At 35.4% G+C, this 57671-nt stretch carries 55 protein-coding genes, 1 pseudogene and 1 riboswitch (2 of these 57 cut by a window edge); of the genes and pseudogenes, 24 read left to right on the top strand and 32 right to left on the bottom strand.

What is annotated here, in order from left to right:
- On the bottom strand, positions 1-1373 hold the 5' portion of the coding sequence (locus H3T56_RS05450) for a beta-glucoside-specific PTS transporter subunit IIABC (protein WP_086360268.1). It extends 487 nt beyond the left edge of the window; only the first 1373 of its 1860 coding nucleotides appear in the window; its start codon is at positions 1371-1373; the stop codon falls past the left edge of the window.
- Positions 1374-1625: 252 nt separating this feature from the next.
- Here H3T56_RS05450 and H3T56_RS05455 point away from each other — a divergent pair, with 252 nt between their 5' ends.
- Positions 1626-2774, top strand: a complete 1149-nt coding sequence (locus tag H3T56_RS05455; RefSeq protein ID WP_198192216.1) for an MFS transporter — start codon at positions 1626-1628, stop codon at positions 2772-2774.
- Between the two features lie 78 nt (positions 2775-2852).
- Here the strand turns inward: H3T56_RS05455 and citG are convergent, their stop codons facing one another.
- The 16 genes from citG to H3T56_RS05535 form a co-directional block, all read right to left on the bottom strand.
- Positions 2853-3746, bottom strand: coding sequence for a triphosphoribosyl-dephospho-CoA synthase CitG (gene citG, locus H3T56_RS05460; protein ID WP_198192217.1), 894 nt, complete (start codon positions 3744-3746; stop codon positions 2853-2855).
- 26 nt (positions 3747-3772) lie between these two features.
- Positions 3773-6742: a DNA translocase FtsK 4TM domain-containing protein gene (locus H3T56_RS11755; RefSeq protein ID WP_198192218.1), complete on the bottom strand. Its 2970-nt coding sequence runs from the start codon at positions 6740-6742 to the stop codon at positions 3773-3775.
- 90 nt (positions 6743-6832) lie between these two features.
- Positions 6833-7363 (bottom strand): gamma carbonic anhydrase family protein, encoded by a 531-nt coding sequence (locus H3T56_RS05470; RefSeq protein WP_110453721.1) that lies wholly within the window; start codon positions 7361-7363, stop codon positions 6833-6835.
- Positions 7360-8607: a Bcr/CflA family multidrug efflux MFS transporter gene (locus tag H3T56_RS05475; protein ID WP_198192219.1), complete on the bottom strand. Its 1248-nt coding sequence runs from the start codon at positions 8605-8607 to the stop codon at positions 7360-7362. The genes H3T56_RS05470 and H3T56_RS05475 overlap by 4 nt, the downstream gene beginning before the upstream one ends.
- A 66-nt stretch (positions 8608-8673) precedes the next feature.
- The gene (gene rsuA, locus H3T56_RS05480; RefSeq protein WP_198192220.1) at positions 8674-9363 is read right to left on the bottom strand and encodes a 16S rRNA pseudouridine(516) synthase RsuA; all 690 of its coding nucleotides are present in this window, start codon (positions 9361-9363) and stop codon (positions 8674-8676) included.
- A 15-nt stretch (positions 9364-9378) separates the two neighbouring features.
- On the bottom strand, positions 9379-10116 hold the full coding sequence (locus tag H3T56_RS05485; RefSeq protein WP_198192221.1) for a class I SAM-dependent methyltransferase: 738 nt from the start codon (positions 10114-10116) through the stop codon (positions 9379-9381).
- Positions 10103-12130, bottom strand: a complete 2028-nt coding sequence (gene prlC, locus H3T56_RS05490; protein WP_198192222.1) for an oligopeptidase A — start codon at positions 12128-12130, stop codon at positions 10103-10105. The genes H3T56_RS05485 and prlC overlap by 14 nt, the downstream gene beginning before the upstream one ends.
- Positions 12131-12225: 95 nt before the next feature.
- Positions 12226-12483, bottom strand: a complete 258-nt coding sequence (locus H3T56_RS05495) for a BolA family protein (RefSeq protein WP_065651460.1) — start codon at positions 12481-12483, stop codon at positions 12226-12228.
- A gap of 83 nt (positions 12484-12566) precedes the next feature.
- Positions 12567-12839, bottom strand: a complete 273-nt coding sequence (locus H3T56_RS05500) for an STAS domain-containing protein (RefSeq protein ID WP_065577546.1) — start codon at positions 12837-12839, stop codon at positions 12567-12569.
- A 6-nt stretch (positions 12840-12845) separates the two neighbouring features.
- A complete protein-coding gene (gene mlaC, locus H3T56_RS05505) occupies positions 12846-13490 on the bottom strand; it encodes a phospholipid-binding protein MlaC (protein WP_065651458.1) in 645 nt (214 codons plus the stop codon).
- Between the two features lie 2 nt (positions 13491-13492).
- Complete coding sequence (gene mlaD, locus H3T56_RS05510; protein ID WP_086353843.1) at positions 13493-14077, bottom strand: outer membrane lipid asymmetry maintenance protein MlaD; 585 nt, start codon at positions 14075-14077, stop codon at positions 13493-13495.
- Positions 14078-14088: 11 nt separating this feature from the next.
- Positions 14089-14868 carry a lipid asymmetry maintenance ABC transporter permease subunit MlaE gene (mlaE, locus tag H3T56_RS05515; protein WP_065651456.1) on the bottom strand — a complete coding sequence of 260 codons (780 nt, stop codon included), beginning with the start codon at positions 14866-14868 and terminating at the stop codon, positions 14089-14091.
- A complete protein-coding gene (mlaF, locus tag H3T56_RS05520) occupies positions 14868-15683 on the bottom strand; it encodes a phospholipid ABC transporter ATP-binding protein MlaF (protein ID WP_086360272.1) in 816 nt (271 codons plus the stop codon). The genes mlaE and mlaF overlap by 1 nt, the downstream gene beginning before the upstream one ends.
- Positions 15684-15935: 252 nt before the next feature.
- Complete coding sequence (locus tag H3T56_RS05525) at positions 15936-16535, bottom strand: methionine ABC transporter permease (RefSeq protein WP_065577664.1); 600 nt, start codon at positions 16533-16535, stop codon at positions 15936-15938.
- A 98-nt stretch (positions 16536-16633) separates the two neighbouring features.
- Positions 16634-17677 (bottom strand): methionine ABC transporter ATP-binding protein, encoded by a 1044-nt coding sequence (locus H3T56_RS05530; protein ID WP_065651455.1) that lies wholly within the window; start codon positions 17675-17677, stop codon positions 16634-16636.
- Positions 17678-17690: 13 nt separating this feature from the next.
- Positions 17691-18827, bottom strand: coding sequence for an amidohydrolase (locus H3T56_RS05535; protein WP_110453716.1), 1137 nt, complete (start codon positions 18825-18827; stop codon positions 17691-17693).
- 183 nt (positions 18828-19010) lie between these two features.
- Between H3T56_RS05535 and H3T56_RS05540 the strand changes: the two genes are divergently transcribed.
- Positions 19011-19859 carry a MetQ/NlpA family ABC transporter substrate-binding protein gene (locus tag H3T56_RS05540; protein ID WP_086360275.1) on the top strand — a complete coding sequence of 283 codons (849 nt, stop codon included), beginning with the start codon at positions 19011-19013 and terminating at the stop codon, positions 19857-19859.
- Between the two features lie 28 nt (positions 19860-19887).
- On the opposite strand, the gene H3T56_RS05545 is transcribed toward H3T56_RS05540, so the two are convergent.
- Together H3T56_RS05545 and pepN are read right to left on the bottom strand one after the other, a co-directional pair.
- Positions 19888-20220: a rhodanese-like domain-containing protein gene (locus H3T56_RS05545; RefSeq protein WP_086360276.1), complete on the bottom strand. Its 333-nt coding sequence runs from the start codon at positions 20218-20220 to the stop codon at positions 19888-19890.
- 151 nt (positions 20221-20371) lie between these two features.
- Positions 20372-23005 (bottom strand): aminopeptidase N, encoded by a 2634-nt coding sequence (pepN, locus tag H3T56_RS05550; RefSeq protein ID WP_198192223.1) that lies wholly within the window; start codon positions 23003-23005, stop codon positions 20372-20374.
- Positions 23006-23278: 273 nt separating this feature from the next.
- On the opposite strand from pepN, the gene pncB reads away from it, so the two are divergent.
- The 6 genes from pncB to mdtH all read left to right on the top strand — a co-directional run bounded on the left by pncB (position 23279) and on the right by mdtH (position 30793).
- Positions 23279-24472 carry a nicotinate phosphoribosyltransferase gene (pncB, locus tag H3T56_RS05555; protein ID WP_198192224.1) on the top strand — a complete coding sequence of 398 codons (1194 nt, stop codon included), beginning with the start codon at positions 23279-23281 and terminating at the stop codon, positions 24470-24472.
- A gap of 167 nt (positions 24473-24639) precedes the next feature.
- The gene (gene asnS / locus H3T56_RS05560) at positions 24640-26043 is read left to right on the top strand and encodes an asparagine--tRNA ligase (RefSeq protein WP_198192225.1); all 1404 of its coding nucleotides are present in this window, start codon (positions 24640-24642) and stop codon (positions 26041-26043) included.
- Between the two features lie 303 nt (positions 26044-26346).
- Positions 26347-27537 (top strand): porin, encoded by a 1191-nt coding sequence (locus tag H3T56_RS05565; RefSeq protein WP_034901278.1) that lies wholly within the window; start codon positions 26347-26349, stop codon positions 27535-27537.
- Positions 27538-27848: 311 nt separating this feature from the next.
- Positions 27849-28988 (top strand): porin, encoded by a 1140-nt coding sequence (locus tag H3T56_RS05570; protein ID WP_034901280.1) that lies wholly within the window; start codon positions 27849-27851, stop codon positions 28986-28988.
- Between the two features lie 134 nt (positions 28989-29122).
- Positions 29123-29581: a methylglyoxal synthase gene (locus tag H3T56_RS05575; RefSeq protein WP_034901282.1), complete on the top strand. Its 459-nt coding sequence runs from the start codon at positions 29123-29125 to the stop codon at positions 29579-29581.
- Entirely contained in the window at positions 29582-30793 is a 1212-nt protein-coding gene (gene mdtH, locus H3T56_RS05580) for a multidrug efflux MFS transporter MdtH (RefSeq protein WP_198192226.1), read from the top strand. It abuts the gene before it with no gap.
- On the opposite strand, the gene H3T56_RS05585 is transcribed toward mdtH, so the two are convergent.
- Together H3T56_RS05585 and lpcA are read right to left on the bottom strand one after the other, a co-directional pair.
- Positions 30771-31550 (bottom strand): class II glutamine amidotransferase, encoded by a 780-nt coding sequence (locus H3T56_RS05585; RefSeq protein ID WP_198192227.1) that lies wholly within the window; start codon positions 31548-31550, stop codon positions 30771-30773. The genes mdtH and H3T56_RS05585 overlap by 23 nt on opposite strands.
- A 1-nt stretch (position 31551) precedes the next feature.
- Positions 31552-32127, bottom strand: coding sequence for a D-sedoheptulose 7-phosphate isomerase (gene lpcA / locus H3T56_RS05590; protein ID WP_198192228.1), 576 nt, complete (start codon positions 32125-32127; stop codon positions 31552-31554).
- Between the two features lie 361 nt (positions 32128-32488).
- On the opposite strand from lpcA, the gene ribE reads away from it, so the two are divergent.
- The 12 genes and pseudogenes from ribE to gorA all read left to right on the top strand — a co-directional run bounded on the left by ribE (position 32489) and on the right by gorA (position 42952).
- The gene (gene ribE / locus H3T56_RS05595) at positions 32489-32959 is read left to right on the top strand and encodes a 6,7-dimethyl-8-ribityllumazine synthase (protein WP_086320482.1); all 471 of its coding nucleotides are present in this window, start codon (positions 32489-32491) and stop codon (positions 32957-32959) included.
- Between the two features lie 4 nt (positions 32960-32963).
- Complete coding sequence (gene nusB / locus H3T56_RS05600) at positions 32964-33383, top strand: transcription antitermination factor NusB (protein ID WP_065613984.1); 420 nt, start codon at positions 32964-32966, stop codon at positions 33381-33383.
- A 21-nt stretch (positions 33384-33404) separates the two neighbouring features.
- A complete protein-coding gene (locus H3T56_RS05605) occupies positions 33405-34448 on the top strand; it encodes a TrmH family RNA methyltransferase (RefSeq protein ID WP_144189013.1) in 1044 nt (347 codons plus the stop codon).
- Between the two features lie 145 nt (positions 34449-34593).
- Positions 34594-35529 (top strand): multifunctional transcriptional regulator/nicotinamide-nucleotide adenylyltransferase/ribosylnicotinamide kinase NadR, encoded by a 936-nt coding sequence (nadR, locus tag H3T56_RS05610; protein ID WP_198192229.1) that lies wholly within the window; start codon positions 34594-34596, stop codon positions 35527-35529.
- Between the two features lie 62 nt (positions 35530-35591).
- Positions 35592-36368, top strand: a complete 777-nt coding sequence (gene ubiE, locus H3T56_RS05615; protein ID WP_034901293.1) for a bifunctional demethylmenaquinone methyltransferase/2-methoxy-6-polyprenyl-1,4-benzoquinol methylase UbiE — start codon at positions 35592-35594, stop codon at positions 36366-36368.
- A 15-nt stretch (positions 36369-36383) separates the two neighbouring features.
- Positions 36384-37925, top strand: coding sequence for a ubiquinone biosynthesis regulatory protein kinase UbiB (ubiB, locus tag H3T56_RS05620; protein WP_086356712.1), 1542 nt, complete (start codon positions 36384-36386; stop codon positions 37923-37925).
- A 75-nt stretch (positions 37926-38000) separates the two neighbouring features.
- Entirely contained in the window at positions 38001-38213 is a 213-nt protein-coding gene (gene tatA / locus H3T56_RS05625) for a twin-arginine translocase TatA/TatE family subunit (RefSeq protein ID WP_034901295.1), read from the top strand.
- Between the two features lie 3 nt (positions 38214-38216).
- Positions 38217-38495: pseudogene (tatB, locus tag H3T56_RS05630) on the top strand (Sec-independent protein translocase protein TatB); the annotation flags it as partial.
- Positions 38496-38554: 59 nt separating this feature from the next.
- Complete coding sequence (gene tatC, locus H3T56_RS05635) at positions 38555-39310, top strand: twin-arginine translocase subunit TatC (protein ID WP_034901296.1); 756 nt, start codon at positions 38555-38557, stop codon at positions 39308-39310.
- 53 nt (positions 39311-39363) lie between these two features.
- Positions 39364-40788, top strand: a complete 1425-nt coding sequence (gene hldE / locus H3T56_RS05640; RefSeq protein WP_198192230.1) for a bifunctional D-glycero-beta-D-manno-heptose-7-phosphate kinase/D-glycero-beta-D-manno-heptose 1-phosphate adenylyltransferase HldE — start codon at positions 39364-39366, stop codon at positions 40786-40788.
- 167 nt (positions 40789-40955) lie between these two features.
- A complete protein-coding gene (locus H3T56_RS05645) occupies positions 40956-41435 on the top strand; it encodes a hypothetical protein (RefSeq protein ID WP_034901300.1) in 480 nt (159 codons plus the stop codon).
- A gap of 164 nt (positions 41436-41599) precedes the next feature.
- Entirely contained in the window at positions 41600-42952 is a 1353-nt protein-coding gene (gorA, locus tag H3T56_RS05650; RefSeq protein WP_086356710.1) for a glutathione-disulfide reductase, read from the top strand.
- Positions 42953-43018: 66 nt separating this feature from the next.
- Here gorA and H3T56_RS05655 read toward each other — a convergent pair whose 3' ends face one another.
- Positions 43019-44368: an MFS transporter gene (locus H3T56_RS05655; protein WP_086356709.1), complete on the bottom strand. Its 1350-nt coding sequence runs from the start codon at positions 44366-44368 to the stop codon at positions 43019-43021.
- 246 nt (positions 44369-44614) lie between these two features.
- On the opposite strand from H3T56_RS05655, the gene H3T56_RS05660 reads away from it, so the two are divergent.
- The 3 genes from H3T56_RS05660 to mnmE all read left to right on the top strand — a co-directional run bounded on the left by H3T56_RS05660 (position 44615) and on the right by mnmE (position 47241).
- The gene (locus tag H3T56_RS05660) at positions 44615-45166 is read left to right on the top strand and encodes a DNA-3-methyladenine glycosylase I (RefSeq protein ID WP_034901305.1); all 552 of its coding nucleotides are present in this window, start codon (positions 44615-44617) and stop codon (positions 45164-45166) included.
- Positions 45167-45176: 10 nt separating this feature from the next.
- Positions 45177-45785: a YdcF family protein gene (locus H3T56_RS05665; protein ID WP_065577523.1), complete on the top strand. Its 609-nt coding sequence runs from the start codon at positions 45177-45179 to the stop codon at positions 45783-45785.
- A gap of 94 nt (positions 45786-45879) precedes the next feature.
- A complete protein-coding gene (mnmE, locus tag H3T56_RS05670; RefSeq protein ID WP_034901307.1) occupies positions 45880-47241 on the top strand; it encodes a tRNA uridine-5-carboxymethylaminomethyl(34) synthesis GTPase MnmE in 1362 nt (453 codons plus the stop codon).
- Between the two features lie 191 nt (positions 47242-47432).
- On the opposite strand, the gene H3T56_RS05675 is transcribed toward mnmE, so the two are convergent.
- Together H3T56_RS05675 and H3T56_RS05680 are read right to left on the bottom strand one after the other, a co-directional pair.
- Entirely contained in the window at positions 47433-48857 is a 1425-nt protein-coding gene (locus H3T56_RS05675) for an MFS transporter (RefSeq protein ID WP_086356708.1), read from the bottom strand.
- A 16-nt stretch (positions 48858-48873) separates the two neighbouring features.
- Positions 48874-50046, bottom strand: a complete 1173-nt coding sequence (locus tag H3T56_RS05680; protein ID WP_198192231.1) for a M20 aminoacylase family protein — start codon at positions 50044-50046, stop codon at positions 48874-48876.
- A gap of 673 nt (positions 50047-50719) precedes the next feature.
- On the opposite strand from H3T56_RS05680, the gene H3T56_RS05685 reads away from it, so the two are divergent.
- Positions 50720-50926 carry a heavy-metal-associated domain-containing protein gene (locus H3T56_RS05685; protein ID WP_034901311.1) on the top strand — a complete coding sequence of 69 codons (207 nt, stop codon included), beginning with the start codon at positions 50720-50722 and terminating at the stop codon, positions 50924-50926.
- A 97-nt stretch (positions 50927-51023) separates the two neighbouring features.
- Here the strand turns inward: H3T56_RS05685 and thiD are convergent, their stop codons facing one another.
- The 8 genes from thiD to H3T56_RS05725 all read right to left on the bottom strand — a co-directional run.
- The gene (gene thiD, locus H3T56_RS05690; RefSeq protein ID WP_086356706.1) at positions 51024-51818 is read right to left on the bottom strand and encodes a bifunctional hydroxymethylpyrimidine kinase/phosphomethylpyrimidine kinase; all 795 of its coding nucleotides are present in this window, start codon (positions 51816-51818) and stop codon (positions 51024-51026) included.
- A gap of 11 nt (positions 51819-51829) precedes the next feature.
- Entirely contained in the window at positions 51830-52471 is a 642-nt protein-coding gene (gene thiE / locus H3T56_RS05695; RefSeq protein ID WP_086356705.1) for a thiamine phosphate synthase, read from the bottom strand.
- Between the two features lie 15 nt (positions 52472-52486).
- Positions 52487-53260, bottom strand: a complete 774-nt coding sequence (thiM, locus tag H3T56_RS05700; protein WP_370545512.1) for a hydroxyethylthiazole kinase — start codon at positions 53258-53260, stop codon at positions 52487-52489.
- A 60-nt stretch (positions 53261-53320) separates the two neighbouring features.
- Positions 53321-53422, bottom strand: a riboswitch (TPP riboswitch).
- A gap of 50 nt (positions 53423-53472) precedes the next feature.
- On the bottom strand, positions 53473-54834 hold the full coding sequence (trkA, locus tag H3T56_RS05705) for a Trk system potassium transporter TrkA (RefSeq protein WP_086356703.1): 1362 nt from the start codon (positions 54832-54834) through the stop codon (positions 53473-53475).
- A gap of 124 nt (positions 54835-54958) precedes the next feature.
- On the bottom strand, positions 54959-55954 hold the full coding sequence (gene trpS, locus H3T56_RS05710) for a tryptophan--tRNA ligase (protein ID WP_065577517.1): 996 nt from the start codon (positions 55952-55954) through the stop codon (positions 54959-54961).
- Positions 55955-55977: 23 nt separating this feature from the next.
- Complete coding sequence (locus H3T56_RS05715) at positions 55978-56673, bottom strand: phosphoglycolate phosphatase (protein WP_198192232.1); 696 nt, start codon at positions 56671-56673, stop codon at positions 55978-55980.
- On the bottom strand, positions 56666-57343 hold the full coding sequence (gene rpe, locus H3T56_RS05720) for a ribulose-phosphate 3-epimerase (RefSeq protein ID WP_086356701.1): 678 nt from the start codon (positions 57341-57343) through the stop codon (positions 56666-56668). The genes H3T56_RS05715 and rpe overlap by 8 nt, the downstream gene beginning before the upstream one ends.
- A 41-nt stretch (positions 57344-57384) precedes the next feature.
- Positions 57385-57671, bottom strand: the final stretch of a protein-coding gene (locus H3T56_RS05725; RefSeq protein ID WP_034901325.1) for a Dam family site-specific DNA-(adenine-N6)-methyltransferase. The gene runs 535 nt beyond the window's last position; the window shows 287 of its 822 coding nt (coding positions 536-822); the start codon falls outside the window, past its right edge; the stop codon is at positions 57385-57387.

Raw genomic sequence — 57671 nt, forward strand, 5'->3', positions numbered from 1 at the left:
TTTGACGCTTCCTCATTTGGTATATCATTAAATCCAACAATTATCGTCATAATGCATGAACCAAAAAAAGCAAAACCTATGCCAATTAAATAACATAAGAAAGCTTTTGTACCTGCTTCGGCGTACACCGGTATTGTTAATACTCCTTGGTTAGCAAATGCGTTACCATAGGAGCCTCCCCAACCCATTAATCCCCCTGCGATTGCGCCACAAATGACGGCGCAGATCATCGGTCTTTTTAATCTTAAATTGGCACCATAAATTGCTGGCTCAGTAATGCCAAACAGGGCAGTAACCGTTGCCGATGCCGCGACTGTTTTAAGATTTTTATTTTTAGTTTTGAAAAATACGCCAAACGCTGCACCAGCTTGGGCAAAATTAGCCGCACCAGCAAATGCCAAAAGATTTTGTCTGCCTGTTTGCGCTACATCATTGATGCCAATTGGCACAATTGCGCGGTGAGCACCAAATATAACTAAAATACACCATACACCACCAATAAAAGCACCTAATAAGATAGGACTGACCCCCATGATGAAGTAATAGACCCAGTTTATAAATTCGCCGATATAGATACCAATTGGGCCAAAAATAAGTAGTGTAGCCGGGATCATGATGAGTAATGAAAAAGTAGGCACCATAATAATTTTTAAGACTTCTGGAATAATATTTTCTAGAAATCTTTGTACATAACTTAAAATAAACACCGCTAATATAATTGGAATAACACTTGACGTGTAACTGGCTTTGGTGAGTTCGATGGCAAACAGTGTTACTGCGGTTTTACTAGCCATTAAGTTGACGATTGATGGATAGCATAATGTTGCACCAATAATCATGGAGATAAATTCATGTGCTTTAAATACTTTAGCAGCGGTATAACCGAGTATTATTGGCATGAAGTAAAAAACTGCATCCGATGCGGCATGTAAAATCGTATAGGTGTTATAGGTTTTGATATCAGTTTGATAGTAATAATTACCTATCATAACGGCTATAGCTAAAATTCCCTTTAACATACCTGAAGCGGCAATAGCCGGGATTATTGGTGTAAAAATAGCGGCGAAGGCATTTAAAATTTTTACCCCTAAAGATACTTTGGGTTCTGTTAGTTTGTTTTGCGTAAGCTTTCCAATTAAAGGCAGTAATTGATCATAAATTTTGGTGACTTTGTTGCCTAATACGACTTGGTATTGCCCACTACTTTCAACGACCGAAATCACTCCTTCTGTCTGTAATAATTTTTCGCGATCAGCCTGTTTATTGTCATTTAATTGAAATCGTAAGCGAGTAAAGCAGTGTGTTAAACTAACAACATTCTCTTTACCGCCGACTAATTCAAGTATTTGCCGTGCAATTTTTTGATAGTCCATTATTTTCTCCATTACTTAAAGAATGGTTATACATTGATAAAAAAGACTAAATACACTAAAAATTATCATTATAATATCCATTATAAAGTTGTGATTAGTATGACTTTAGTGAGATTAATTTTTATCACTTCATTTACCTGTTTCAAGCTAGCATAGTTTAAAAAATTAGACAAGTTAGCCTTAATTATTGCTAAATAATTTATTTAGATATATTTTTAGAAGCAATGATTATACGTATTAAATTGTGAATAAATGAGATCAGCCAAAAAGAAGTCATATTTACTATTGTGTATCGTGTTTTTTTTCTGGTATGCACAATATATCTATATTCCTTATCAAACACCTTATCTTGCGGCGATAAATCTATCGACCAATTTAATTGGAATGGTGGTTAGTGCTTATGGTTTTTCACAATTGTTTTTAAGATTGCCAGTTGGAATATTGGCCAATGTAAAAGAAAAACACAAAATTTTCATTATATTAGGTGCTTTTTTGGCTGGAATTGCCTCTGTGATTAGGGTTATTGAACCAAATGGCACCGGCTTTTTTATCGGTAATATAATTTCTGGTTTCGCAAGTGCAATGTGGATATCTTTTATGGTGCTTTTTTTGGGTTTTTATCCTAAATCTAAAAAAGGGTATGCAACCAGTTTAATCATAATGGTGAATAATCTTGGTGTGTTTTTAGCTTTTCTAACTAGTACATTGTTATATGATTACATTCATATGGTAGGGATTTGTTTACTCAGCTGTTTAAGTGGATTATTGGCTTTTATCTTAGCAATAAAACTCAAATATCCTGAAAAGATCCATCATGATTTTAATTATCATCTTTTATTTAGTGCATTAGGTAATCGAAAATTATTATTTTTTTCATTTCTTGCTTTAATCCAGCAAGGAATTCAAATGTCTACCACAATGTCTTTTACCAATCAGATACTAAGTGATTTAGGGGGTAACGCCTTTTTAATTGGCATTTCCTCAATTGTCTATATGTTATCATCAGTTTTATTTGCTAGATTAGGTGCGACTAAGTGGATTGATTTATTAAGCACTTCAAGCTGGGTTATTTTATCTTTTTTATTATTGGCACTTTATTGTATTTTCATACCTCAAGTATCGCACGTTTACGCTATTTTGCTCTTACAAATTATTCCTGGTATAGGGACAGGTATTCTATTTTCATTTTTAAATTTTGAAGCCATGATAGATGTGCCATCGTACGCTCGTTCAGCTGCTATGGGATTGTTTCAAGCTATTTATGCATTAGGTATGACTCTTTTCCCAATTATTGTTGGCGTGATCAGTTTGCAATGGTCAATGACTATGGCTTATTTTAGCTTAGCCGGCATAGCAATAATCGGTGCAATTTTATCAATAATCTATTGGTTTAAAATTTAAAAGCGACATTGGCTAAAATATTTATAAAAAATAGGCTAATTAGATAGATAAATTTTTTTAGAATTCGAAGGATAAATATTATTTTGAATAGTTAGACAAAAACCAAGTAACGGCAATTAGATCGGCTGAGCCTCCAGGGCTTAAATGACGTTTTATCAGTTCATCATCTAACTTAGCAATCATTTCCAGTCCATTTGGATGCATAATGCCACCTTGCTGGATTAAATCTCTTGCTTCATTTTGCACGAACTCTAATCCGGCCAGTCCTCCTCTAGAAACTAGGTTTGTGTCTTGATTGTAAGCTAGTAAATATAGCATTGCTTGTAATAGGGCTGATTCTTCATTATAGCCACTATTCAACATTTCTTGATAAATTGGGAGTGATATCTCACGTGCGGTTGTATATCCTGATTCAGCTTCGCCTCTTGCTCCGGTAAGATTATGTTGTTTAAAAAGCCGTTCTCCTACTGAGTGGCTGCGGTTATTTTGTGATAATTCGTTATTAACCATACCGTGGCAAATATTGGCTACTTCATTACAGATCATCGGAATAGTTGTTTGTAATTTAAGTTGCTCTAATTTACCAATGGCACTTAGTAATAGGCCAAAGGCAAATATTCCACCTTTATGAGTATTAATCTGTTTAGTTGCACTAAACATCTCTGTTTCACATTCAAGGCCAATTGGTCGAATATTTGCTAAAAAATCAGGTGCTGCAACGTTGGCATTATGTTTACCATATTGATAAAAACGTTCAAACCAATTTGAAATGGCGTTAATACTTGTTATGAATGTTTGAAAATTCATATCGTGATGTGCGCCATTATTGTTCATATCAACCAATCCAGGTTTGGGTGATAAGCAGATCTCTCTAATTAACGCTTGTATCGCCAATATTGTCGGTGAGCTCAAAACATTGTGGCTTATCAATTTTGATTCTAAGCTAATTACTTGCGCTAAATAATTACTCATGGAATAGACTGCCTTTACAATTAAGCTTAATAATCATTATGAGATGCTTGAGCAAGTACTTCTCGATTACCATTATGGGCAGGTGCACTTATAATGCCTTCCATTTCCATTTGTTCCACAATTCGTGCGGCTCGGTTATAACCAATTCTGAATTTACGTTGGACACTGGATATTGATGCTCTACGTGTTTCAATGACGAAAGAAACAACTTGATCAAATAGTGGATCGAGTTCTTCATCAATAGTATCAAAGCTACCATTTTCACTATCGTCGGTTGAGACGGTTACATTTTCAATATATTTAGGTTTACCACGCGCTTTCCAATCTTGAACGACGGCATGAACTTCTTCATCACGGACAAAAGCGCCATGAACACGAACAGGAATAGAGCTATTTGGCGCTAAATAGAGCATATCACCCATACCAAGCAGAGATTCCGCGCCCATTTGATCTAAAATAGTTCGTGAGTCAATTTTACTTGAAACTGTAAATGCAATTCGGGTTGGTATATTGGCTTTAATTAAACCGGTAATAACATCAACAGAAGGTCTTTGGGTTGCTAGTACCAAATGAATACCTGCGGCTCGGGCTTTTTGGGCAAGTCGAGCAATTAACTCTTCTACTTTTTTACCAACAGCCATAATTAAATCGGCAAATTCATCAACCATAACCACAATATATGGAAGTTTTTCAAGCGTCGGCATTTCTAGATCCATACTATCGGTTGGTTTCCAGAGTGGATCTGGAATTGGTCGTCCCATCTCTTCCGCAAGCTTGATTTTCTCATTAAAACCAGCAATGTTACGAACGCCTAAAGCTGACATTAATCGATAGCGGCGCTCCATTTCATTAACACACCAGTTAAGAGCATTTGCCGCATCTTTCATATCGGTGACGACTTGAGTTAACAGATGTGGTATTCCTTCATAGATAGAGAGTTCTAACATTTTAGGATCAATCATGATGAACCTAACATCTTCCGGTTGTGATTTGTATAAAATGCTTAATATCATGGCATTAACACCAACCGATTTTCCTGAACCTGTAGTCCCTGCGACTAATAAGTGAGGCATTTTTGCTAAATCAGCAACCACCGATTGTCCAGCAATGTCTTTTCCTAAAACGACAGTAAGTGGAGATTGAGCGTTTTTGAATTGTGGGCTATCTAATACTTCTCTGAAATAAACGGTTTGTCGATTTTGATTAGGTAATTCAATACCAACATAAGGTTTACCCGGTATTACTTCTACAACCCTTACTGATGGCATAGATAATGAACGAGCTAAATCACGATCCAGTGTTGATATTCTGGCAGCTTTAATACCCGGAGCCAATTCAATTTCAAACCGCGTAATCACAGGTCCTGGTAAATAATCAACAACGCGAGCTTTTACTCGATAATCTGATAAACTTTTTTCAATTTGCTGTGCCATTGCATTTAACGCAACATGATCAACCTCAATTCGTGTTGTTGGTGGTGGCGTTAATAAATTTAACGACGGTAATGGGGTAGTTGGCTTGGGTAAAGGTTTATCATTACGTTGTAATAACGGATGAATTAGGCTTTCTCCCTCATCTTCATTATCTTCTTCGGCATCTTTATCGATAATTGTTGCCGTTTGAGTTAAAGATGCAAGTGTTTGTGTCGTTTCTTCGTTATCAACATCATTTAAATAAATATCATCAATAGTAGGATTTTCTTGTTTAAGAAGAGAGATATCAACATCCTCAGGTATTTCAAAGTTGTCTGGAATATCATTGGTTTGATAATTATTATATTCTTGAGTAATACTTGGTGATATTTCATCCTCAACTGGTTGTATCACATTTGGTTCAATCACACCCTCGCTATTAAAAGTAGGATGATTTATATTTATTTCTGGTTCATGATGTTCCATAGTAAATAAAGGTTTACTTGGCGCATCGGCAATCGTGTACTTATCTTCTTCGAACGGTTGGATAATCTCTTGACTATCCATTTGGTCATTAGATTCCGCCAAATTAGTAGAATTAGTTGTATTACCATCATTCATATTTTTTAAAATATTTTCCATCCGCGCTAATATTGCGTCAGGATCAAGGTCTTTTTTGGCTGCCTTGTCAGTTACATCATGAGTTTCGTCTGTAGTTGCAGTGTTAGCTTCGATCGTTTGTAATAATTGTGCTGCCGTTTTTATGAATTTTTCATCATTTTGTAATGAAATCGGATCTATTGTTGATTCGGCTTTTTCCGTATCTATTTTAGTGGTTAATTCTTGATTATTCGTAGCCAAATTGGTTAGTTCAACACTATTTTGGCTACTGTCATCCATATCAAGATGTAAATCAATCTGTGGTTCTTTTTCTTTTATAGATGCTTCATCATTTTGATTTTGCGCAACTGATTGTGTCACTTTATCTGGTGTAAATAACCATTTTATTGGCGACAGTATTAACATAACCAACGCCCCGATTTTTTCAAATAGATAAAGCCACGAAAAGCCAGTTAGTAATGTAACACATGCTAAGGTTGTTGCCAGTAAAGCTAAAGAGGTTACTAAGCTGCTCATAACTGGTAACAAGCTTTCAATAACGATTGAGCCTAGATAACCACCAGCTTGGAATTGTTCCGGATCACGAATATTAAGGGTAAAAAAACCACAACAACTAAGTACAAAAGCTAATATACCAATAATTCGAAATGAAACACTGAAATAGTTAATTGGTTCATTACTATGACGATAAAAATAGCCCATTAACTGTAAACAAAAGAAAATGATAATAATAGGTAAACTAAAAGCAATCAGTCCAAAAAATTGAAATACGATATCAGCAGCATATGCACCAATATAACCGCCAAAATTGCTAATAGGATTATGCCAAGCAGTACGTGACCAACCCGGATCCGATGGGTTGTAAGTAAAAAGTGATAAAAATAAACAAACAGATAATCCTATTAATGTTAATAGAATTAATTGAATAACAATCTGTCTTCTAGTAATTTTAAATTTTTTCAAACATGTACCTAAAAGCTATTTTAATTAAAATTTTAGCTATTTTATCATAAATTAAACCCACTTATAGCGTGGATGAGAGATAAAAATAATTTATTGATATGAATCCAATTCGATTAAGGTTTGATTAAATCTTTGCGAATTTAATACATAATGTTGAGCATTTGTAATGTTGGCTAGAATTTCTTTCTCAGTCAATTTGCGAATAATTTTAGCTGGAGATCCCATAATTAGACAACCTTCTTCATGTGGTAAGCTGTGGGTAACTAGTGAATTAGCACCTACCAAGCAATTTTTGGCAATTTTAGCATTATTTAAAATTGTGCTACCCATACCAATTAAAACATTATCTTCGACCGTGCAGCTATGTAAAATGACGTTATGGCCAATTGTCACGTTTTCACCAATAATACATGGAACATTAGTTTCAATATGAATCGTAGAGTTATCTTGAACATTACTGTTTTTACCAACATGTATCTTGGCGATATCGCCACGTAAAACGGCATTAAACCAGATGGATACATTTTCATCTAAAACCACATCACCAATAATATCGGCAGATTTGGCAATAAAGCAAGTTGGATTAATTTGTGGTTTTAAGTTGCCTAATTGATAAATCATGTTTTTTTCCTTGTTATATTTCTAACACTCAAAAATAAACCGACGGCTAAGAAGTTACAGATCACCATTGAACCAACCATTAACCATTCAGTTAAATTATTAGTAACCGAGGTTGTGGTATGTGTTGAAACGAGTGTAGAAAGTAAAACACCAATAGCGCCGGCAACAGCAAAGCGAATCGTGCCTGCAAGTGAGGAGGCGGTTCCGGCGATATGAGAATAACAATCAAGAATTACCGCCATGCAATTCCCTCCTATGGTTGAAATACAACCGATATAACCAGCAATAAATATGACTAAAAAGAAAAATCCTAAGTAAAATATACTGGTAATTGCCATACCAATTGTCATTACAAACTGAATTAATAATCCTAATTGTATCATTTTTATCGAGCCAACTCGTCGTACCAGACGGCTATTCAGGGTGTTCATAAATATCATAACTAAAATATTTATAGCAAAGTAATAACCAAAATTGATTGAAGCAACACTATGTAAATTAATATAAACAAATGGCCCCAGACTGAGAAACGAGAATAGTCCTGCTCCAGAAAATGCGCCAATCATCATATAAGTAAATACTTGCCTATGTCTAAATAACGCAATGAAATTACTTAAAATTCTAATTATGCTGAATTTATCACGTTTCGATTTAGCTAAGGTTTCAGGAATATTGATTGTTACCAAACCAAGGCAGATGATAGCCATTAAACTAAGAACATAGAAGTTCGCTTGCCAGTCAAACCAGAATAGAATAAAACCGCCAATAATTGGTGCAAGTAGTGGGGCAACATTGGAGATGAGCATGACAAAAGACATCATTTTTGAAAATTCATCACGATCACGATAAATATCTTTCATTAATGCATTAATGACAATGGTAGTTGCTGATGCTGCTATGCCATGAAAAAAGCGGGCAGTAATTAATTGATTTATATTGGCAGCTAGACCACAACATAATGCAGCAATGATAAAGATAATTAGCCCAAAAGTTAAAACTTTTCGTCGCCCATAGCTATCGGTTAGGGGCCCAAATAAAAGTTGGCCTAGTGAAAATCCTAATAAATAACAACTTATCGTTAATTGTACAGTGGAGTCGGCAACATTAAATTTTTCGGCAATAGTTGGCATACTTGGTAAATACATATCAATGGATAATGGCATCAACATTGAAATTAAACCAAGAATAAAAATGAGTGCTTGTTTAGAAACTTTGATTTCTATTTGCGGATCTTGTGTTTGCACGTTGTCATTCCTTTGGAACAAAAATTTAGCAAAAAAATAATTATTTATTCAATCTAATCAAAAATACTAATTAAACGAATTGATCTCGTCCTGAGTAAGCGGCCGATATTCGCCTTCAGGTATATCAAGAACAATATTGCCGATCTGTTTGCGATGTAATTGGGTGACATGGTTATTTACCGCTGCGAACATTCGTTTTACTTGGTGATATCGCCCTTCGCTTATAGTGAGTTCTGCATGATAATCGTCAATGATAATCAATTTAGCTGGTTCGGTCAGAGTTTTTTCACTTTTTAACTGAATGCCTTGTTTAAATATATCAATAAGATTAGCAGTAAGTGGTTGTTCAACCGTCACTTGATAGACTTTTTCACAATGATATTTAGGTGAAGTTATTCGATGTGACCACTTACCATCATCGGTTAATAAAACCAAACCAGTGGTATCAAGATCCAGTCTGCCTGCTGAATGCAGTTTTTCTGCCATAGGTTCATCAATAAAATAGAGGATAGTTGGATGATCTGGATCATCAGTAGAGCAGACATAACCTTGTGGTTTATTGAGCATAAAGTAGCGATTTTCGGTAATAGGTACGATTTCGAAACCATCATATTCTACAATTTGATCTGGTGAGATATGATAAGCACCTGATTTGACAATATCACCATTAACGGTAACTTTTTGGGCTTTAAGTTCTTTACTGACTATTGTTCGACTCACACCTAAATGGTGAGCAAGAAATTTATCCAGTCGCATATTTAGATACTGTTCCTATATACAATCTAATGGTGTATAAATATCAAAACGATGATTTTTAGTTTTAATTTCAGCCGTTGGTTTTTGATTGGCTAAAAATGGTGCATAATCAGGCCGTTTGACAACAACTCGTTTTTTGGCTAATCGCCTTGCCGGTTCGAGCAAACTTTCGGCATCAAGATCACTACCGACTAATTGTTGAAAAATCCGCATCTCTTTTTTGACTAATGCACTTTTTTGTCGATGTGGAAACATCGGATCAAGATACACAACATCAGGTTTATCTTGATATAAGCTGAGTCCATGTAAGCTTGAATTATAAATTAAACGTAACTGTTTTTGTAATAATTGACCAATAGTCGGATCTTGATAAGCACGATGAAGTCCATCAGCGAGTAAGGCTGCTACCACCGGATGACGCTCAAACATTGTAACCTGACAGCCAATAGAAGCTAATACGAAGGCATCTCGTCCTAATCCAGCAGTGGCATCTATAACGGTTGGTAAGTAATTACCTTTTACGCCAACGGCTTTAGCGATTGCTTCACCACGACCACCACCAAATTGACGACGATGTGCCATTGTGCCTGACACAAAATTAACTGCGACTGCACCTAATTTTGGCTCATCGGTTTTTTGTAACTCAAGTTGATGAGCTTGACTAACTAAAACAAATGGAAGTTCGATATGATCGGATAACCACTGCTCAGCTAATTGTTTTAGCTGAGCAGAATTGATATTAGTGGATTCCATAGTGACGAAGTAATGCCTCAAGTTGTGGCTCACGGCCACGGAAATTTTTAAACAATGTCATAGGTTCATCACTGCCACCCTGCGACAAAATATTATCAAGAAATGCATTACCGGTTGATTCATTAAAAATCCCTTCTTCTTCAAAACGAGAAAATGCATCTGCTGATAAAACTTCCGCCCAGAGATAACTATAATAACCAGCTGCATAACCACCAGCAAAAATATGGCTAAACGCATGTGGGAACCGTCCCCAATCAACAGTAGGTACTACTGCAACTTGTTGTCTGACCTGTTTTAATGTCTCTAAAATATCCGGTGTTTTGTTACTATGTAGTTTAAAATCAAATAAACCAAATTCTAATTGACGTAAAATAAATAATGCTGCTTGGAAGTTTTTGGCAGCTAGCATTTTATCTAACATCTCTTTAGGTAAAGGTTCTCCAGTTTGATAGTGACCGGAGATAAATTCTAAAGCCTCAGGTTGCCAGCACCAATTTTCTAAAAATTGACTTGGTAATTCAACGGCATCCCATGGCACGCCATTAATACCTGCTACCGACGATACTTCAATTTCAGTCAACATATGATGTAATCCATGACCAAATTCATGGAATAACGTGGTGACTTCATTGTGGGTGAATAATGCTGGTTTATCACCAATTGGGCGATTAAAGTTACAGGTTAAATAAGCTACAGGTTTTTGCAAGTGACCATCGGCAAAACGCATTTGGCCAATACAATCATCCATCCAAGCTCCACCGCGTTTATGCTCACGGGCATATAGGTCGAGATAAAAACTACCTTTTAATTCACCATTGGCAGCATAAAGATCATAAAATTTTACCTCTGGCGCCCAAACTTCTACGTCTTGGCGTTGTTTAGCGGTAATACCAAAAATACGGCGCACGACTTCAAATAATCCACTAACGACACGTTGTTCAGGGAAATAGGGACGAAGCTCTTCATCATTGATAGTATATAGATGTTGTTTTTGTTTTTCGCTGTAATAAGCGATATCCCATGGTTTAATATCACTTGCACCAAAGTATTCATAAGCATATCTTTTAAGATCGGCTAACTCTTTTTCACCTTGCGGTTTGGCCTTGCTGGCTAAATCAGTTAAAAAGGCAGTAACTTGCGAGGTTGTTTCAGCCATTTTGGTTGCTAATGATTTATCAGCATAAGTCTCAAAACCGAGTAATTTAGCGAGTTCATCACGAAGTGATAAAATTTGTTTAATAATATCGGTATTATCCCATTTACCTGCATTAGGCCCTTGATCGGATGCGCGAGTATTATATGCTTGATAAAGTTCAAAGCGTAAGTCTCGGTTATCACAGTAAGTCATAATCGGTAAATAACTTGGCATATCTAAAGTCAGTAACCAACCTTCTTGATTTTTAGCCTTTGCCTGTTCTTTTGCTGCGGCTAAGGCACTTTCAGGTAATCCAGACAAGTCGTCAACATTAGTAATTAGTTTAGACCATCCCATTGTTGCATCTAATACATTATTACTATATTGCGATGATAATTCTGACAGTTTAGCAACAATTTCACCGTAACGTTTTTGTTTATCATCTGATAAGCCGATTCCAGATAATTCAAAATCACGTAAAGCATTGTCGATCACTTTTTTCTGTGCCTTACTTAAATTTTCATAATGCTTGCTATCTTTAAGTTGTTTGTAAGCTTGATATAGCGGTTTATGTTGTCCAACCCAAGTGCTGTATTCCGAGAGTAATGGTAAACAAGCTTCATAAGCTTCACGTAATTCAGGACTATTTTTCACTGAATTAAGATGACTAACTGGTGACCATGCTCGGCTAAATTTTTCATCCATTTCATCAATGGGTTGTATTAGGTTATCCCAAGTGTATTCACTATTTTGTTCCAATACTGATTCGATTGTTTTACGGCAGTTGTTTAATGTCTCTTGAATAGCAGGCAGAACATGCTCAGGTTTAATTTTTGAAAATTGGGGTAATGATGAATTGCTTAATAGTGGGTTAGTCATACTGCGATACCTTATGCGAATGATTATGGTTCTTAATAAAACATTATGTTGTGGCTAAAAACCTTAATTCAAGTCAAAATGCTGATTGGGTTTAATTATAAACCCATTAATTTACGCTCACGTTGCCATTCAGTCGGCGTATAGGTTTTGATTGATAATGCATGGATCCGATTATCATTAATAAATTCGGCTAAAGGTGCATATATAGCTTGTTGTTTTTTTACTCGACTTAATTCGGCAAAGATTTCACTAACTGCAATAACTTGAAAGTGGCTGCCATCATCCGTCATTACATGAACATCATCGAGGTCGAGTGAATTTTTTAATTTAGCTATAATTTCTTGCTTATCCATTATTTAAACTCTTATTATCTATATTTTGTTTATTAAAAAAATTTTGAGGAAAGGGGTTTTTTATTATGAATTTGCATTAACAGTTACTGATTAATGACCGTTTGCAAATCATAAAGTTCAATTAATGTTTGTAACTGGGGGCTGATCCCGGTTAATTTGATATTATATTGGTTACAAAAATAGACTAGTGTCGCGAGCCCAGAAGAGTCAACGCGGGTAACTTGAGTTACATTGATATCCGTTACACCATTTAAAAGTGTTTTTTGTGTTGACCATAAATCATTTAATGAGTGAGCATCAAGCTCACCGATTAAATTAAGTGTATTTTGTTGTTTTTCTGCTTGGATTCGCGACATGATGAACTAACCTTTTTGTTTAGCGTTTGGATCAATATTGCGATTAGATAGATCATTTAACTGTTTAGTTAATGCGTCAATTCCATCTTGGCGTAAAATTGTTGACCATTCATTTTGTTTGGTTGTAATCATACTTACGCCTTCCGCTATTAAATCATAAGCTTTCCATTCACCAGTTACGGTATTTTTTCGCCATTGGAAATCAATCCGTAATGGTTGTTGATTTTTATCTGGTTGATTTAGTAATACACGGATAGAAATTAGCGATTTACCGGTTAAATCTTTTGAGGCTTCAACTTGATAAGATTGACCGTTATACATTGAAAGCGCTTGGGCAAAAGCTTGAACTAGATAGTTTTCGAAAGCGTTGAAATAAGCCGTACGTTGTGTATCAGTTGCAGTTTTATATGCATTACCTAAGATGAGTGCACCAGCATATTTAACTTGTACATAAGGTAGTAAGTCAGCTCTGACAATATCTTTAAGTTTATTTGGATTTGATTTAAGCGTCGCTGATTGCGCTTTCATGGTATTAAAAATTTTGTCTGCTGCAACTTGCATATCTTTATATGGGTCATTTTCTGCAAACGCTGCTGTACTTATCATTAATGCAAGTATTAAAAATAAGCTTTGTTTCAATCTGGTTAACATAATTACTCCTTACTTTCGTTAGTATCTTGTTTTTTGTCTTTATCTGACGAACCACCAGTACTATATAAAAATTGTCCAATTAAATCTTCGATAACCATTGCTGGTTTAGTATTGTTAATCACATAACCGTCTATAAGATAAACAGGCTTCTTGTTAACATTATTATTGGTTGGTGTAGAGGCCTTGTCTGCATCTAAAGCATCTAATTCCTGTTCAATGTTTTGATCTAATCCAAAATTAATATCAATGAATTGTTCACCTAATAAACCCGAGGTTTTGATAGAAAGTGAACTAGAGCTCGGAATTTTATCGTATTGGGCATCTAGATCCATAGTAACATAAGGTTTGTAAACATCATCATTGACTGATTTTAAGTTAATATTACTTACACGACCAATTACTACTCCACCAATTTTAATTGGTGATCTTACCTTTAAACCACCAATATTATCAAATACAGCATAAACACGATAAGAATTATGACTAGCAAAAGATGTTGGATCAGTAACTCTAAAGCATAAAAATAGTACTGAGCAGATCACCAGTACCATAAAAAATCCTACTGTAATTTCAACTTGACGACTCATGTTTAATGACCTCAATTACTAAACATTAATGCGGTTAATATAAAATCTAACCCCAAAATAACTAATGATGAATAGACAACAGTGTTGGTTGTTGCCCGACTGATTCCTTCTGATGTTGGCACGCAATCATAACCATTAAATAGTGCAATCCAAGTACTAGCGATTGCAAATGCAAAGCTCTTAATAAAACAGTTACCTAAATCGTGCCACCAATCGACATTGCTTTGAATGGAAGACCAGAAAAATCCAGCATCAATACCTTTCCAATCAACACCGACTAATACTCCACCTAAAATACCTACAGCGACAAAAATTGCGGTTAAAAATGGCATACAGAAGAATCCCGCCCAAAAACGTGGAGCAATAATTCTTCTTAATGGATCGATCGCCATCATCTCCATACTTGATAATTGTTCAGTGGCCTTCATCAAGCCAATTTCGGCAGTTAGGGCTGAACCAGCTCGGCCGGCAAAAAGTAATCCCGCAACCACAGGACCAAGCTCCCGTAATAGAGCAAGGGCAACTAACATACCTAAGCTTGCTTCGGCACCAAAGGTAGTTAAAATAAAGTAACCTTGTAATGCCAATACCATACCTATAAATAGACCTGATACGATAATAATGGAAAGCGATTGTACACCGACAAAATAAAATTGTTTAACAAGTAATGGAAATTGTTTGCTAAATTGAGGTTTACCGATAAGTGCACCAAATAGCATAAGTCCTGAGCGGCCTAACATTGCAATAATATTAATTATTGATTGCCCAAGTTTTGCAATTAAGTTCAACATTAGTTTACACCTCTACTTAGGTCTAATTTGTAATCAACAGCCGGATAGTGAAATGGTACTGGACCATCGGCTAAACCTTCAAGGAATTGTTTAACGCGTAAATCATGGTTATTACGCAATTCTTGAGATGTTCCACCGGCAATAATATGTTGTTCAGCAACAATATATGCATAGTCAGCAATACTTAACACTTCATTAACATCATGGCTAACTACAATACAGGTTAAGCCCAGCGATTGATTGAGTTCAGCGATGAGCTTAACGATCACTCCCATTGATATCGGATCCTGTCCAGCGAATGGTTCATCAAACATAATGAGATCCGGATCAAGAGCGATAGCTCTGGCTAACGCTGCACGTCGAGCCATACCACCCGATAATTCGGAGGGCATCATATTGGCTGCGCCACGAAGGCCTACTGATTGTAGCTTCATCAAGACTAAATTATGTAAAACTGGTTCAGGTAAATTTAGGTGCTCACGTAATGGGTAAGCAACATTATCAAATACCGATAAGTCAGTGAATAATGCACCTGATTGAAATAGCATGCTCATGCGTTTACGGACTTCATATAGCCGTGAGCGCGTCATACTAGGTACATCTTCACCATCAAATAAAATTTGACCAGCTTGTGGTTTTAATTGCCCACCAATAAGTCTTAATAGCGTAGTTTTACCTATGCCTGATGGTCCCATAATAGCGGTGACTTTGCCTTTGGGTACCGTTAGGTTCATATTTTTGTAAATAGGCCGAGTACCACGATAAAAAGACATATCGTGAATTTCGACCAAATTTTGCTGTAATGTGTCAGTCACAATGTGTTCCTACACTACCATAATTGAATTTTGAGTATTTTACTTGATTATTGTAAATAAACAAATGCGTTAAAATGAATTGATAATTTTCACTTTCTTAATTATAAAACATTAAGAATTTTATTGTTCGTCATTTTATGCTAAAACTTTATCTAAAAAACTTAGTAATAGTTGACGTAATCGGAGTTTTATTGAAATTTCATAGTGGTACTGTTAATTGAGTACCACTATATATCAATTTATTATAGGTCGTTATTCATGTCGAGCTTTGCGAGCTAAATAATTCCCTATGCTTTGTACAGTTTGTATTGCGATAACTAGAATCGCGACACAAATATAGATAACTGTATCATCAAAGCGTTGATAACCCTGTGAATAGGCTACATCACCAATACCGCCTGCGCCAATAGCACCGGCCATCGCTGTAGCACCAATTAAACCAATAGTGGCGGTAGTGAACGTTAAAATCAAAGAGCTAAATGCTTCGGGTAGCATAAAATGCCAAATAATTTGTATTGGTGTTGCGCCCATAGATTCGGCTGCTTCAATAATACCACTCTTCACTTCTAATAATGAGTTTTCAACTAATCTAGCGATATATGGAGCAACATAAAATGTTAAAGGCACAATTGCTGCTGTCGTACCGATAGAGGTGCGAACTATAAAGTAAGTAAATGAATGAAGTGAAAAAAGTAAAATAATAAAAGGTAATGATCGAACAAAATTGATAATTGGATTGATAATTTGATAAACCCGTTTATTTTCAAGTAAGCCTGAAGGTCGAGTGGTAACTAAACAAATTGCTAATGGAATACCAATTAATGCGCCTAATATTAAAGAGAAAGCAACCATATATAGAGTGTCTAACGAAGCTTGTGCGTATTGTTCAATCGTTACTCGGCTTAAAAAATTAGTATTCAAATAATTGATAAAATCATTTACTACTTCCATTAGTTGTTCTCCCAATGTTGGATTTCTGTAACGTTGACTCCATGTTCACGAAGAAACTGTACCGATTGTTCGATATTACTATCACTGCCTTTTAGTTGAACAAACATGCTGCCCAATACAGTTTTTTCAATTTCTGACATATGAGCAAATAAAATATTGACGATGACTTTTTGTTGTAATATTAGTGAATTCATAACAGGCTCTGAGGCTGAGCGACCCAGAAATTCGAGTTTAAACAATTTAATATTACTTTTATTTCCTTCTATCTCTAGGAGATTTTCAACCACTCCTGCCGGAATTTGATCATTAATTACTGAGCTAACAAAATTTTGTGTGGTTTTATGTTTTGGATGACCAAACACATCAAGCACATTGCCATGTTCGATGATTTTACCTTTTTCCATCACCGCGACTTTATGACAAACCTGCTCTATAACATGCATTTCATGGGTAATTAACACCACTGTAATTTTATATTGATCATTAATTTTTTTGATTAATTCCAAAATCGATTGCGTGGTTTGCGGATCGAGTGCTGATGTAGCTTCATCACAAAGTAAAATATCGGGATCATTGGCCAAAGCCCGGGCAATGCCAATACGTTGTTTTTGGCCTCCTGATAGCTCTTTAGGGTAGCTATGAGCTTTATCACTTAAGCCAACAAACTCAAGCAGTTCATAGACTTTCTGTTTAATCGCTTGTTTGTCTTTTTTGATTAATACTAAAGGAATAGCAATGTTTTCATATACCGTTTTCGATTCAAGTAGATTGAAATGCTGAAAAATCATGCCAATTTTACGACGTACTTGCCGTAGTTGTGGATTTGATAATTGATTTAATGATTGGTTTTGAATAATAACATCGCCTTGTGTCGGTTTTTCCAGAAAATTTATAAGACGTACTAGTGTACTTTTTCCTGCACCACTATAGCCAATAATGCCATAAATATCGCCTTTTTGGATGGTTAAATTAATGTTTTGTAATGCTTGAGTCGTAATTCCATTGCGTTCATATTGTTTCGATACATTTTCAAATTTTATCATTATGTTATACCTATCAATGTTGGGCTAATTCAATTAATCCTAGTTGCGCAAGATTTGCGAGATAATTAGCTGCTGGCATTATCATATTACGATTAACTAAAAATTTAGGATGGTGTAGTGCATAGGGGCTTTGCGAGCCAAGATTGATAAATGCACCGGGAACATGATGTAAGTAGTGAGCAAAATCTTCACCGCCGAGTTGTGGTTGAAAGTCTACCACCTCATAACCTTCCTGTTTAGCAATGTTTTGGCAAAAATTGACCCATTTAGCCACATTTATGATTGATGGTGGTCCATCAAACCATCTCAACTCGGCTTCAGCACCCATACTAAGAGCAATATTTTCGACAATACTGGTTAGTTGTTGCTTGACCTTTAGCCTTATATCGGGGGTAAGTGTCCTTACGGTACCTTCCATTTCAACTATTTCAGGGATCACATTCCAAGTGTTTCCACCTAAGAATTTGGTAATGCTAACCACTACTGGGTCGAGTCCACTTATGGTACGACTGGAAATTGTTTGTATCGCATTAACAATCTGTGCACCAATGACAATTGGATCAATACCTGATTCAGGTCTTGCAGCGTGTGCTCCAATTCCCTTTACCGTAATTTCAATACGATCTACATTAGCCGAAAATGGGCCTGCTCGTGAAGCCATTTGGTTAATGGTTAAGTTAGGATTATTATGCATACCAAAAATGGCATCAACCCCATTGAGTGCACCAATTTCGATAAAATGTAACGCGCCACTAAAATTTTCTTCGGCGGGTTGAAAAAGTAACCGAATTGTTCCTTTTAGTTGCTGTTCATTGGCTTTTAATAAATAAGCAGCCCCCATTAACACAGATGTATGCAGGTCATGACCACAAGCATGCATAACGCCTTGTTTGGTTGAACGGTATTGACAGTCAGATTGTTCATCTATGGGTAGGGCGTCAATATCTGCTCGTAAAGCAACAACTGGGCTTCCTGAGCCAATTTCGGCGATAACCCCAGTTTTTGCCCCCAGTTCTAAAATACGAATATTAGCTTGTTCTAGGCAAGTTCTTAACTTTTTTGTTGTTTCAAATTCTTGATTGGAAAGTTCTGGATTTTTGTGTAAATCAAGAAAAAGTTGCTCAATAATAGGGGCAATCGTGTCAGTCATGGCATATCCAATAGCTATCAATTTTTGATACATTTACGGTAGCACAGCTGATTTTTTTGCTCTAATAATCGTTTTTTATAACTTATTCCAAAAAGTTATAAGATAGAAGTACATGGAATAAATGAATTGTTATTTCTATGTTAGAGTGTTTGTTAAATTTACATTTCACTGAGGATAGTTCAAATGAAAATAAGTTTTATCAAACAAAAATTTGTTAACAATGTTGCACTATTGGCATTATTTAGTTCTATTTTTTTAATTAGCGCATGTGATAACTCATCATCTAAGGTTGATAATCAAACTAAAAAAGAGATCAGTATGGGGGTATCACCAGGACCGTATAATGATCTATTCAAAGATGCTGTTAAACCAATACTTGAAGCTGAAGGTTATAAAGTTAAATTAGTTAATTTTCCGCATTTATTAGAATCTGATGTAGCATTAAGTGAAGGAAGTATAGATTTAACTGTCGCTCAGCATACCGCTTATATGGACGTTTTTAATAGTCAACGTAAAGCTAACTTAAAACCGGTAGTGCATGTACCTTCAGTGCCTGCGGCAATATTTTCGAATAAATATACTTCAATCAAAAATGTCTTTTCTGGTGCTAAAATTGGTATTCCTCAAGATGCCTCAAATGCGGCTCGCTCATATAATTTATTGGAAAAAGCCGGTTGGATTAAGTTAAAACCAAATACTAATCCAATCATTGTTAGCAAAAATGATATTGCCGAAAATATTGCTGGTGTGGATATTGTTGAAATGGATTCTGCCAATATTCCTAGAGTCTTAAATGAGTTAGACTTTGCCGTAATTCCGGGAAGTATCGTTTATTCTGCCAATATAGATTCGAAAAAAGCGCTGTTATCAGAAACAATTATCCCTGATTTAGAAATCATGGTGGTGGTTAATGGTGGTAATGAAAATAGCCAGTGGGCAAAAGATATAAAACGCATTTATCAGTCGCAGCAATTTAAAGATTATATGAAAGAACATAATCAAAATGGTTATTGGGTCATGCCTCAAGAATAATAAATTTGCCCGTTTAAATACGGGCTATTTAATATTTAGGCATACTGGTATCAATGCGTTGTGCCCATGCGTCAATGCCACCAGTTAAATTATATAGAAAATCACTATCAAAACCATTTTCGACCAGATAGTTAGCCACATTGAGGCTTCTTACACCATGATGGCAATAAATCACAATATCTACCCCGTCAGGAATTTTATCTAAATAAAGCGGTATTAAATTCATTGGAATATGATTGGCGCCGTCAAGCATACAAATGGCGACTTCATTAGCTTCTCGGACATCAAGTAAATAGAGTGGTGCTTTACTCTCAATTTTTTGTTTTAGTTGTAATGGGCTAATTTCTTTTATCATTGTCATTTTTCAAACTCATTTTAATTTCGGCAAAAATTTTGAGGAACGGGGTTTTGGGTAGCAAATTTGCTGTTGTTTAATTAAAAATCCCACCTTAACTGAATCTTATTGACCAATAGCAAGATGGGATTTTGCTCCTTTTAATGTTGTTAATTTATTATGCAGCTAACGCTTTAGTGATTTTTTCATATAGATCTTTAGATAAGTTATCTAGTTTTAATAAGCTTTCTAAAGCAGCTGTCATTTTTTTCTGACGATTTTCATCATAACGTTTTAATCGAATAAGTGGATCAATAAGTCTTGATGCCACTTGTGGGTTTTTCTGGTTTAGTTCCATTAATATTTCAACTAAGAAATGGTAACCACTGCCATCTTCAGCATGAAAAGCAACAGGATTATTGTTAACAAAAGCACCAATTAGACTTCTTATTCGATTTGGATTATTGAGTGAAAAAGAGCGATGATTAAGCAGTTTTTTCACTGTTGATAATACATTTTGCTCTGGACTTGTCGCATTTAAAGCCAACCACTTATCCATCACTAAACCATCTTGATACCATTTATTGTCGAAATCAGAGAGTAATGTATGTCGACATGTTAATTGCGCTTTTACTGCTGTGGTAAGCGCCGCTAATAAATCTGTCATGTTATTGGCTTGTTGATATTGTTGTTCGACTAAAGTATTCGCTAGCGATTTATCATTAGCGTAAGCTAATAATGATAAACAGCAGTTTTTTAGCATGCGTTTGCCAATATCTGCATGTTCAATCTGATATTGTGCAGTTTGATTATGATGATAAACCGCGGTTAGTTCATCATAGAGTTCATTAGCAAAGACACCTAATAAGAATTGGCGAACTTGATAAATCGCTATCGGATCAACGATATCAAATAGATTTGCCAATTCATTTTCCGAAGGTAAAGTCAGTATTTGTGCGATAAGTGCCGGTTCAGCAGTATCTGATAGTAATATTCCTCTAAAAGCATCTAATACTGACTCAGGAATCGTCATTGATAAATTCTGATGATAATTATTTACATTCATATGCACATATTTTGCTAATAACATTTGCGCTGCATCGTAACGACTAAAAGCATTGCTGGCATGTTGCATTAAGAATATAAGATCGTGATCTTGATAATCATAATTGAGTTTTACCGGCGCTGAAAAATCTCTTAATAGTGAAACAATTGGTTTTTCTGAAACATGATCAAAAACAAATTCTTGTCTGGATTGGGTTACATTTAGTACGTGATGAATAGGTTTATTTTGATATTGCAATGCGATCACATCGCCATTTTGTTGATAAAGTTCGATATCCAATGGAATATGTAGCGCTTGTTTTTGACTTTGATCTTGCGTTGCCGGCGTATGTTGCTCAACAGTTAAGGTATATTGTTGATTTTGTGGATTGTAACTGTCCGTTACTGTTAACACTGGTGTGCCTGATTGACTGTACCATAATTTAAACTGAGTTAAATCAATACCTGATGCATCTTGCATAGCTGCAACAAAATCATCACAAGTTGCTGCACTACCATCATGGCGTTGGAAATAAAGTTTCATACCAGCCTGGAAGTTATCTTCACCTAATAATGTATGCATCATACGAATCACTTCTGCACCTTTTTCGTATACGGTAACGGTATAAAAGTTATTCATTTCAATTACTTGTTCCGGACGAATAGGGTGAGACATTGGGCTTGCATCTTCAGCAAATTGTACGGTGCGCAGTAGTTTGACATCGGCAATACGTTTAACTGCTCTAAGTCCTTGGTCAGAAGTAAATTCTTGATCTCTAAATACCGTTAATCCTTCTTTTAAACTAAGTTGGAACCAATCGCGACAAGTGACTCGATTACCGGTCCAATTATGAAAATATTCGTGACCAATTACTGATTCAATACCGATATAATCATCATCAGTGGCAGTTTGTGGTTTAGCAAGGACATATTTAGAATTGAAAATGTTAAGGCCTTTATTTTCCATTGCTCCCATGTTGAAAAAATCAACTGCTACAATCATAAAGATATCTAAATCATATTCTAAATCAAAACGGCTTTCGTCCCAGCGCATAGCATTTTTTAAGCTGGTCATTGCCCATTGTGAACGATCTAAATTGCCTTTATCGACATAAATTTCTAAATCAATTTTTCGATTAGTACGGGTGATAAAGTGATCCTTTAAAATATCAAAATCACCAGCTACTAATGCGAATAAATAGGCCGGTTTAGGAAATGGATCTTGCCATTGCACCCAGTGTCTACCGTCGGAAAGTTCTCCTTGTGCAATGCGATTACCATTAGATAATAAGTAAGGATATTGTTGTTTATTAGCAGTAATTCTAGTTGAAAATCGAGCTAGAACATCCGGTCTATCGAGGTAGTAAGTAATGTGGCGGAAACCTTCTGCTTCACATTGAGTGCATAATGCATCACCAGAAACATATAATCCTTCAAGTGCTGTATTATCGATAGGCTTAATTTGATTAACGATAGTTAAGGTAAATTCGGAAGGGACATTATTAATCGTTAATCCCGTTGTTGTGATTTGATAATCAGACCAAGGTTGTTCATCAATATTTACCGAAACTAATTTAAGTTCTTCGCCATCTAATACTAAATCGTTAGCTTGAGAATTTTTTTTGATAATATGACTACGGGCGATAACTGTAGTTGTTTCTGCCGCTAAATCGAAATCAAGATCGATGTCAGTAATAGTAAAGTCTGGTGTTTTATAGTCATGACGATATTTAGCAGTCGGTTGTATATCAGTTGTCGTTGTACTCATGTTTATATACCTTTGTAAGTGGTGTGCTAATTATGTATTCAAATTAATCAAAACGGGGTTAATACCCATTAGTGTCTATGATTATTCTTTTAAAATAGAATGAATTATATTTGTTTATCATTTTGGAATGAATTTCGATTAATTTTACCAAAATGTCTATATGAACTATTATAGCCTATTAAAAATAATCTTATTAGATAATTAATTTATATCTTAATTATTATTCTGCTATAATTATCGGAATTTTCTTTAAAGAACTGATAATAGATAGACATGTTACCCGCAATAATTACATCAATATTAGATACTGATGCTTATAAGTTGCATATGCAGCAGGCCGTTTTTCATCATTATCCTGAAGCGACAGTCGTTGCACAGTTTCGCTGTCGTAGTGATGATCTACTTGGTCAATATGCCGATCAAATCGCCCATCAAGTTAAATTAATGGAGTCTTTAACACTTACCGATGATGAGTTTGCCTATTTATCTGGTATTACCTTTTTTAAATCTGATTATTTAAACTGGTTAAAAAACTGGCGTTTTAATAGTCAGTTATTAACCATTAAAAACGAAGATGGTTTGCTGGCGATTCAAATTGAAGGCAAATGGGTTGATGTTATTTTGTGGGAAGTGCCATTGCTAGCGGTTATTAGCGAAATTGTTCATAAAGATCGTTCGCCAAATATTGGTGTTGAACAAGCATTAGCAAGGCTTAAATATAAATTAGCTAGATTTGATGATCAAACTAATGATCTTGATATGTCAGGTTTTAATTTGCTGGATTTTGGCACACGACGACGCTACTCTTTTGCAGTACAAGAAGCGGTAGTGAGTTATTTACAAAATCATTTTGCCAATTTTCATAGTACTAGTAATTATTTATTGGCATATCGTTTAGGGTTAACCCCAGTTGGTACTCAAGCCCATGAATGGTTCCAAGCCCATCAACGTTTAAGCCCTAACTTGCATGATTGCCAAAAAACGGCATTACAAGTTTGGTTAGATGAATATCCGGATGATTTGGGCGTTGCGTTAACAGATTGTATCACTATGGATGCTTTTTTACGTGATTTTGACTATTATTTCGCATCTCATTATCAAGGACTACGCCATGATTCGGGCGATCCGATTGAATGGGGTGAAAAAGCGATTAGCCATTATCAGCAATTAGGAATTGCTCCTAAAACAAAATTACTGGTGTTCTCTGATAGTCTAAACTTTGATAAAGCGCTGAAAATTTATCGACACTTTAATCATCGGGTGAAATTATCCTTTGGTATCGGTGGTTTTCTTGCTTGTGATATTCCATCTACAGAAGTAAATACCAAATCGTTAAACATTGTATTAAAACTAACGGAGTGCAATAATCAAGCTGTAGCTAAATTATCTGATAGTCCTGGTAAAACAATTTCACAAGATTTGGCTTTTATTGACGAATTAAAAAGAACATTTAAAGTCAATCATTAATAATCATATTGATGATTAATATTAATAATTAAACAAAGTGATATAGTCTTATAAATAATCTGTACTATCAATTTTTGATAATACTTAAATGAATATTAAAACTCAGCTTATATATTACTTTTAAGATTACTTACTATATAAATAATAAATAGAGATGGATAATTAAAATGAATTCTGTTGCTCCTATTGTTGACGTGCTACAAGGTAAAATTGCTGTTGGTAGCACCATTTCAGTTCAAGGTTGGGTAAGAACTCGCCGTGATTCTAAAGCCGGTATCTCATTTTTGGCTGTGTATGATGGTTCTTGTTTTGATCCAATTCAAGCGGTAATTGAAAAAGACTTACCAAATTATGAACAAGATATTTTGCGTTTAACTGCGGGCTGTTCAGTAAAAGTGACTGGTAAAGTTGTTGAATCTCCAGGTCAAGGACAAAAATATGAACTACAAGCAACGCAAGTTGAAGTTTATGGTTTTGTTGATGATCCTGAAACTTATCCAATGGCCGCTAAACGTCACTCAATAGAATATCTTCGCGAAGTTGCTCATTTACGCGCAAGAACCAATATTGTTGGTGCGATTACTCGTGTACGACATACCTTAGCACAAGCTATTCACCAGTTTTTTGATGAACGAGGTTTTTTCTGGCTTTCAACACCAATTATTACTGCCTCTGATACTGAAGGTGCCGGTGAAATGTTCCGGGTTTCAACACTGGATATGTTAAATCTACCTAAAACAGATAATGGTAAGGTTGATTTTGATAAAGACTTTTTTGGTAAAGAAGCTTTTTTAACTGTTTCTGGGCAACTTAATGCAGAAACTTATGCATGTGCACTTTCAAAAGTCTATACCTTTGGTCCTACTTTTAGAGCTGAAAACTCAAATACTACACGCCATTTAGCTGAATTTTGGATGATGGAGCCAGAAGTGGCGTTTGCTGATCTTAACGATAATGCCAAACTTGCTGAAGATATGTTGAAATATGTCTTTAAAACAGTACTTGAAAAACGAGCTGATGATATGCAGTTTTTCGCACAGTATATTGATAAAGATGCTATTAATCGTCTTGAAAGCTTTATTAATGCTGATTTTGCCCAAGTGGACTACACTGATGCTATTACTATTTTACAAAACTGTGATGCTAAATTTGAAAATCCAGTAAGTTGGGGTATTGATTTGGCATCTGAACATGAACGTTATTTAGCTGAACAACATTTTAAAGCGCCAGTTGTTGTTAAAAATTATCCTAAAGATATTAAAGCGTTTTATATGCGTATGAATGATGATGGTAAAACTGTTGCGGCAATGGATGTATTAGCCCCAGGGATTGGTGAAATCATAGGTGGTTCACAACGTGAAGAACGTTTGGATATGTTAGATAAACGTATGGATGAATTAGGCCTTAAAAAAGAGGATTATTGGTGGTACCGTGATTTACGTCGTTATGGTACTGTACCTCACTCAGGTTTTGGACTAGGTTTTGAACGTCTTATTGTTTATGTCACTGGCGTCCAAAATGTTCGTGATGTGATCCCATTCCCAAGAACTCCACGTAATGCAAATTTCTAAAATTTGTACAAATTATCAACTGACTTTTGGTCAGTTGATAGCAAATATTGAATTAACAAAACTTTACAAATGATTAAAAAATAATCAAACAGACGCTATTTTAAGCTTAGACATCACGTTTAACGAAAAGTTCACTTGATTTTAATAAATTTTTATACATAATTTACACTACTGTAAAAAGTAAGATGAAAATAATAGTTAAAAACGTTAGTTATAAACATTATTTTTGGATGAATAATCATTGTAAAAATTGACACAACTTAAAGACGTGTCTTTTTATAGAAATAACCATGAGGGTAAGAAATGAAACGTAATCTATTAGCAATCGCTATCCCTGCTCTTTTAGTAGCAGCTGGTGCAAATGCTTCTATCGAAGTATGGAACAAAGACGGTAATAAAGTTGACTTTTATGGTCGAGTAAAAGCAGCTAACCACATTACTGACCGTGGTCAAGCAGATGAAGGTGATGATACTTCAGCTCGTTTAGGTATGTCTGGTCAAACTCAAATCACTGACGGCATTACTGGTTATGGCCGTTGGGAATATGAAGCTAAAGCTGGTAAAAATTCAAGTAACGAAGTTCGTTACGCATTTGCTGGTTTAAACTTTGGTGATGCAGGTTCATTCGACTATGGTCGTAACGACGGTGTGTTAAAAGCTATTACTGCTTATACTGACGTATTACCAGAATTTGGTGGTGAAGCAGCAAACAACGATTGGAACGTACTTTCAGCTCGTACTAAAGCTGTTGCTACTTACCGTAACAACAACTTCTTCGGTTTAACTGATGATTTAAGTTTTGCATTACAATATGCTGATAATGGTGATAACTCTCTATATGACGATGATAAATATGGTTTTGGTTTCACTGATAGCATTAAATATGACGATGTATCTCGTGAAGCATATGGTGCAAATGTTCAATGGCGTATTTTTGATACAGGTTTAACTGCTGGTGCAGGTTATGCTCAAACTTCAACTAGTCATAATCGTCAAAGTACTTGGGCAGCTGGTATTAAATATGATAACTACAATTTATATTTAGGTGCTAACTATTTCCAAAGTAAAATTAAAAACCTAGTGAGATATTCATTAGTAAATCAAAATCATCAAACATTATATGAAACATATGTTGATGGTAAAGTTAGAGGTTTTGAATTAGTGGCTCAATATGGTATTGATTTACCAGTTGGTCGCTTAACGCCATCTTTAGCTTATGTTCAACATAAATTTAAATATGATTCAGCAAATTACGTATATGACAACACTCGTTATATTCATCATGGAGTAAATTCTCCTTTAGCTAAATATGTATCTTTAGGTGCGACTTATGATCTTAACAAAAACTTCAGTGCAATTGTTGAATATAAATTCAACTTGTTAGATCGTAAAGATGTAGGTGCAGCATTAAATACTGAGACTCAACGTGATCGTCACTTAAATAAACCAGGTACTAAAGATGTGTTAGGTGTTGGTTTAATTTACCAATTCTAATCGCTTGATATCTTAAATATCAATAAAAGGCACTTAGGTGCCTTTTTTTTCATCTATTGAACGTCATATTATCTAAAAAAACATTTTATGCTTAAAAAAATATTATTTTAAGTCATAAAATAGTCTCAATTCGCAGAATAATATCTTATAAACGTTATTAATCCATAGTGTTTGCAATAAAAATCTAGTATTTAACAATAATAATAGATATCCCAGTAATAATTTAGTTGCTAATTAACAGCAGCTATTTATTAAATCAAGAACAAAATATTTTGTATCTTTAATAATAAAATACCTAAGAGGGTAACTAAATGAAACGTAATCTATTAGCAATCGCTATTCCTGCTCTATTAGTTGCAGGTACAGCAAGCGCTTCAATTGAAGTATGGAACAAAGATGGTAATAAAGTTGATTTTTATGGTCGAGTTTATGCCTTAAACTATATTACTGATCGTGATAACCAAACTGGCGAAGGTGACAAAACCACTGCTCGTTTAGGGATGTCAGGACAAACACAAATCACAGATGGCTTAAGTGGTTATGGTCGCTGGGAATATGAAGCTAAAACAGGATCTGATGCTGATAACGAAACTCGTTATGCTTATGCAGGTCTAAACTTTGGTGATTTTGGTTCATTTGATTATGGCCGTAACGATGGGGTATTAAAAACCTTAACTTCATATACTGACGTTTTACCAGAGTTTGGTGGTGATGCATCAAATAATGATATCTATGCATTAACAGCAAGAACCAAAGCAGTGGCTACTTATCGTAACTCAGACTTCTTTGGTTTAGTTAACGGTCTACGTTTTGCAGTTCAATATGCAGATAATGGGGACAATAGTTCAACTCAATATCTAAATCATCACGAACGTACTGCTCATGACAGCGCTGAAGCTTGGGGTTCGGTAATTGATTGGGATGTATTAGATACAGGTTTATCAATCGGTGCCGGTTATGCACAAACAGGTGGTCATAAAGATGCTAAAGCATGGTCAGCAGGTGTTAAATATGACAACGACAATCTTTATTTAGCAGCACTTTATATTCAAGGTAAACAAAAAGCCGGTTGGGACAATGCTTCAACAACCCGTAAGGCTGATGATTTAAAAACCAAAGGTTTTGAATTAGTTGCGCAATACGGTATTGATTTTGATATTGGTCGTTTAACACCATCTGTTGCTTATATTCAACACAAAGTTAAAGATGCATCTAGTTTAACTAATGATAGCGGTCTTAAAGGTAATGATTTAGCTAAATATGTTGATGTAGGTTTAACTTATGACTTCAATAAAAACTTATCAGCAATTGTTGATTACAAAATCAACTTGTTAGATAAAAATGATATTGGTGCACGTCGTAGTTTATATGAAGATGGTACATTTACTAAATCTCAAATCAAAGCAACCGCTAAAGATACTGTAGCATTAGGATTAATTTATCAATTCTAATTAACTTTATCTTAAGATTAAATAAAAGGCACTTAGGTGCCTTTTTTGTTGTGATCTTTTCATTAAATACCGCTTGCGCTTTAATAGATAGTCTGATAAAAATAAAAAAATAATAATCAATTAGGACTATTTTAATGCAGTATATTACTCGAAAATTACCTGCAAAAAAAAATATTGCTTTGGTGGCACATGACCACTTAAAAGAAGCATTATTGAATTGGTGCAAAAAAAATCGCGAAGAGCTCTCTCATCATAATTTATGTGGAACAGGTACGACAGGCACATTAATAAAAAAAGAGACCGGTTTAGATATTACACCAATGCTCAGTGGGCCTATGGGGGGCGATCAGCAAATCGGTGCTTTAATTGCTGAAGGTAAAATTGATATTCTGATATTTTTCTGGGATCCACTAAATGCCGTACCTCATGATCCAGATGTAAAAGCGTTGTTACGCTTATCAACAGTTTGGAATATTCCTGTTGCCACTAATCAAGCCACCGCGAACGCTTTAATACAATCCTCAATATTTACTCAAGAAGTGGAAATTGAAATTCCTGATTATCAAGGTTATTTAAACGAAAGAGTAAAATAGATGCCAATTCCTTCACAAGTTCGCAAAAAAGGTCGATACATATTATTGTTAGATAATTTGTTTATTGTGTTGGGATTTTATGTAGTATTTCCATTGGTCTCTACTCATTTTGTTAGTCAAGTTGGTTGGAGTGCATTATTTGTTGGTTTTGCTTTAGGTTTTCGTCAATTTGTTCAGCAAGGATTTGGTTTGATTGGTGGGGCAATCGCTGATCGCTTTGGCGCTAAACCAATGATAATTACCGGTATGTTTTTGCGGTCAATTGGATTTATCTCAATGGCATTAGCAACAGAACATTGGTTATTATTAATATCTTGTTTACTTTCGGCATTGGGCGGTTTGCTATTTGATCCTCCTAGAATGGGATTAACTATCAAATTTACTCGCCCTCATGAACGAGGCAAGTTTATTTCGCTACTAATGATACAAGATAATGCCGGTGCCGTTATCGGCGCACTGATTGGTGGTATCTTAATAGATTATGATTTCCAATTAGTTTGTTGGTGTGGCGCTTTTATCTTCTTCTTATGTGGTATTTTTAATCTGATTTATTTACCGGCCTATCATATTGCAATTGGTAAAGCACCGATTATTAACGGCATGAAGATGGTTCTCAAAGATAGAAAATTTACTCATTATGTACTTACTTTAACTGGTTATTATGTGCTGTGGGTGCAAATTATGTTGATGTTACCTTTAACCATTACCAACGTATCGGGTAGCCCTAGTTATGTAAAATGGATGTATGCTATCCAAGCGACAATATCACTATGTTTGCTTTATCCTCTTGCTCGAATAAGTGAAAAATATTTCAGATTGGATCAACGTCTTAAATTTGGATTATTGTTGATGTCGTTTGCTTTTATTATTATTGGCTTTACATCACAATTATCTATTTTACTCTCTCTTATAGCATTGTTTTATTTTGGGGCTATTATTGCTGAACCAGCTAGAGAAACATTAGCAACTGTTTTAACAAACCCTAAAGCTAAAGGTAGCTATATGGGGTTTAGTCGGTTGGGATTGGCATTAGGTGGTTTTATTGGTTATACTGGTGCTGGCTGGCTTTATGATCTGGCCCTCCAAATCGGTTTACCGCATTTACCATGGATAATCTTAACGTTAGTCGGTCTATTAACTTTAGGATATTTAGAATATTTATTCAAAAATGAGCCACCTATGACTAAGGTTAAGATGAGGAAGATTGGCTAATTTCGCCATTTTTAAATAAAATTGCTTCACCACTAGCTAACTTAGTCCATACTTCGTTCGAAGTTAATGGCATAGTTGAGATTATTGTTACTACATCATTTGGTGTCGTATGTTTTTGAAAATCTATCTCAACATCTTCGTCAATCAACTTGGCTTTTCCAAATGGTGCTTTTCGGGTGATCCAGTGTAGATTAGTTGAACAATAGGCAAACACATACTCACCATCAGAAAGTAGCATATTGAAAATACCTAATTGAGTTAGTTTAATTGCACACTCTCTAATATATTCAAAAAGCTCAATATTATTGGATGGTTGCTGTGGGTATTTTTTATGTAATTCATTTATTAAATAACAAAAGGCATATTCACTATCAGTTAATCCAACTGGTTGAAATATTCCTGTATCTAATTTTTCATAATCAGTTAATTGCCCATTATGTGCAAAAGTCCAATTTTTACCCCATAGTTCTCGGGTAAAAGGATGAGTGTTTTCTAGTGCAACACCACCGCGATTAGCTTGGCGGATATGAGCAACAACAGCAGTTGATTTTATTGGGTATTGTTGAACCAATTTAGCAATGGGTGAAAAACTACATGGCTGAGGATCTTTAAACGTTCGACATCCTTTACCTTCATAGAAAGTTATACCCCAGCCATCTTTGTGAGGACCTTTATCGCCCCCACGTTTGATTAAGCTAGTAAAACTAAAACAAATATCGGTCGGTACATTGGCACTCATACCCAATAATTCGCACATATTAAGCCATCTCTTTTTCAATAAGTAGAATTAAAATATGAATTACTTTGATATGGATTTCTTGTACACGATCTGCATAGCCAAAATGTGGTACACGAATATCAACATCAGCTAATCCATTCATTTTCCCGCCATCTTTACCTGTCAGTGTGATAATTTTCATACCTTTTTGTTTAGCAGCTTCAATTGCTTTAAGTACATTAGCTGAATTTCCTGAAGTTGAAATGCCTAATAATACATCACCTTTTTGTCCTACGCCTTCAACGTAACGAGAAAATATGTAATCGAAACCATAATCATTGCCCACGCATGAGATGTGACTAACATCAGATATAGCAATTGCTGGATATGAAGGGCGGTTATCACGAAAACGTCCAGTTAGTTCTTCAGCAAAATGCATTGCATCACAATGTGATCCGCCATTACCGCATGAAAGTACTTTTCCACCTTGTTTAAATGAGTCTGCAATTAAAATAGCTGCTTGTTGGATTTTTTTTAGATTGTCATCGTTTGCAACGAAGTTGCCCAACACGTCAATTGCCTGATTTAATTCATCACGAATGGTGTTAATGTACATTAATAATACCTCTTTAAATAAAAAGCTTTTCCATAACCATTGTAATTCGTTAATAACAGCTTGCAAGCAATAACAATAAATTTTTTATAATAGGTAAAATATTTCAATTGATTATAAGTACATAATAGAATAGTTATCAAATAAATAATTATTAATAAATGCAAAAATGACCTTTAATAAATTAACTATTTTCATACTATAAATAGTTAATAACTATTTTCATTAAAGCTTGTCTTAAATAGATTAAATCCTCTTTTTGCTAATAGGATAAGCCTTTAATTTGTGGTATAATCGCCTAATGATTTTTATCTCTGAAAGAGATTATAAAATTGCATCCAGAATCAATCGGTAAGGAATGAATATGCAAACAATTAAAGGTAAAGTTGCTGCGCCTGAAGCCAAAGTAGCGATTATTGTGGCACGTTTTAACCAATTTATTAATGAAAGTTTAGTTAATGGTGCCATAGATGCACTTACTCGTATCGGTGAAGTAGACGATAACAATATTACCGTTATTTGGGTGCCAGGCGCTTATGAAATTCCTTTAGCAGCAAAAGTTGCTGCACAGTCAAAAAAATATGATGCAATTGTTGCATTGGGCACGGTTATCCGTGGTAGTACTGCTCATTTTGATTTTGTTGCTGGCGAATCAAGTTCAGGGTTATTGAATGCTAGTTTAGATTTTACGATACCAGTTGGTTTTGGTATTTTAACTACTGAAAGTATCGAACAAGCCATTGAACGAGCAGGAACTAAAGCGGGCAATAAAGGTGCAGAAGCGGCACTAACCGCACTTGAAATGTTAAATGTGATTAAAACAATTAAGGAGTAATTTAGTGGCGTTAGTTAATCCTCGTCGTCGAGCAAGAGAGTGTGCAGTTCAAGCTATTTACTCTTGGCAAATTTCTAGAAATGATCTTGCTGATGTTGAGAGCAGCTTCATGGCTGAACAAGATATGAAAGGTGTCGACACCAAATATTTTAGAGAATTACTGCATGGTGTTGCCAAAAATACCGCAGAATTAGATGAGAAAATGACTCCTTATTTAACAGAAAGAACTGTTGATGAACTAGGTCAAGTTGAATTAGCCGTATTAAGAATTGCGCTATATGAGTTAATGAAGCGACATGATGTTCCTTATAAAGTTGTTATAAATGAAGCTATTGATCTTACTAAAACCTTTGGTGCAGAAGATAGTCATAAATTTGTTAATGGTGTATTAGATAAAGTTGCACCAACCATTCGTACACGATAACTGCCTTTAATTGGGAATAATATGAACGATACTAGTGAAAAAAGTAAACCCACTATTTTTTATGCTAAAAACAGCGAAGCAAGAGTGAAAACCCGATCAGCCAAAGAACGAGGCGGTGATTATAAAAATAAACGTAATAATGATGGTTTTCACACTGATTCAAAAGCAAAACATGACCGGATCGAAACCTTTAAACCAAAAAAATTTAATAAAACCGTAAAACCCGCTAAAGAACAATTTGATTTAACGGATGAATATGATTCCCCATGGCAGAAAAAAGTTCGAGATAATGAACAAGTACCAACATTCGGTTATGATGGCTATCGTCAAAAAAAGGAAGAGACATTAGTTTACAGCGAAAATAGTTGTAAAGCGGTATTTAAGCATCGACGTTTGGCTATTGTTAAATTATTTATTACTCAAGAAATGACTTATCAATTTAAAGAATTAATTAATTGGTTAGTCAAACAACGTCTTGGTTATGATGTTGTCTCAACAGAGCAAATTACTAAAATCACACAAACTCCACATCATGGTGGTGTTTGTTTAATTGTTAAAAAACGTATACCGCTCACTTTGCTTGATTATTTAGATGAATATGATGATCAAGCTCAAGATTGCATTATTGCTGTTGATGATGTGAATAATCCGCATAACTTAGGTGGGTTAATGCGTAGTGCAGCTTTTTTTGGTGTTAATGGCGTAATTTTACGGCAAACTAACTTACTCGATAGTGGTGCCGCAATGCGTGTTGCTGAAGGTGGTATTGAAGCTGTTGAATCTATTAAAAGTGATGATTTTATAGCATCTATTGATTTGTTAAAACAACATGGCTATCAAGTTATTGCATTATTACCATGTCAATTAAAATCGATTTCATCCACTGAGTTATCACAATTCAAATTTACCAAGAAAGTTGCCTTAGTTATATTTCAACAAATTAATAACAAATTAATTAACTGTGCTGATAGTATTATCCATTTGCAAGGCAATGATAATATGTCGGCTTTAAATATTTCTGTAGCAACAGGGATTGTGTTATCTGCTATAAAATATCAATCTTAATTGGTATGATTCTAACAATTGATGAATTTAATTGATGAAGTTAACACTTTTGTAATTTTATTATATTAAATAGCATCAATTGGTTAGAAAATGGTTGTTTTTTCTGTACATTAGTATCCAGTTTTGAAATTGATTGGTAATGATTATGTCATCTAAACATCGAGTTGGTTTAATTTTTGGTAAGTTTTATCCGTTACATAGTGGTCATATTTATCTTATTGAAAAAGCATTGACACAAGTAGATGAACTGCATGTCATGTTGGGTTGTGAGGCAATACGTGATAAACAACTGTTTGAAAAAAGTCGCCTGCCTAGACAGCCTCAAGTAAGTGATCGTTTCTCATGGTTGAAAGAAACCTTTAAAGATAGACATAATATTCACATTCATATTTCTGATGAAGCGGGTATTAACTATTATCCCAACGGTTGGCAAGATTGGAGTGACAGTATAAAACGTATTTTATTGGAACATAAAATCGAACCTACTGTTGTATTTACTAGCGAATCACAAGATGTCAAACATCATGAACGCTATTTTGGTTGCCCTGTTGTTATTGTTGATGCTGATCGTGATTTTGTTAATATTAGTGCGACACAAATTCGAGAAAATCCTTATCAAAACTGGTCTTATATTGCTAAGGCAGCGAAACCTTTTTTTGTTAAAAAAGTAGCGATTATAGGGCATGATAAATTTAATGAATTGCCGGTACAATTAGCTAATATTTATAACACACAATATGTTTCAAATGGTTATATTAACTACATTCAACGAGAAATATCTACAACAGAAAATAAACGTTATTTGAGTGAAAATGATTATCTTAGAATAGCTATGTTGCATGTAGAACGTATGTCCAAAGCTGTTGAAGATGCTAATAAATTACTCTTTACCTCAATTGATTTTGATACGTTGGTTAAATACTATAATCAAATTTTTGCTAAATCTAATGAAGTATTGAATGGGTTAAAAAATAGTTATCAGTTTGATTTAGTCATTCACGAACATGATTTGCCAGCGAACTCCACACCATTACAACATTTCGAAATCGTTTCTCAAATGGTTGAATCGTTATTAATTTAGTCCATCACATTTAGGTTAGCTTATGCTAAAATAAGCTAACTATTTATGATAGGTGAATTTTTATGTCTCAATCATCTTCACAGCAAAATGATGAAAATCAAGATAAAATTGATTTTGGTTACACTCAAGTTTTAAAGCAAGATAAAGTAAAACGGGTAGCAGAAGTTTTTCATTCTGTTGCTGATAAATATGATGTTATGAATGATCTTATGTCATTTGGTATTCATCGTATCTGGAAAAAAATCACTATTGAGTATAGTAGTGTTCGTAAAGGTCAAAAAGTTTTGGATCTTGCCGGTGGTACTGGTGATTTAACGGCTAAATTCTCGCAAATTGTCGGTGATGATGGCTTAGTTGTATTAGCTGATATCAATGAATCTATGCTAAAAGTAGGTAGAGATAAGCTTCGCGACAAAGGTCTATTTAATAATATTGAATATGTACAAGCCAATGCAGAAGAACTCCCATTTGCTGATAACTATTTCGATTGTATTACTATCTCATTTGGTTTACGCAATGTCACCGATAAGCAAAAAGCATTGCAATCTATGTGGAGAGTGTTAAAACCTGGTGGGCGTTTATTAATACTTGAGTTTTCTAAACCACAATACCAGATTTTAAATAAAGCCTATGACCTATACTCATTCACTATGTTACCGTTGATGGGCAAAATTGTTGCTAATGATGCTGATAGTTACCGGTATTTAGCTGAATCCATCAGAATGCACCCAGATCAAAAAACGTTGAAAAAAATGATGGAGGATGCTGGATTTGTCGATGTGAAATATCACAATATGACAGGTGGCATTGTAGCTTTACATACTGGTTTTAAATTTTAATGTGATAAAAAAAGAATGACATTTCTTCGAATTTATAAAATATTAACGGTATTTCGAGCTTATCGATTAGATGAACTATTACCAAAACATCGAACCTCAACATGGTTTAAGTTGTTGTTGATTAGTCTATTTTGGGTTAGATCCAAAGCAAAACAACAAGATGTTGGTGAAAGATTGCGTCTAGCCTTACAAGAGTTAGGTCCGGTTTGGATAAAATTTGGACAAATGGTTTCAACAAGGCGAGATGTTTTACCAAAACATCTCGCTGATGCATTAGCCAAACTGCAAGATCAAGTAGCTCCTTTTGATGGACTAATTGCCAGACAAATTATTGAATCAGCTCTAGGCTGTTCTATAGATCATTATTTTATTGATTTTGATGAAAAACCATTAGCTTCAGCTTCCATTGCTCAGGTGCATACTGCAATTTTAAAAAGCAGCCAAGCCCAAGTTGTGATTAAAGTTTTACGTCCGAATATTTTACCTATAATCAAATCTGATATTCGCTTGATGTATTGGGCTGCTAATCAATTTACTAAACGGATTAAATTTGGTGAAAAGTTACGTGCGGTTGAAATTGTTAGTGATTATGAAAATACACTTTTGAAAGAACTGGATTTACAAAAAGAAGCTTATAATACCGCCCGTTTACGAGATAATTTCATTAATAGTGATATTTTATATATTCCTTATGTTTATCAAGATCTTTGTCGAACAAATATTTTAGTAGAAGAACGGATTTATGGTACGCCAATAGCTAATATTGATGAACTTAAACAAAATAATGTCAACATGAAATTGCTTGCCGAACGTGGTGTTCAAGCTTTCTTTACGCAGGTGTTTCGGGATAATTTTTTTCATGCCGATATGCATCCAGGAAATATCTTTGTTGATATTTCTGAACCACAAAATCCTCGTTATATTGGTATAGACTGTGCAATTGTTGGTGTATTAACTGAAGATGATCAGCGTTATTTAGCTGAAAATTTTCTTGCCTTTTTTAATCAAGATTATCGACGGATTGCACAAATTTATATTGCTTCTGGTTGGGTGCCAGAAACAACGGATGCAACGGCATTAGAAATGGCTATGCGTAGTGTGTGTGAACCTGCATTTGCCAAACCATTAGGTGAAATTTCGTTTTCACAAATTTTATTAGCTTTATTTCAAGTTGCTCGTCAATTTGAAATGGATATTCAGCCGCAATTAACATTACTTGAAAAAACCTTATTTTATATAGAAGGATTAGGACGTCAGCTATACCCAGAACTCGACTTATGGCAAACTGCTAAGCCATTTCTGGAAAAATGGTATGAAGATAAGTACAGTGCTAAAACGTTATTCAAGCAAGTATGGACTTCGTTACCCGAATGGAAAAATATCCTAGTTGATCTGCCAGTAAGATTAGGCGATCAGGCTCGTATGACTAAACAGATGCATAACCAATTAAAACAGATTAATCAAGAATTACAACGAAGCAAAAAACGCTATCGTTGGTCGTTGGCCATTCTTAGTCTGGTTTGTGTTTTATCTATTGTGATGCTGGTTATACATTGAGATAGTTATTTTTGGGAATATCATCATTTTACGTGTATAATTTGATTACTTGACGCTATTGGAGATAGTTATCATATGCCTAGTTTGCCCAAACTACTGATATTTGTTGCTGTTATCGTACTATTATTCGGAACAAAAAAATTGCGTTCATTGGGCTCTGATCTTGGGGCTTCAATTAAAGGTTTTAAAAAAGCCATGAATGACGATGATGACAGTAAAGAGACAGATGATTCACAAAAAGTTGAACATCTTGACTCATCTGCTAATAACCACGCCGATAAAGAGTAATCCGTGTTCGATATTAGCTTTGGTCAGCTACTATTAGTATTAATTATTGGACTGGTTGTATTAGGACCGGAACGTTTGCCTATTGCGATTAAAACTGTTGCCGGATGGATTAAAGTACTCCGTCGCATGTCAGCAACTGTCCAGTTAGAATTAAATAAAGAACTCAAACTGCAAGAATTACAAGATAGCTTAAAAAAAGCCGAACAAAGTGGTTTGAACACTCTTACCCCAGAACTGCAAGCATCAATTGATGAATTAAAACGGGTAACTGAATCACTGCAAAACGAGATTAATTCAGTCAGTCCAATTGATACAACAATTCCTTCAGATAAAGATAAATTATGACAGAAGACGCAACCCAACCACTTATTGGACATCTGGTCGAACTCAGAACAAGACTTTTACGCTGTATCATTTGTATATTACTAGTCTTAGCATGTTTACTTTATTTCTCAAATGATATCTATCATATTGTTGCTAATCCGCTTATCAGTCAATTACCTAAAGGTAGCAGTATGATTGCGACCGATATTGCGGCTCCTTTTTTTACACCAATTAAACTGACGGCTGTTGTTGCAATATTTATTTCTATTCCTTATCTTTTATATCAAGTTTGGGGATTTATTGCTCCGGCACTATATCAACATGAAAAACGGCTGATTATGCCATTAATTGTTTCTAGTACGGTACTTTTTTATATTGGTATTGCATTTGCGTATTTTGCTGTATTTCCTTTGGCATTTTATTTCTTTATTCATACTGCACCAGTTGATGTCGCGATAAATACTGATATCACAAAATATCTTGATTTTGTCATGACACTATTTATTGTATTTGGTTTTGCATTTGAAGTCCCTGTGGCGATTATTTTGCTTTGTTGGACTGGCGTTACTACTCCTAAAAACTTACGTAAAAAAAGACCTTATATTATTGTCGGTGTGTTTGCTGTAGCGATGTTTGTAACCCCACCGGATGTATTTTCTCAAATTTTATTAGCTGTACCTATCTGTTTATTATTTGAAATAGGGACATTTTTTGCCCGTTTTTATCAACCTAGAAAAAAAATCCAACCAGACGATGAATCTGTTGGGGATTAATAATAAATTGATAAGTGATTTACTGAATAACAAGTAAAGGATATATGACCATAATGAAAACTTCACTTCCTGAGTTTACTCAAGCAAATGTTCTGGTTGTTGGCGATATAATGTTAGATCGCTATTGGTATGGAGGTACTAACCGTATATCACCAGAAGCACCAGTGCCAATTGTTAAAGTTGATGCTCTAGAAGAACGCGCTGGCGGTGCAGCCAATGTAGCTATGAATATAACCTCTTTGGGCGGTAGCGCAAGATTAATTGGTTTTACCGGTATTGATGAGCCAGCCAAAGTACTTGATGAACAACTGACTAAACGTAATGTCCATTGTGATTTTGTATCAGTCTCAACTCATCCAACAATTACCAAATTAAGAGTTTTATCTAGAAATCAACAACTCATTAGAATTGATTTTGAAGAGGGTTTTAATAGTGTTGATCATACACCTATTTTAGAACGTATTGAAAGTGCGCTTTCAACCTCTAAAGTATTAGTGTTATCTGATTATGCTAAAGGAGCCTTAACCGCTGTACAAGCAATGATTAAACAAGCTCAGAAAGGAAATGTACCAATATTGGTTGATCCGAAAGGTACTGATTTTGAGCGTTATCGTGGTGCAACATTATTGACGCCAAATATGTCTGAATTTGAAGCGGTTGTCGGTGTTTGTAAAACAGACCAAGAGATTATCGAAAAGGGCTATCAACTAATTAAACAGTACGATCTCAAAGCTTTACTTGTCACTCGCAGCGAAAAAGGGATGACGTTATTACAGTTAGATAAGCCTGTTTATCATCTACCTACGCAAGCCAAAGAAGTATTTGATGTTACTGGCGCCGGTGATACGGTGATAGCGACCTTAGCTGCTTCATTAGCCGCAGGGCAATCTCTTGAAGAAAGCTGTTTTTTAGCTAATGCAGCTGCAGGTGTTGTGGTTGGCAAGTTAGGGACATCTACGGTATCTCAAGTTGAATTAAGTAACGCTATTCGAGCTCGTACTGATGATGGTTTCGGCGTGATGACTGAAGAGACATTAAAAGAAGAAATTCGCAAAGCTCGGTTGCGCGGTGAAAAAATTGTCATGACTAATGGCTGTTTTGATATTTTACATGCAGGGCATGTCTCTTATCTTGCTAATGCCCGTAAACTTGGCGATCGTTTGGTTGTGGCGGTAAATAGCGATGCTTCGGTAAAACAGCTTAAAGGATCATCACGCCCAATCAATCCATTAATGCAAAGAATGATTGTTTTAGGTGCGCTTGATTCTGTTGATTGGGTAGTTCCTTTTGAGGAAGAGACGCCACAACGATTAATTGCCAGTATCTTACCTGATGTATTAGTAAAAGGTGGTGATTATAAACCTGAAGATATCGCAGGTGGAAAAGAAGTTATCGAGGCCGGGGGAATAGTTAAAGTCCTCAATTTTGAAGATGGTTGTTCCACAACTAACATCATTGATAAAATTAAACAACAATAAATAATATCTGGTAATAATTGGCTACTTATTTAAGTAGCCAATTATTTAAGTAGATGATTACTCTTATTTAATTTTTTCCATTATTTTTATCTTTGTTTTATTTCAATTAAGATATATTTTAGTATCAATAAAGATCACATATTTAATGACTAATAACGAATAAAATAATGAAACTAAAAATTACAGTGTTGTTAATGATATTGATGAGTGTCGCTTGTCATCGAGTACCTGTTCAAAAATATCTATATGAAGCAAATCTCCATGATCCAGAACTGATATTCACCACTGAAACTTATTATCCTACCTATTTTTCTTTAAACATTTATGATGGTAAAACTAGCAACTGCGCTAATTTTCAAAGTCTTGGCTATGTATTCCCACATAAAATTGTACCATTTAATATTTATCCTAAATACGTTCCCTCAATTGAAACTAAATCTCCAGCCAATAAACTTGTTACGGTTATTGGCAAATCACGAGATGATAAAGTTTCTTGTACCACAAAATATCACCAATTTACCGCTGAATTGGGTAAAACATATAATATTTTATATAAACTTGAAGACAGAAAATGTTATCTTGAGATTACTGAAAAAATGAGTTCTAAACCTGTCAATTTTCAGGCATTGAATAAATGTGGGGAATAGTCATATCAGTAGCAATATTATTATGTTAATGAATAAAATTATTCTCCGAAACTAATCAATAGTTAATAACTATCGTTAAATTTCATAATTAATACTTTTTTTATTGTCGGCTTTATGCAAAGCTATTAACCATCAATTGCTAATTTGTTTTAAGGATTTTTTATATGACTAAACACTATGACTATATTGCTATCGGTGGTGGTAGTGGTGGTATTGCCTCTATTAACCGAGCTGCATCGTATGGTAAAAAGTGTGCCATTATTGAGGCTAAATTATTGGGTGGTACTTGTGTAAATGTTGGTTGTGTTCCTAAAAAGATTATGTGGTATGGTGCACAAATTGCCGAAGCAATTAACCATTATGGCCCTGATTATGGTTTTGATACCACTATTAACCATTTTGATTGGGATAAACTCATTACAAGCCGAACGGCTTATATTGATCGCGTTCATCAATCTTATGATCGAGTTTTACACAATAATAAGGTCGATGTGATCCATGGCTATGGAAAATTTGTTGATGCAAAAACGATTGAAGTTAATGGCGAACACTATAGTGCCGATCACATACTCATTGCTGTAGGTGGAAAGCCAACGATTCCCAATATTCCTGGTGCGCAATATGGAATAACTTCCGATGGATTCTTTGAATTAAAAGCACTCCCTAAACGAGTAGCAGTTGTTGGAGCTGGTTATATAGCTTGTGAAATTGCCAGCGTGTTACATTCACTTGGCGCTGAAACACATCAATTTGTTCGCCAAGGTACCCCATTACGAGCTTTTGATCCGCTAATCGTAGAAACACTTATGGAAGTGATAACCAATGATGGCCAGCATCTGCATACCTTTGCCATTCCATCTTCTGTTAGCAAAAATAGTGACCAATCATTAACGTTAACATTAGAAAATGGTGAGAGTTATACTGTTGATTGCTTAATATGGGCAATCGGTCGTGAACCAGCAACCAAAGAAATGAATTTATCTGCGGCAGGTATTAAGGTTGATAGCAATGGATTTATAGTTGTTGATGAATATCAAAACACCAATGTACCGGGAATTTATTCGGTTGGCGATGATACCGGTGCGGCGGCATTAACTCCAGTTGCCGTGGCTGCCGGCCGGCGTTTATCGGAACGACTATTTAACAATAAACCAAATGAACATCTAGATTATTCTAATATTCCAACGGTAGTGTTTACTCACCCACCGATTGGTACGGTTGGTTTAAGTGAACCGCAAGCTATATTGCAATATGGTCCAGAAAACGTCAAAGTTTATAAATCTACTTTTACTGCCATGTATACCGCAGTCACTTCGCATCGACAACCTTGTCGAATGAAATTAGTCTGTGTTGGTGAACAAGAAAAAATAGTTGGTATTCATGGTATTGGTTATGGTATGGACGAAATCTTACAAGGCTTTGCTGTAGCATTGAAAATGGGAGCAACCAAAAAAGACTTTGATAATACCGTTGCAATTCATCCAACAGCAGCGGAAGAATTTGTTACAATGCGTTAATATTTATCATTTATCTTACTTTTTACCGAAAACAGGGCGATGGCCCTGTTTTTTTATTGATAGACTTTAATGATCTGATTTATTTTGCCAGCCATTTTGGGCTAATGAAGTAAAGCCAACAACAACAGCTAGCAAAGCGACAGCTGAAATATAAATACCTGCACCAAGATAACTAAATTCGCCTAATAAGTGATCTGGACTTAACAAATAAATAGTTAACGTTGGGGTAATTGCACTAAATAGTGCGTAGGCTAAATTATAAGAAAACGATAATCCTGAATAACGAATTGCCGGTGGAAACGTTCTAGTGCCGATAATTGGAGTCATGGCGATCGATCCAATAAATAGACCAAATAGTGCCCAAATCGTATAAAGTTTTGTTAATGACATATCTGGCGCTAATGAACTGTAAAAATAGATACTTACTACAGCTAATCCGCCCCAAGTCAGGATTACTGTTTTAGCTGTACCTAATTTATCATCTAACCAGCCAGAAATAACACAACCAATAGATAAGGTTAAAGCAGCAATACAACCACCAATACGCCAATCAAGATTAGCAAAATGGTACATACCACCAACAATACGACCCGGGGTAATTAAAATACCAACCATAATAGCGGTTGATAATGACCAAGTTAATAAAGCGACAATCAAACATGCTGTTTTATGTTTTTTTAATACAGTAACCACAGGTATACTTTTTTCTAACGCTTTACGTGCAGCTAACTCTTTAAAAATTGGCGTTTCAGATAAAAATTTGCGTAAATATACTGAAATAACCCCAAAAATACCACCAATAATAAAAGGAATACGCCATGCATAATCCAAAATATTTTGGTTAGTAAAATAGAGATCAATAATAATTGTGACGAAAAAGCCAAGTAAGATACCACCAGTAATGCCTGATGTTAGAGTGCCGACACCTAAACCATAACGTTGTTTTGGGGTATGCTCTGCAATAAATACCCATGCGCCAGGCATTTCACCGCCGATAGCAGCGCCTTGTAGCATTCGCATCAATAACAATAATAATGGCGCTACAATACCAATTGTTTCATAAGTAGGCAAAATACCAATGATAAAAGTAGGTAAAGCCATCATCGCCACACTTAAGGTAAACATTCTTTTACGACCAACTTTATCACCAAAGTGCGCCATAATAATGCCACCAACAGGGCGAACTAAGTAGCCTGCTGCAAAAATTCCCCAAGCAAATAAATCTAACGTTAACGGCGATAATGTATGGGGTAAAAATAACGGTTTGACAATAGTATCAATATAGAGAGCATAGATAACAAAGTCATAAAATTCAAGTGTCCCCCCTAAAGAGGATAATATCAATGTTTTTAAATCTTTACTGTTCAATGGACGTGCCACTGGTTGCCATTCAGTATTAATCTCGGATTGATTCATGAAAAAACCTTATTGTTATAGTTAAATAGATATAGCCAATTAAGAAAATGATTGTATTTTGACTAAATCTTAATAGTGAATGGTCATTCTGCCATAAAAAATAGACTTTTTTTTAATCATAAAAAAATTTAATCAATGACAATGATATGTCTGTTTGATTTATAATCAGTATAAAAAATGATATTAAATGAAAATTCTATTCAATTATCACGTATAATATTTTTGAAACATAAGGATGAAATAATAATGACAAAACGATGCAGTTGGGTGACAAATGACCCGTTATATATTGATTATCATGATAAGGAATGGGGGAATCCACAATATGATAGTCTAAAACTATTTGAAAAAATCTGTCTTGAAGGCCAGCAAGCAGGATTATCGTGGATTACTGTTCTAAAAAAACGAGATGAATATCGTCGATGCTTTTTCAATTTTGAACCGCAAAAAATTATCCAATTAACGGCGGCAGATATAGAATCATTACTTGAAAATGAAGGATTAATTCGTAACCGACTAAAACTTAATAGCATTGTAAAAAATGCTCATGCTTACTTAGCTATGCAAAGTAATAATGAGGATTTTTCTCAATTTATTTGGTCCTTTGTTAATGGTAAACCTATAATTAACCACTTTAATGATATAAGTGAAGTTCCAGTTAGCACCGAAATATCAGATAGAATGTCAAAAGCACTAAAAAAGAGAGGTTTTTCTTTTGTTGGAACAACGATCTGTTATGCATTTATGCAATCAATGGGATTAGTTGACGACCATTTTGAAAATTGTTTTAAAAAATGAGAGGTATTATATGATAATCATTAAATTAATTAGATGGTTACTGATATTAATACTATTTTATTTTGTTATTTGTAATATTATTATTTTTATTTATGCTCACCAAAAACCAGCAGCTAATGCTGATACTCTGGTGGTATTAGGTTCACAAGTTGTTGGCACACCAGCACAAGCTCCTTTAACGTTACAAATTCGCTTGAATACTGCATTTAATTATTTGCAAGATAATCCCAATACAAAAGTAATTGTATGCGGAGGGCGGGGGAGTGATGAATCAGCGACTGAAGCGAGTGTGATGGCTGATTACTTAATCAAAAAAGGTATCGAATCTTCTAGGGTCTATTTAGAAGATAGATCAAGACGAACGGCACAGCAATTTGTCTATGCTAATCAAGTTTTACCATTGGGCAAGACAGTTGTGGTGACTAATGATTTCCATATTTTACGTTCAATCATGTTAGCTAAACGATCTAATATTGATAATATTTCAGGTTTGTCAGCGCCATTAAGTTATAGCAATTTTGATAAATATATCGCCATGATAAGAGAACCATTAGCTTTACTTAACTCATGGCTATTTGATCATCCATTAGATTATGTTGAAACTAAAAATGATAATTAATCGGTTTCATTGCTTTAGACTATTTCACTTTACAGATTTTTAATGGTTGTCGTGGTATGATTAACCATTGCTATTTAAATTAAAATTGATAAATATGAATACAGATACAATTGTTGCACAAGCGACACCTCCAGGTCGTGGCGGTGTTGGAATATTGCGTGTTTCGGGCCCTAAAGCGCAAGATGTTGCTAAAGCCGTTTTAGGTATTTTACCTAAGCCTCGCTATGCGCATTATTTACCTTTTTTAGCATCGGATGGTACAACCTTAGATGAAGGTATTGCTTTATTCTTTCCTAATCCACACTCATTTACGGGTGAAGATGTGCTTGAACTACAAGGGCATGGTGGTCCAGTTATTTTAGATCTACTGTTAAAACGCATTTTAGATATTCCTAGTGTGCGGATTGCAAGGCCGGGCGAATTTTCAGAGCGAGCTTTCTTAAATGATAAATTGGATCTAGCTCAGGCCGAAGCGATTGCAGACTTAATAGATGCCAGCTCTGAGCAAGCAGCAAAATCAGCCTTATCTTCTTTACAAGGGGTATTTTCTAAAAAAATTAATACACTGGTTGAAGCATTAATTCATCTACGTATTTTTACTGAAGCAGCTATTGATTTTCCAGAGGAAGAGATAGACTTTTTATCTGACGGGAAAATAGCGGCAGAACTTGAGCAAGTCATACAACGATTAAACGAAGTCCGTCAAGAAGCTAAACAAGGTTCATTATTACGTGAAGGTATGAAAGTCGTCATAGCGGGTAGACCTAACGCTGGTAAATCAAGTTTACTTAATGCATTAGCTGGACGAGATGCCGCTATCGTAACGGATATAGCTGGAACAACGCGCGATGTTTTACGTGAACATATCCATATTGATGGAATGCCTTTACATATAATCGATACTGCCGGCTTACGTGAAGCTAGCGATGAAGTTGAACGTATTGGTATTGAGCGAGCATGGCAAGAGATTGATCAAGCCGATCGAGTGTTATTTATGGTCGACAGTACAACAACTAATGAGACAAATCCTGAAAAACTCTGGCCAGAATTTATTGAACGTTTACCGAAAAACATGCCTGTCACAGTTATTCGCAACAAAGCTGATTTAACTGGTGAACCATTGGGTTATAGTGAACAAAATGGCTATTGTCTTATTCAATTATCAGCAAGAACCGGTGAAGGTATTACATTATTACGTGATCATCTCAAACAAGTTATGGGCTTTACTAGTAGCACCGAAGGTGGTTTTTTGGCTCGTCGCCGACATCTACAAGCACTTGAGAAAGCAGCAGAGCATTTAAATAATGGTCAATATCAACTTACCACCTTCCATGCTGGCGAACTATTGGCGGAAGAACTAAGATTAGCTCAAGAAGCGCTAAGTGAAATTACAGGTGAATTTACTTCTGATGATTTATTAGGACGAATATTCAGTTCATTCTGTATTGGCAAATAAGTTTTATCTACAGATAACTAAACATTTCAAACAGATTTTTCTATTTCAAAACCCATATAATTTTTTAAGTTATATGGGTTTATTTTTCAGAGTTGTAAAAATTGTATTTTTATAAAAGTTTTAATTAAAAAATAGGGATAGATGCGAAAAGATTTATCCCTAATTTAAAATGATAAACAACCTATGCTAACTTATTTATTCTTGCCGGCATTATTGGGTACTAAAATTAAAATTGAAACAAAACATAACAGACAAAAGCCAACATTAATCCACAGTCCAATTGCCGCCGCTGTGGCGACACTTTGACCGCTGGCAATAACTGCAGCATAGGTTGAGGCTGAAATAGCGACACCAAATGCACCACCTAATGAGCTTGCCATTTTATATATTCCTGATGCAACACCAACTTTATCTTCCGGAGCACTAGCTATTGCGGTATCAATTGATGGTGTAGCATAAAAACCTAAGCCAAGACCCAATAAAATATAGCCGGCTAACACCGAAATAATATAAAACATGTTGGGTAAGAAAGTCAGTGTCATCAAGGCAATACCCGTACCGGTAATTAACGGCCCGAGTAACATTGGTTTTTTCGCTCCGACTTTTTGTAAGATTTTTTCACCAACTCGAATCATACATAAAACTGAAACTAAATAACCAATGGTCAATAATCCATTTTCGAAAGGAGTAAAGCCTCTTCCTTGTTGGGTATAAGTACTGGCAACAATTAATGTACCGGCAACAGAATTGAGCAGAAAGTTAGATAAGGTAGCGCCACGATAAGGGACATTCTTAAACAGTGAAAAATCTATAAATGCGCCATTCGCTTTGCGATTTTCAATAACAAAAAATAAAATCAGAAAAACCAAACAGATCATAGCGAGTGATAATGTCGTTACACTAGTCCAACCAAAAGTAGATCCTTTGGTGATGACAAGGTTTAACGTAACTAAAGTGATCACAAAAACGAATAGCCCAACATAATCAAATTTGGGCAAACTTGATGGATCGTCAATTTTAGTTTCTGGTGTCCCTTTCAATAACAGCATACCCAACACAGCACAGCTGATTGAGATAATAAAAATCCATTGCCAACCTAAATAAGTGGCTATTGCTCCACCGGCCAGCACGCAAGTACCTGAACCGCCCCAAGATCCTATCGACCAAAAGCTTAAGGCACGCTGACGATCTTTACCTTGATAATAGGTTTTCACTAACGCCAACGTCGATGGCATAATACAGGCAGCAGATAAACCTTGGATAATACGACCAGTAATAAACAGCACTTCACCTTGTGCTAAAATCAAACAAAGACAACCAATAATACTTAAAATAAAACCTAAATAGGTAAAACGAACTCGGCCAAAGCGATCAGCGAGTCCGCCAGCAACGACAATAAAACAACCTGAAAACAGCGCGGTTAAACTGACGGCTAAATTGAACGATGCAGTAGTAATACCGATACTATGTTGAACAGCCGGCCCAACATTGACGATAGACTGAGCAAAAAGCCAAAAAGTAATCACCCCTAATACAATACCTAAAGTTAATCGGTTATAACCTTTAAACTGCTTTGCTGGAGAATTTTTTGAATTTGACATATTTATTTTTGACATAGCTGCACATTAATCCTTATATGTTTAAATAGCTTTCAGTTAATGCCACCCAATATGATGCAGCGGTAACAATACATTTATCATTAAAATCATAACCAGGATTATGCACACTACAAAAACCCGGTTCATCGCCATTACCTATAATCATATAGCAGCCATTAGGATTACTTTCTAACATAAAAGCAAAATCTTCACTGCCCATAAAAGGATGACAATTATCATGCACGCGATCTTCACCGACTAATTTTTGGGCGACTTCTAATGCAAATTTGGTTGCATTTGCACCATTATGTAAAACCGGACTACCATTGACATGCTCAATTTCTACTGAGGCGCCAAAACTTTCAGCTTGTGAAGTGGCAACCTCGCTAATACGCTTAAGTAGTAACGCTCGGGTATCATTATCTAATGCTCTAACGGTTAGCTTCATTAGTGCATCACTGTTCACCACATTCGGCGCTTCACCTGATTGAATACAACCAATCGTGATAACGGCTTGCTCAAATGGTGATACATTACGAGAAACAATACTTTGCAAGGCTGTGCCGATATAACAAGCAACAAGCGTGGCATCAATTCCTCGTTCAGGCATGGCACCGTGAGCACCTTTGCCTTTAATCTTGATATGAATGGTATCGGATGAAGCCATAAGTGCGCCGGCTTTGAAATAGAAATGACCTTCTTTAAAACCTGGCATGTTGTGGATACCGAAAATAACATCACAAGGAAATTGTTTGAATAAACCGTCATCAACCATTACTTTACCACCATATAACAACTCTTCAGCTGGTTGAAAAATGACATGTAAAGTGCCATCAAAGTGACGGGTTTCGGCAAGATATTTAGCTGCGCACAGTAAAATAGTGGTATGACCATCATGGCCACAACCATGGAATTTGCCATGGGTTTGGCTGCTCCATGGTTTTCCTGATGCTTCAATAATAGGTAGCGCATCCATGTCGGCTCTAATACCAATTTTTTTATCACTAGTGCCATTTTTTAAAACACCAACCACACCGGTTTTAGCTAAACCACGATGTACTTCATAGCCCCATTCAGCCAATTTACTTGCCACTAAATCGCTGGTTTTATGTTCTTCAAAACCTAATTCAGGATGTTGATGAATTTGATGGCGGATATCAATAAACTCTTGCTCTGTTTTTCTAATCGTTTCCATAATATGCTGCATTTTAGGCTCCTAATTAACCTGAATATCGTTATGAAAAAAATAAAAAGAAGGGAACTACACATCTAAACTATGATTAACACTATGATTAAATTTAAAACCTGCAAACAACTTAATCAGTAAAACAGCTTAGATGAATAAATATACAATAACCGCTATTCTTGTGAATGTCGATGATTTCTATACGGTAATATTTGAAAATTGTTATAACGAAGTTGCATTGAGGTAATAGTCTGATCGAAAAAATGACTTGGCACATTATTCATTAACCAAACTTTATTATCGGCTAAATAAAACTCAATACCTTATGATACATAGTTAAAGAACTTCTCTTAAGACAACTGGTTTTCCATGACGTAAACCAACGGTTATAGCTGTTTTTCTATTATGGATCTCAAATATCAATTAAACGGTATACACTTCTCAATTATTTTTACAAAAAATATAGATCAAAATAAATTCTTAGCTTAATCTCATTGAGCATATTAAAAATTTGGTTAATTTATTTTTCCAAGTAGGCTTGGTTTTAGTTTGTTTTGGCGTAATATAAAGATTAAATTTTAATTCATTAATGGCAATAGCTAGCAAATTTGTTTTATTTAAAGAATAATCTGATTTTTCTATCGGTTGCCATTGATAGTTTATCGGTAAATTATTAAATAACCAAAAGGGGTTAATGATGAAATTAATAGTCGATAATATGAGTTGTCAGCATTGTGTTAAAACCATTACTAAAGCAATTAATGATATTGATCCTAAAGCGAAAGTTACTGTTGATTTAGCTAAGCATGAAGTTGATATTGATGGTGGTACTATCTCGCAAGAAGCGGCAATTGCAGCAATTGATGAAGCTGGTTTTCAATACGTTGGTATTGCTTATTAACAGTATTTAGCGTTATTAAATTTTAGGCGATTATCTCATCGCCTAAATCTTCGAGAGTACTTTTATCAAATCATCGATTAACAGTTTTTGTTTACTTCTACCACCATTGATAAAAATGGTGAGTAGGCCCAATTCCCTTACCAATTTTTAAACTATCTGCATGCTCAATAGCTCCTTGTAGGTAGTTTTTAGCATATTTTATTGCATCTTCTAAATGATGTTTCGGTAACAAGGCTGCAATTGCTGCAGAGAGGGTACAACCTGTACCATGGGTATTTCTTGTTGCGATCCTAGGTGATGTCATTCTGATGATGTTGTTGTGAGTGATTAAATAATCAGGGCTTTCTTGACTTGGCAAATGTCCACCTTTCATTAATACTGCCTGACAACCTAATTTAAGTAATTCATACCCTTGTTGTTGCATTTGCTCTTCGTTTTTTGCCTCACTACAATCAAGTAATGCAGCCGCTTCAGGTAGATTAGGGGTGATGACTGTGGCTAATGGTAATAATAGATCTCGAATAGCAGAAACGGCATCAGCTTTTAACAATGGATGTCCGCCTTTAGCAATCATTACGGTATCAAGCACAATATTGGCAATAGGATTAGCGTTTAATAGCTGATGAACTGTAGTAACAATCTCTTTATTCATTAGCATGCCAATTTTAACACTATCAATGTGGATATCTTGATACAGTGTATTAAACTGTGCTTCAATAAATTCAGCGGGAATGGCATGTACACCATTAACGCCTTGCGTACTTTGTGCGGTTAATGCTGTGATCACTGACATACCATAAGCACCAAGTGCTGAAAATGCTTTTAAGTCAGCTTGAATACCTGCGCCACCACTAGGGTCACTGCCTGCTATTGTTAATGCAACTGTTGTCATGATTTGGTTTCCTATTTTGCCAGTTTTATTTTACTGATTAGGTCTGATGTCGCTTTGGCAAGATTAGCTTGTCCGCATACTGCCGACACAACGGCAATACCTTCAATGCCAGTTTGGATTACTTCGGTTAAATTATTCACGCCGATACCACCGATCGCCACGGCAGGGCATTGTTTCGCTTTAACCAGTTCTTTCAATTGAGTAATGCCTGTCGCAGCTGCGGCATCCTTTTTGGTTGTGGTTGGATAGATAGGCCCTATACCAAGATAATCGACTAAATGCCAAGGAACATTCTCTAGTTGTGATTGATTTGAAACTGAAAGTCCTAACCATTTGTCTGTGCCAATTAGGTGTCGAGTAACGTCGACTGGTAGATCGCTTTGTCCTATATGAACGCCATCGGCATCAATGGCTAAAGCAATATCAACATGGTCATTGATAAATAGCGGAACTTGGGTGCGACTTAACACTTCTTTGAGCGCTTGTGCGGCGTCATACCAATTTTTACCAGAGTATTTTTGTTCTGAACGTAGTTGCACTGCAGTAACGCCATTTTCAACGGCAATTTTGGTGGTAGCGACCATGCCATCTATACCGCCACATAATAACGGATCGAGGACTAAATAGAGAGTTAAATCAAGTTGCTTTTTCATCAAACATCCTTATTTTTAGTTTTGATTGAATCGTGAAAGATGATCAATAACAGCAATGGCGAAACTACCTAACCCTTGCTGTTTATTAGCGAGCTGTCCTGCTTTTTTCATCATAAAACAAGCTGTTGCGGTAGCGGTTAAACGATCACTAGTGGTTGCAATAAATGCTGCTACCATTGCAGATAACGAACAGCCGGTGCCGGTTACTTTAGTTAAAGCGATATCGCCACCGACAATGCTATAAATTTGTTCACCATCTGTGACATAATCTATCTCACCTGTTATTGCGACAATGGTTTGATATTTTTGTGCTAATAGTATTGCTGCATTTAATGCAGAATCGGTAGAATCAAGTCCATCAGGCCCTTTCGATGATGATTGTTGACCACTCAATGCGAGAATTTCAGAGGCATTTCCTCGAATAACACTCGGTCTAAAAGTTAACAGTTGTTTGGCAATTTCAGTGCGGTATTTAAGTGCCGCACCAATCGCTACAGGATCTAGTACCCATGGTGTCTGTGTTTGTTCAGCTTTTGCTGCAGCTAACAACATACTATTTGCGCTCTGCTCATCAATGGTACCAATATTAATTAATAAACTACTGGCAATAGTTACAAAGTCCTCAACTTCTTGTTTAGCAACGACCATTGCTGGCGAAGCACCAATGGCTAATAAGACATTGGCGGTAAAATTCTGTACAACATCATTGGTAATGCAATGGACTAATGGTCGTTGTTGTTTAACTTGTTCAATAAAGGGAATGGCATCATTGTTTTGAAATAACTGAATGGTAGACATATTCTTTCCTTATTTATTATTAATATTAAGGGAAGAATGTGTCAAAACGGATAATTAAGACGAAGACTTCCCTACGCTGGTATGAGCCAGATCAGGTTCAACGGGTAAAATCTCAGTTTTTTGTAGTAACAAAAAACACCCCGAGTCAAAAAACAATTAATAAAAACAGTTTAATTATCTACTGAGTTTATATTTTATACAAGCTATTGTAATAATCTTTCGATATCGCTAATAGATCGTCTATCTGGTAAGAAAATGATTAAGTGATCACCATCTTCGATCATTAAATCGGTATTAACAATAATCACATCTTCACCACGCACCACAGCACCAATAGTTGCCCCTGAAGGCAATTTTAGACTGTTAATATTTTTACCTACTAGTTTAGAGTTTTCAGTATCACCCTTAACGATCACTTCGACAATTTCTGATTCACCTTGCCGTAGTGAGACAACTTTTACCACGCCATTTTGTCTTACATGACTGAGTAATTCTGAAATAGTGGCATGTTGTGGTGAAATGGCAATATCAATTACGCTATCGTTTATTAACTCTAAATAAGCTTGTCGTTGAATAAGTACGATGACTTTTTTGGCTCCCATCCTTTTGGCAAGCATTGACGACATAATATTTGATTCATCATCACTCGTCACTGCCACAAACAGATCGGTAAGTTCGACTTGTTCTTGCGATAATAGCTCTTGATCTGATGATTCACCATGTAATACGGTAGTATTAACTAACTGCTCGGCAATTAATTCTGCTTTTTCGGCATTACGTTCAATCAATTTCACTTGATAATCGTTTTCTAATCGCTTAGCTAAAGCAACAGCAATGCCACCACCACCACTAATGAGTATTCGTTTATAAGGTTTTTCTAACCGTTGTAATTCACTGGTTACCGCTTTGATGTTAAGCGGTGGGGTAATAAAGTAAACCATATCCCCAGCTTCAATCAAAGTTGAACCAATCGGACGAATAAAACGATTTTTACGATAAATCGCCACCACCCGAGCTTCGACATGAGGTAAATGTTCTTTTAGCTCTGATAATTCACTACCCACCAATGCACCACCATAGTAAGCTGTAACGGCAACTAAGCAGACTCGATTATCATAAAATGAGGCAAATTGTAGTGCGCCAGGATATTGCACTAGCTGGCTGATATGATTGGTGATTAGATTTTCTGGGGCTATAATATGATCGATATTAATACAATCTTTATTAAAAAATGAGTATCTTTCATCATTATATTCTGGCGCTCGAATACGTGCGACTTTTTGAGGAATATTGAACATCACATGCCCAATCTGGCAAGCCATCATATTGACCTCATCAGAATTGGTAACAGCGACTAACATGTCGGCAGATTCTGCACCAGCACTTTCTAATACTTGTGGATAAGATGATTTTCCACAAATAACTTGTAAATCAAAACGTTCTTGCAATGATTGCAACTTGTCATGATCTTCATCAACAACAGTCACATCGTTCTGTTTTTCGGTAACCAGATATTCGGCAAGAGCACTACCTGTTTGACCTGCACCAAGAATGATAATTTTCATAACTAACCTATGATAATCAAAAAGGCTTCAATGGCATTTTTCGTTAACAAAAACGATAGTGCGTTTAGTCATTAAAGCCAATTGATATTGTTTAGCGTTAATTGCAATCTAGTTTTACGGTTAATTATACAAAACCGATTGCGTCATAAACTTTTTTCAACGTTGGCTCTGCTTTTGCTCGAGCTTTTTGTGCACCTTCTTGCATAATTGTCAGAAGATAATTTTCATCATCACGATACTGATGATATTTTGCTTGTAAACCAGTTAACATATCAATAACTTGATTTGCGACCTCAGTTTTTAGATGGCCATACATTTTACCTTCGAATTCTTTCTCCAGTTCAGCGATAGGTTTACCCGTAATACCGGTTAATATATCTAACAGATTTGATACCCCCGTTTTATTTTTTAAATCATAACGTACGACTGGTGGTTCATCAGAATCGGTCATTGCCCGTTTAATTTTCTTCTCGACATCTTTTGGGTTTTCAAGTAAACCAATAACATTATTGCGATTTTCATCTGATTTAGACATTTTTTTGCTAGGGTCTTGTAATGACATAACCCGAGCACCAACTTTAGCAATAAATGGTTCAGGAACAGTGAAGATATCGCCATAAAGGGCATTAAAACGCATAGCAATATCGCGAGAAAGTTCAAGATGTTGTTTTTGGTCATCACCAACGGGAACTAAATTAGCTTGATATAACAAAATATCGGCAGCCATTAACACTGGATAATCAAAAAGCCCGGCATTTATATTTTCTGAATGACGAGAAGATTTATCTTTAAATTGTGTCATACGGCTCAATTCACCAAAATAGGTATAACAGTTTAATGCCCAACCTAATTCAGCATGTGCAGGCACATGGGATTGCACAAAAATAGTACTTTTTTGTGGATCAATACCACAGGCTAGATAAAGTGCTAATGTATCAAGTGTTGCTTTACGTAACTTATTAGGATCTTGGCGTACCGTGATCGCATGTTGATTGACGATACAATAAACGCAATCATATTCATTTTGCAAAGACACCCAATTCTTTAAAGCACCTAAATAGTTGCCTAATGTTAGTTCTCCTGATGGCTGAGCGCCACTAAATACAATTGGTTTACTCATAATTTATTCCTAATTTAAACTTATTATTTTTTTGCATCAGCTTTTGGCTGAGGTAATAGGGTTAATATATCTTGAAAATCATCAAATAAAAAATCGGGTTCACTTGTTGCAATTGATTCGCCATAATTATAACCATAACTTAACGCAACAGTAGGGCAATTAGCATTTTTGGCTGCGCTAATATCATTTTTCGAATCACCAACAAATAATAACTGATCATTGTATAATCCAAATGTCGCCATGACTTGATAAAGCGGAGCAGGGTGTGGTTTTAATTTAATTACATCACCACCGCCGAGTACTAATGAAAAATACTCTTTGATACCTAATGAGCTTAGTAATCCCGGTAAAAATTGTGCCGGTTTATTAGTTACAAGTGCTAAAGGGTAATGATTTTCATAAAGAGTTTTTAAGGTCTGTTTTACATGAGGAAACAGTGTTGTCTGTTCATCCATAACCTTATCATAATGCTGACTAAATATTTGTTTAGCTTCAGCAAAATATTCGTTTGACGGATTAATATCAATGGCTTTGAAAACGCGTTCAAGCATCACATCAATACCATTACCTACCCAGTTTTTAACTTGTTCATTGGTAACTGTTGGTAAATTTAAATCTGCCAACATTTTCTGGGTTGCTAAAGCAAGTCCAGGTACGCTATCTACTAATGTTCCATCTAAATCAAAAGCAATAGCTTGAATATCATCTAATTTAGCCATGTTTTACTCCTGCTAACTCTTTACGCATTGCATCAATTACCGTTTTATAGTTAGGTTGACCAAATATGGCTGAGCCAGCAACAAACATATCGGCTCCTGCCTTGGCAATTTCAGCTATATTATCTACTTTTACACCGCCATCAATTTCTAGGCGAATATTTCTACCAGAATCAATAATGCGTTGTTTAACTTGCCGCAATTTTTTAAGCGTTGCTGGGATGAATGATTGACCACCAAAACCTGGGTTAACACCCATCAATAAAATAATATCAACTTTATCCATCACATAGTCTAAATGGTCAAGTGGTGTTGCTGGATTAAGCACAATACCGGCACTGCAATCATGATCTTTAATTAATTGTAATGAACGATCTAGATGAATTGTCGCTTCTGGATGAATAGATATGTTTGTTGCTCCAGCTTTGGCAAAAGAGGTAATTAGCTCTTCAACTGGAGAAACCATTAGATGGACATCAATTGGTGCACTAATTCCATAGTCTCGCAGTGCCTTACAAAACATACTACCCATTGTTAAATTGGGAACAAAATGATTATCCATCACATCGAAATGGACAACATCCGCTCCTGCATCTAATACTTTTTGGGTATCTTCACCAAGACGAGCGAAATCGGCGGATAGTATTGATGGTGCAATAATAAATTCATTCATAACATACCTCTACTCATAAACACCTTATACTTAAAAATAGCTTAAGATTTTTGGTATAAGGCCAATATTTCATCAATTTTTTTGCGTCCTTCGCCAGCGCAACTAATTGAACGCCGCATTTCTGCTCGGTAAAGATGGCGCGCTTTACTATATAACGTTCTGGTATAGTGAGTATCATGATTTGATACCAGCACTGGAATCTCTTTTTTATAGGCAATTTGCTCAGCTAATTGTGACAACCTTTGATGTTCGTCAAACCCAAAATTATTAGAATAGTAGGCGGTAAAACCTGCTGTTTCATTAGGCGATAGATAAGGTGGATCACAAT

Source organism: Gilliamella sp. W8123 (assembly GCF_016101085.1).
In the GTDB taxonomy this organism is placed as follows: domain Bacteria; phylum Pseudomonadota; class Gammaproteobacteria; order Enterobacterales; family Orbaceae; genus Gilliamella; species Gilliamella apis.

Excerpts from the sequence above, each read along its gene's own strand:
- H3T56_RS05455 (WP_198192216.1), top strand. The coding sequence starts at position 1,626 with ATGAGATCAGCCAAAAAGAAGTCATATTTACTATTGTGTATCGTGTTT.
- citG (WP_198192217.1), bottom strand. The coding sequence starts at position 3,746 with ATGAGTAATTATTTAGCGCAAGTAATTAGCTTAGAATCAAAATTGATA.
- H3T56_RS05470 (WP_110453721.1), bottom strand. The coding sequence starts at position 7,363 with ATGATTTATCAATTAGGCAACTTAAAACCACAAATTAATCCAACTTGC.
- rsuA (WP_198192220.1), bottom strand. The coding sequence starts at position 9,363 with ATGCGACTGGATAAATTTCTTGCTCACCATTTAGGTGTGAGTCGAACA.
- H3T56_RS05485 (WP_198192221.1), bottom strand. The coding sequence starts at position 10,116 with ATGGAATCCACTAATATCAATTCTGCTCAGCTAAAACAATTAGCTGAG.
- prlC (WP_198192222.1), bottom strand. The coding sequence starts at position 12,130 with ATGACTAACCCACTATTAAGCAATTCATCATTACCCCAATTTTCAAAA.
- H3T56_RS05495 (WP_065651460.1), bottom strand. The coding sequence starts at position 12,483 with ATGGATAAGCAAGAAATTATAGCTAAATTAAAAAATTCACTCGACCTC.
- H3T56_RS05500 (WP_065577546.1), bottom strand. The coding sequence starts at position 12,839 with ATGTCGCGAATCCAAGCAGAAAAACAACAAAATACACTTAATTTAATC.
- mlaC (WP_065651458.1), bottom strand. The coding sequence starts at position 13,490 with ATGTTAACCAGATTGAAACAAAGCTTATTTTTAATACTTGCATTAATG.
- mlaD (WP_086353843.1), bottom strand. The coding sequence starts at position 14,077 with ATGAGTCGTCAAGTTGAAATTACAGTAGGATTTTTTATGGTACTGGTG.
- mlaE (WP_065651456.1), bottom strand. The coding sequence starts at position 14,868 with ATGTTGAACTTAATTGCAAAACTTGGGCAATCAATAATTAATATTATT.
- H3T56_RS05525 (WP_065577664.1), bottom strand. The coding sequence starts at position 16,535 with ATGGTTGCTTTCTCTTTAATATTAGGCGCATTAATTGGTATTCCATTA.
- H3T56_RS05530 (WP_065651455.1), bottom strand. The coding sequence starts at position 17,677 with ATGATAAAATTTGAAAATGTATCGAAACAATATGAACGCAATGGAATT.
- H3T56_RS05535 (WP_110453716.1), bottom strand. The coding sequence starts at position 18,827 with ATGACTGACACGATTGCCCCTATTATTGAGCAACTTTTTCTTGATTTA.
- H3T56_RS05540 (WP_086360275.1), top strand. The coding sequence starts at position 19,011 with ATGAAAATAAGTTTTATCAAACAAAAATTTGTTAACAATGTTGCACTA.
- H3T56_RS05545 (WP_086360276.1), bottom strand. The coding sequence starts at position 20,220 with ATGACAATGATAAAAGAAATTAGCCCATTACAACTAAAACAAAAAATT.
- pepN (WP_198192223.1), bottom strand. The coding sequence starts at position 23,005 with ATGAGTACAACGACAACTGATATACAACCGACTGCTAAATATCGTCAT.
- pncB (WP_198192224.1), top strand. The coding sequence starts at position 23,279 with ATGTTACCCGCAATAATTACATCAATATTAGATACTGATGCTTATAAG.
- asnS (WP_198192225.1), top strand. The coding sequence starts at position 24,640 with ATGAATTCTGTTGCTCCTATTGTTGACGTGCTACAAGGTAAAATTGCT.
- H3T56_RS05565 (WP_034901278.1), top strand. The coding sequence starts at position 26,347 with ATGAAACGTAATCTATTAGCAATCGCTATCCCTGCTCTTTTAGTAGCA.
- H3T56_RS05570 (WP_034901280.1), top strand. The coding sequence starts at position 27,849 with ATGAAACGTAATCTATTAGCAATCGCTATTCCTGCTCTATTAGTTGCA.
- H3T56_RS05575 (WP_034901282.1), top strand. The coding sequence starts at position 29,123 with ATGCAGTATATTACTCGAAAATTACCTGCAAAAAAAAATATTGCTTTG.
- mdtH (WP_198192226.1), top strand. The coding sequence starts at position 29,582 with ATGCCAATTCCTTCACAAGTTCGCAAAAAAGGTCGATACATATTATTG.
- H3T56_RS05585 (WP_198192227.1), bottom strand. The coding sequence starts at position 31,550 with ATGTGCGAATTATTGGGTATGAGTGCCAATGTACCGACCGATATTTGT.
- lpcA (WP_198192228.1), bottom strand. The coding sequence starts at position 32,127 with ATGTACATTAACACCATTCGTGATGAATTAAATCAGGCAATTGACGTG.
- ribE (WP_086320482.1), top strand. The coding sequence starts at position 32,489 with ATGCAAACAATTAAAGGTAAAGTTGCTGCGCCTGAAGCCAAAGTAGCG.
- H3T56_RS05605 (WP_144189013.1), top strand. The coding sequence starts at position 33,405 with ATGAACGATACTAGTGAAAAAAGTAAACCCACTATTTTTTATGCTAAA.
- nadR (WP_198192229.1), top strand. The coding sequence starts at position 34,594 with ATGTCATCTAAACATCGAGTTGGTTTAATTTTTGGTAAGTTTTATCCG.
- ubiE (WP_034901293.1), top strand. The coding sequence starts at position 35,592 with ATGTCTCAATCATCTTCACAGCAAAATGATGAAAATCAAGATAAAATT.
- ubiB (WP_086356712.1), top strand. The coding sequence starts at position 36,384 with ATGACATTTCTTCGAATTTATAAAATATTAACGGTATTTCGAGCTTAT.
- tatA (WP_034901295.1), top strand. The coding sequence starts at position 38,001 with ATGCCTAGTTTGCCCAAACTACTGATATTTGTTGCTGTTATCGTACTA.
- tatC (WP_034901296.1), top strand. The coding sequence starts at position 38,555 with ATGACAGAAGACGCAACCCAACCACTTATTGGACATCTGGTCGAACTC.
- hldE (WP_198192230.1), top strand. The coding sequence starts at position 39,364 with ATGAAAACTTCACTTCCTGAGTTTACTCAAGCAAATGTTCTGGTTGTT.
- H3T56_RS05645 (WP_034901300.1), top strand. The coding sequence starts at position 40,956 with ATGAAACTAAAAATTACAGTGTTGTTAATGATATTGATGAGTGTCGCT.
- gorA (WP_086356710.1), top strand. The coding sequence starts at position 41,600 with ATGACTAAACACTATGACTATATTGCTATCGGTGGTGGTAGTGGTGGT.
- H3T56_RS05655 (WP_086356709.1), bottom strand. The coding sequence starts at position 44,368 with ATGAATCAATCCGAGATTAATACTGAATGGCAACCAGTGGCACGTCCA.
- H3T56_RS05660 (WP_034901305.1), top strand. The coding sequence starts at position 44,615 with ATGACAAAACGATGCAGTTGGGTGACAAATGACCCGTTATATATTGAT.
- H3T56_RS05665 (WP_065577523.1), top strand. The coding sequence starts at position 45,177 with ATGATAATCATTAAATTAATTAGATGGTTACTGATATTAATACTATTT.
- mnmE (WP_034901307.1), top strand. The coding sequence starts at position 45,880 with ATGAATACAGATACAATTGTTGCACAAGCGACACCTCCAGGTCGTGGC.
- H3T56_RS05675 (WP_086356708.1), bottom strand. The coding sequence starts at position 48,857 with ATGTCAAAAATAAATATGTCAAATTCAAAAAATTCTCCAGCAAAGCAG.
- H3T56_RS05680 (WP_198192231.1), bottom strand. The coding sequence starts at position 50,046 with ATGCAGCATATTATGGAAACGATTAGAAAAACAGAGCAAGAGTTTATT.
- H3T56_RS05685 (WP_034901311.1), top strand. The coding sequence starts at position 50,720 with ATGATGAAATTAATAGTCGATAATATGAGTTGTCAGCATTGTGTTAAA.
- thiD (WP_086356706.1), bottom strand. The coding sequence starts at position 51,818 with ATGACAACAGTTGCATTAACAATAGCAGGCAGTGACCCTAGTGGTGGC.
- thiE (WP_086356705.1), bottom strand. The coding sequence starts at position 52,471 with ATGAAAAAGCAACTTGATTTAACTCTCTATTTAGTCCTCGATCCGTTA.
- trkA (WP_086356703.1), bottom strand. The coding sequence starts at position 54,834 with ATGAAAATTATCATTCTTGGTGCAGGTCAAACAGGTAGTGCTCTTGCC.
- trpS (WP_065577517.1), bottom strand. The coding sequence starts at position 55,954 with ATGAGTAAACCAATTGTATTTAGTGGCGCTCAGCCATCAGGAGAACTA.
- H3T56_RS05715 (WP_198192232.1), bottom strand. The coding sequence starts at position 56,673 with ATGGCTAAATTAGATGATATTCAAGCTATTGCTTTTGATTTAGATGGA.
- rpe (WP_086356701.1), bottom strand. The coding sequence starts at position 57,343 with ATGAATGAATTTATTATTGCACCATCAATACTATCCGCCGATTTCGCT.